General features: G+C 57.5%; 43 protein-coding genes and 1 pseudogene (2 of these 44 cut by a window edge). 22 read left to right on the top strand and 22 right to left on the bottom strand.

The window, feature by feature from the left end:
- The 14 genes and pseudogenes from EC9_RS25170 to EC9_RS25110 all read right to left on the bottom strand — a co-directional run.
- Nucleotides 1-78 carry the beginning of a hypothetical protein gene (locus EC9_RS25170; protein WP_145348744.1) on the bottom strand. It extends 1,590 nt beyond the left edge of the window, so the window shows 78 of its 1,668 coding nt (coding positions 1-78); the start codon lies at nucleotides 76-78; its stop codon lies beyond the left edge, outside the window.
- A 46-nt stretch (nucleotides 79-124) separates the two neighbouring features.
- Nucleotides 125-844, bottom strand: coding sequence for a class I SAM-dependent methyltransferase (locus EC9_RS25165; RefSeq protein ID WP_218934434.1), 720 nt, complete (start codon nucleotides 842-844; stop codon nucleotides 125-127).
- Nucleotides 841-1,611, bottom strand: coding sequence for a class I SAM-dependent methyltransferase (locus EC9_RS25160; RefSeq protein ID WP_218934433.1), 771 nt, complete (start codon nucleotides 1,609-1,611; stop codon nucleotides 841-843). The genes EC9_RS25165 and EC9_RS25160 overlap by 4 nt, the downstream gene beginning before the upstream one ends.
- Nucleotides 1,608-2,981 (bottom strand): lipopolysaccharide biosynthesis protein, encoded by a 1,374-nt coding sequence (locus EC9_RS25155; RefSeq protein ID WP_145348741.1) that lies wholly within the window; start codon nucleotides 2,979-2,981, stop codon nucleotides 1,608-1,610. The genes EC9_RS25160 and EC9_RS25155 overlap by 4 nt, the downstream gene beginning before the upstream one ends.
- Nucleotides 2,978-4,771, bottom strand: a complete 1,794-nt coding sequence (gene asnB, locus EC9_RS25150; RefSeq protein ID WP_145348740.1) for an asparagine synthase (glutamine-hydrolyzing) — start codon at nucleotides 4,769-4,771, stop codon at nucleotides 2,978-2,980. The genes EC9_RS25155 and asnB overlap by 4 nt, the downstream gene beginning before the upstream one ends.
- Complete coding sequence (locus EC9_RS25145) at nucleotides 4,759-5,895, bottom strand: glycosyltransferase family 4 protein (protein WP_145348739.1); 1,137 nt, start codon at nucleotides 5,893-5,895, stop codon at nucleotides 4,759-4,761. Before EC9_RS25145 ends, asnB begins: the two co-directional genes overlap by 13 nt.
- Nucleotides 5,892-7,043 (bottom strand): glycosyltransferase, encoded by a 1,152-nt coding sequence (locus EC9_RS25140; RefSeq protein WP_145348738.1) that lies wholly within the window; start codon nucleotides 7,041-7,043, stop codon nucleotides 5,892-5,894. Before EC9_RS25140 ends, EC9_RS25145 begins: the two co-directional genes overlap by 4 nt.
- 77 nt (nucleotides 7,044-7,120) lie before the next feature.
- The gene (locus tag EC9_RS25135) at nucleotides 7,121-8,377 is read right to left on the bottom strand and encodes a glycosyltransferase (RefSeq protein ID WP_145348737.1); all 1,257 of its coding nucleotides are present in this window, start codon (nucleotides 8,375-8,377) and stop codon (nucleotides 7,121-7,123) included.
- Nucleotides 8,374-9,453: a glycosyltransferase family 2 protein gene (locus EC9_RS25130; protein WP_145348736.1), complete on the bottom strand. Its 1,080-nt coding sequence runs from the start codon at nucleotides 9,451-9,453 to the stop codon at nucleotides 8,374-8,376. Before EC9_RS25130 ends, EC9_RS25135 begins: the two co-directional genes overlap by 4 nt.
- A 111-nt stretch (nucleotides 9,454-9,564) precedes the next feature.
- Nucleotides 9,565-11,073 (bottom strand): hypothetical protein, encoded by a 1,509-nt coding sequence (locus EC9_RS25125; RefSeq protein WP_145348735.1) that lies wholly within the window; start codon nucleotides 11,071-11,073, stop codon nucleotides 9,565-9,567.
- 26 nt (nucleotides 11,074-11,099) lie between these two features.
- The gene (locus tag EC9_RS25120; protein WP_218934432.1) at nucleotides 11,100-13,031 is read right to left on the bottom strand and encodes a type IV pilus biogenesis protein PilM; all 1,932 of its coding nucleotides are present in this window, start codon (nucleotides 13,029-13,031) and stop codon (nucleotides 11,100-11,102) included.
- 51 nt (nucleotides 13,032-13,082) lie between these two features.
- Nucleotides 13,083-13,247, bottom strand: a pseudogene (locus EC9_RS27430) (zinc-ribbon domain-containing protein); the annotation flags it as partial.
- Between the two features lie 55 nt (nucleotides 13,248-13,302).
- Nucleotides 13,303-14,574, bottom strand: coding sequence for an Ig-like domain-containing protein (locus EC9_RS25115; protein ID WP_145348733.1), 1,272 nt, complete (start codon nucleotides 14,572-14,574; stop codon nucleotides 13,303-13,305).
- A 125-nt stretch (nucleotides 14,575-14,699) separates the two neighbouring features.
- The gene (locus EC9_RS25110) at nucleotides 14,700-15,983 is read right to left on the bottom strand and encodes a DUF1559 family PulG-like putative transporter (protein WP_391556709.1); all 1,284 of its coding nucleotides are present in this window, start codon (nucleotides 15,981-15,983) and stop codon (nucleotides 14,700-14,702) included.
- A gap of 1,062 nt (nucleotides 15,984-17,045) precedes the next feature.
- Between EC9_RS25110 and EC9_RS25105 the strand changes: the two genes are divergently transcribed.
- Both EC9_RS25105 and EC9_RS25100 read left to right on the top strand, forming a co-directional pair.
- Nucleotides 17,046-17,633 (top strand): hypothetical protein, encoded by a 588-nt coding sequence (locus EC9_RS25105; RefSeq protein WP_145348731.1) that lies wholly within the window; start codon nucleotides 17,046-17,048, stop codon nucleotides 17,631-17,633.
- Complete coding sequence (locus EC9_RS25100; protein WP_145348730.1) at nucleotides 17,630-19,546, top strand: acetate and sugar kinases/Hsc70/actin family protein; 1,917 nt, start codon at nucleotides 17,630-17,632, stop codon at nucleotides 19,544-19,546. Before EC9_RS25105 ends, EC9_RS25100 begins: the two co-directional genes overlap by 4 nt.
- A gap of 33 nt (nucleotides 19,547-19,579) precedes the next feature.
- Here the strand turns inward: EC9_RS25100 and EC9_RS25095 are convergent, their stop codons facing one another.
- Together EC9_RS25095 and EC9_RS25090 are read right to left on the bottom strand one after the other, a co-directional pair.
- Complete coding sequence (locus tag EC9_RS25095) at nucleotides 19,580-20,974, bottom strand: DUF1501 domain-containing protein (RefSeq protein WP_145348729.1); 1,395 nt, start codon at nucleotides 20,972-20,974, stop codon at nucleotides 19,580-19,582.
- 5 nt (nucleotides 20,975-20,979) lie between these two features.
- Complete coding sequence (locus tag EC9_RS25090) at nucleotides 20,980-23,349, bottom strand: PSD1 and planctomycete cytochrome C domain-containing protein (RefSeq protein ID WP_218934431.1); 2,370 nt, start codon at nucleotides 23,347-23,349, stop codon at nucleotides 20,980-20,982.
- 418 nt (nucleotides 23,350-23,767) lie between these two features.
- Between EC9_RS25090 and EC9_RS25085 the strand changes: the two genes are divergently transcribed.
- From EC9_RS25085 to EC9_RS25055, 7 genes are all read left to right on the top strand, one after another.
- The gene (locus EC9_RS25085) at nucleotides 23,768-24,691 is read left to right on the top strand and encodes a YybH family protein (RefSeq protein WP_246105870.1); all 924 of its coding nucleotides are present in this window, start codon (nucleotides 23,768-23,770) and stop codon (nucleotides 24,689-24,691) included.
- 20 nt (nucleotides 24,692-24,711) lie between these two features.
- Nucleotides 24,712-26,673: a mu-protocadherin- cell-suface protein gene (locus EC9_RS25080; protein ID WP_145348727.1), complete on the top strand. Its 1,962-nt coding sequence runs from the start codon at nucleotides 24,712-24,714 to the stop codon at nucleotides 26,671-26,673.
- A gap of 327 nt (nucleotides 26,674-27,000) precedes the next feature.
- Nucleotides 27,001-28,884, top strand: coding sequence for a M20/M25/M40 family metallo-hydrolase (locus tag EC9_RS25075; RefSeq protein ID WP_145348726.1), 1,884 nt, complete (start codon nucleotides 27,001-27,003; stop codon nucleotides 28,882-28,884).
- A gap of 159 nt (nucleotides 28,885-29,043) precedes the next feature.
- Nucleotides 29,044-29,631: an OmpH family outer membrane protein gene (locus EC9_RS25070; RefSeq protein ID WP_246105869.1), complete on the top strand. Its 588-nt coding sequence runs from the start codon at nucleotides 29,044-29,046 to the stop codon at nucleotides 29,629-29,631.
- 34 nt (nucleotides 29,632-29,665) lie between these two features.
- Nucleotides 29,666-30,547: a UDP-3-O-acyl-N-acetylglucosamine deacetylase gene (gene lpxC / locus EC9_RS25065; RefSeq protein WP_145123486.1), complete on the top strand. Its 882-nt coding sequence runs from the start codon at nucleotides 29,666-29,668 to the stop codon at nucleotides 30,545-30,547.
- A 121-nt stretch (nucleotides 30,548-30,668) separates the two neighbouring features.
- Nucleotides 30,669-31,475, top strand: a complete 807-nt coding sequence (gene lpxA / locus EC9_RS25060; RefSeq protein ID WP_145348725.1) for an acyl-ACP--UDP-N-acetylglucosamine O-acyltransferase — start codon at nucleotides 30,669-30,671, stop codon at nucleotides 31,473-31,475.
- 57 nt (nucleotides 31,476-31,532) lie between these two features.
- The gene (locus tag EC9_RS25055) at nucleotides 31,533-32,630 is read left to right on the top strand and encodes a Gfo/Idh/MocA family protein (RefSeq protein WP_145348724.1); all 1,098 of its coding nucleotides are present in this window, start codon (nucleotides 31,533-31,535) and stop codon (nucleotides 32,628-32,630) included.
- Between the two features lie 35 nt (nucleotides 32,631-32,665).
- Here EC9_RS25055 and EC9_RS25050 read toward each other — a convergent pair whose 3' ends face one another.
- Nucleotides 32,666-35,830, bottom strand: coding sequence for an error-prone DNA polymerase (locus tag EC9_RS25050; protein WP_145348723.1), 3,165 nt, complete (start codon nucleotides 35,828-35,830; stop codon nucleotides 32,666-32,668).
- 346 nt (nucleotides 35,831-36,176) lie between these two features.
- Complete coding sequence (locus tag EC9_RS25045) at nucleotides 36,177-37,325, bottom strand: AraC family transcriptional regulator (protein WP_218934430.1); 1,149 nt, start codon at nucleotides 37,323-37,325, stop codon at nucleotides 36,177-36,179.
- Nucleotides 37,326-37,598: 273 nt separating this feature from the next.
- On the opposite strand from EC9_RS25045, the gene EC9_RS25040 reads away from it, so the two are divergent.
- The 9 genes from EC9_RS25040 to EC9_RS26800 all read left to right on the top strand — a co-directional run bounded on the left by EC9_RS25040 (nucleotide 37,599) and on the right by EC9_RS26800 (nucleotide 48,114).
- Nucleotides 37,599-38,585 (top strand): DUF1559 domain-containing protein, encoded by a 987-nt coding sequence (locus EC9_RS25040; RefSeq protein WP_145348721.1) that lies wholly within the window; start codon nucleotides 37,599-37,601, stop codon nucleotides 38,583-38,585.
- Nucleotides 38,586-38,776: 191 nt separating this feature from the next.
- Nucleotides 38,777-39,091, top strand: coding sequence for a hypothetical protein (locus EC9_RS25035; protein ID WP_145348720.1), 315 nt, complete (start codon nucleotides 38,777-38,779; stop codon nucleotides 39,089-39,091).
- A 152-nt stretch (nucleotides 39,092-39,243) separates the two neighbouring features.
- Complete coding sequence (locus tag EC9_RS25030; RefSeq protein ID WP_218934429.1) at nucleotides 39,244-42,399, top strand: DUF1553 domain-containing protein; 3,156 nt, start codon at nucleotides 39,244-39,246, stop codon at nucleotides 42,397-42,399.
- Nucleotides 42,389-43,813, top strand: coding sequence for a DUF1501 domain-containing protein (locus EC9_RS25025; protein WP_218934428.1), 1,425 nt, complete (start codon nucleotides 42,389-42,391; stop codon nucleotides 43,811-43,813). The genes EC9_RS25030 and EC9_RS25025 overlap by 11 nt, the downstream gene beginning before the upstream one ends.
- Nucleotides 43,814-43,894: 81 nt before the next feature.
- Entirely contained in the window at nucleotides 43,895-44,503 is a 609-nt protein-coding gene (locus EC9_RS25020) for a DJ-1/PfpI family protein (protein WP_145348717.1), read from the top strand.
- Nucleotides 44,504-44,675: 172 nt separating this feature from the next.
- Entirely contained in the window at nucleotides 44,676-45,485 is an 810-nt protein-coding gene (locus EC9_RS25015; protein WP_218934427.1) for a sugar phosphate isomerase/epimerase family protein, read from the top strand.
- Between the two features lie 43 nt (nucleotides 45,486-45,528).
- Entirely contained in the window at nucleotides 45,529-45,789 is a 261-nt protein-coding gene (locus EC9_RS26805; RefSeq protein ID WP_218934426.1) for a hypothetical protein, read from the top strand.
- A 65-nt stretch (nucleotides 45,790-45,854) separates the two neighbouring features.
- Nucleotides 45,855-47,471 (top strand): sodium:solute symporter family protein, encoded by a 1,617-nt coding sequence (locus EC9_RS25010; RefSeq protein ID WP_218934425.1) that lies wholly within the window; start codon nucleotides 45,855-45,857, stop codon nucleotides 47,469-47,471.
- 505 nt (nucleotides 47,472-47,976) lie between these two features.
- Nucleotides 47,977-48,114, top strand: coding sequence for a hypothetical protein (locus EC9_RS26800; protein WP_218934424.1), 138 nt, complete (start codon nucleotides 47,977-47,979; stop codon nucleotides 48,112-48,114).
- A 741-nt stretch (nucleotides 48,115-48,855) separates the two neighbouring features.
- Here EC9_RS26800 and EC9_RS25005 read toward each other — a convergent pair.
- The 4 genes from EC9_RS25005 to EC9_RS24990 form a co-directional block, all read right to left on the bottom strand.
- Nucleotides 48,856-50,403 carry a sulfatase gene (locus tag EC9_RS25005; RefSeq protein WP_145348714.1) on the bottom strand — a complete coding sequence of 516 codons (1,548 nt, stop codon included), beginning with the start codon at nucleotides 50,401-50,403 and terminating at the stop codon, nucleotides 48,856-48,858.
- Nucleotides 50,404-51,622: 1,219 nt separating this feature from the next.
- Nucleotides 51,623-52,648, bottom strand: coding sequence for an NADP-dependent oxidoreductase (locus EC9_RS25000; RefSeq protein ID WP_145348713.1), 1,026 nt, complete (start codon nucleotides 52,646-52,648; stop codon nucleotides 51,623-51,625).
- A 62-nt stretch (nucleotides 52,649-52,710) separates the two neighbouring features.
- On the bottom strand, nucleotides 52,711-54,081 hold the full coding sequence (locus EC9_RS24995; protein ID WP_145348712.1) for an NAD-dependent succinate-semialdehyde dehydrogenase: 1,371 nt from the start codon (nucleotides 54,079-54,081) through the stop codon (nucleotides 52,711-52,713).
- Nucleotides 54,082-54,106: 25 nt separating this feature from the next.
- Nucleotides 54,107-54,886, bottom strand: coding sequence for an SDR family NAD(P)-dependent oxidoreductase (locus EC9_RS24990; RefSeq protein WP_145348711.1), 780 nt, complete (start codon nucleotides 54,884-54,886; stop codon nucleotides 54,107-54,109).
- Between the two features lie 285 nt (nucleotides 54,887-55,171).
- Between EC9_RS24990 and EC9_RS24985 the strand changes: the two genes are divergently transcribed.
- From EC9_RS24985 to EC9_RS24970, 4 genes are all read left to right on the top strand, one after another.
- Nucleotides 55,172-56,275: a baeRF3 domain-containing protein gene (locus EC9_RS24985; RefSeq protein WP_145348710.1), complete on the top strand. Its 1,104-nt coding sequence runs from the start codon at nucleotides 55,172-55,174 to the stop codon at nucleotides 56,273-56,275.
- Between the two features lie 241 nt (nucleotides 56,276-56,516).
- A complete protein-coding gene (locus EC9_RS24980; RefSeq protein ID WP_145348709.1) occupies nucleotides 56,517-56,771 on the top strand; it encodes a GlsB/YeaQ/YmgE family stress response membrane protein in 255 nt (84 codons plus the stop codon).
- A 76-nt stretch (nucleotides 56,772-56,847) separates the two neighbouring features.
- Entirely contained in the window at nucleotides 56,848-57,663 is an 816-nt protein-coding gene (locus EC9_RS24975; protein WP_145348708.1) for an EcsC family protein, read from the top strand.
- On the top strand, nucleotides 57,660-57,671 hold the start of the coding sequence (locus EC9_RS24970) for a hypothetical protein (RefSeq protein ID WP_145348707.1). Its footprint extends 711 nt past the window's final position; the window shows 12 of its 723 coding nt (coding positions 1-12); its start codon is at nucleotides 57,660-57,662; the stop codon falls past the right edge of the window. The genes EC9_RS24975 and EC9_RS24970 overlap by 4 nt, the downstream gene beginning before the upstream one ends.

Genomic DNA, 57,671 nt, shown 5'->3' with positions numbered 1-57,671 from the left:
TGATTGCGTCAACATTGGCGCGGGCGTTCCGCGAGCTTCGTACATCTTCCATGTTTGCTTCAAAGCGGGGGCGTCCATGGCCCAGCTTGAATAACTGGTGGGGAGGCTTTTCGGTCTCGTAGCATCATCGGGTCGCCATCACGTTAAATCCCGATGTCGACGCTTCGGACGCAATTGCATGATCCAGCAGCGCAATGACGGGGTAGAGCAAGAAGCAAATAGACACAAAGATCATCCCGATAAAGCAGTCGATGCCTTTTGCGCTGTAAACCAAGCGCAGTGCCGGACTGCACGTTGATTTAATGAACCCATTCCGTCGCGAGATTTGCACGTTGTGAAAGTCTGACAGCAAGTGACGCAATCCAAATTCGGTGAAACGCCAGTAGTCGTGAGGCGCATCGTGCAGTTCAAAAACAAACGGAACACTCATGACCAGCGTGCCTCCAGGTTGAAGGACGTGCCTGATTTGTTTTAGAACGACCGCGGGATCGTGCACGTGCTCCAGTACCTCGATGAGGAATACGGCCTCAAATTCTCCTTCTTGAAACAGATCATCGAGATGATGTGCGTCAGCTACGATGTCTGGCGTTCGCTCTGGTTCGATATCGATGGAGAGGCAGTTCCCTTGTTGGACCAACTTCCCGAGCTCCCCTCCGGCTCCGATCGACAACACTTTTCCCGCGAACCGAGACCGTTGATCGGTTGCAAAGCTTTGCAGATTACCCCGACTGAAGTGATTCGTAAAACGTCGCAACAGTCGATAGCAAAGACGCGCGAGGGGGAGTTTTCGCAATGTGGAATGTGTCGCTTTGGGGCGCGTTTTCTTAATGTCGATGTCTGTCACTTCGTTGTTCCCGCATCCGATGGGGTAACTTGCCGTTTGGTTCGGCAAACCGCGACTTGATTGGTGTGATGCGATCTTCCCGCAAGCCACTGTCCGAAGATCCACCGCCATGCGATAAAGCTGGCCCCAGGTAGCAACTGGGGTTGGATCGAATGCTGCACGACCTCGAGTCCGCAACGGTTCAGGAACTGAGAGAATTCCGTAGCGTTCCATTCGCGAATGTGCTCCGGATTGGTGGGCTTGCGGTTTGAAGGTCCACGCAACCTGTCTCGTTCTGGTGTGCTGATGATTATCGTTCCTGAGTTTCCAGCCAACGCGATCATCGTAGCGATCAGGCGTTCGGGACGCTGCAAGTGTTCAATCACATCGGCGCATATCACGATGTCAGCGGGGGGAATATCTGGAGCATGCAAGCGGCAGGTGTTGTCCAAGTCCACCTCGACGAATGTGCCTCTCCGGTAGGTCCTTCGGCAATAGGAGATTGCTTCGGGGCGGTCAAATCCAATAACGTTAAATTCGGCGCCGAAGAACCGCATCAACTTTGTCGCCGGACCACATCCGATGTCGTAAATGGTCGGTCGCCCTTCGTTGGAATCGGCGATTTCACGCGCGACACGATAGACATCGTATTGATATCGACTGGAGAGTCGAATTCGCTTCGGCGTCCAATACTGCTCGGCGCGTATGTTCTCCGAAACCATCGGTGGAATCGGTTGGCTATGATAGTCATCTGGCAGACAATAGTCCGTCGCATCGCTTGTCGTCATCGGATTAACTTCTGTTCCCCCTTGGGAGTCGTATCGGAATGCAATGGTGAATCGCTGGGATGGGGTTGATGAAGACGGCGGAGGACGCAACTTGCCATCGTCATCCACACAACGACTCGGCCCGTTGTAGCAATCGCCGCACCGACATTTCCCAACGTGGGTATCAGCGCCGCAAGCAGCAACAGATAGATCAACGCATCGCATGCCACCAACAACGTTTGCGTTCCTGCCATTCCCAAAGCAAGCAGGTATCCCGGGACCCAAGCCATGCAGGTTGCGAGCAACTGCCACACCAGAATCTGGAGAAGCAATCCGGATTCCTGGTAACCGGTTCCAAAGCCAAGATCAATCAGCGTCGGGGCCAGGGCCGTTGCGACGGCGCAAGAAGGAATTCCGCCCCAAAGAACAAGTTTGGTGAGGCCGCGTTGAAGTTCGCGGGTCTCATCGAAACTAGCTGCGGCAACATGCTTAGAAATCTCTGGAAAGATCGCCATGTAAAGCGGTGTGGCCATACTCGCGAGCCCATCTGCAACTTTCTTGGCTAAATCGTAGCCCCCCACAACTGCCGGGGAAGAGAAAAGACCAAGCAGCAAGACATCAGCCTTTGTCGTGATCATCCGCGTGTTGCCTGCGATACTACTGTAGAGCATAAATCGCAAGATCTTGGGGACGTCGGACCACAGGGACGGCATCGTGGAAAGGTCCCAAAGCGAAAATCCAAGTGACCGAACGGTCGAATTTCCCAACACCAGCAAAAACACTGACCCGACGAGATGGCTGGCGATTTCTGCAATCAACAAGTTGTCGATACTGGGCGAAACGGAGCAGACGATCGCCGCTGCGAGCATCCGCAATACCGCCAATGCCAATCGATACGAAGCCTGCCAGTGGAACCGATTTTCGATGCGCAGCAGGGCCGTGAGCGGTTCGTGCGGGAATTTGACCAGCGCGAGGATTCCCAGCATTCGAATCGACCCCGCGATCTCATCGGTTGGGAACAGTACGCGACTGGCGATATCAGCAACCGCGACGACTGCGCCCCATGCCAAAGTTCCGCTGACCAATTCCACCGCCAGACACAATTGCAACGTCGCGATCGACTTGGCGGGTTCGCCCTGAGCGCGATAGCGCGGCGCAAACGCGATCAACGCCTCCCAAACGCGGCAATCGCAGATTTGAATAACCGACATCACGACAGTTGTCGCAATCGCAAATGTTCCGTACGCCGTAACTCCTAAGCTGCGCGTCACCACAATTGTCTGTGCAAACATCAACGCACCAGCCAGGACCTGCGCAGCCATCAACCAGCTGGAGTTGCGTAAAACACGACGCAGCGAGGTACCCATTTTTAAAACGCTGGTCTCACTCATCCAGTCGTTGTCTCCCAAGTCGCCAGTCCCGAAGGTTCTGTTTCGCCAGTGCGGTCGACCAACAGATCGGCAAACACGTTGTGGAAGACCGATTCAACAAATGATTCAACTCGACTCGGGTGATAACCCAAGGGGATTGAAAAACCACGTTTTTTCCGGTCGATCACCACGGTGGGAAGGATGCCGCGATAGGCGTTGCGAAGTATGCCTTTGGGCATTCCGCCCTGAAATCGAAGTTGTTCTGGTAGCGAAAATGCGTACTCGATCAACGAACGACTGAGCAAAGGTACGCGAACTTCCAGTGAGTTCGCCATGCTTGTGCGATCCACCTTGGTTAAGATGTCGTCGGGAAGATAGGTGTGGAAATCGAGGCATTGGAGTCGCGTCAACAACGGCAACGAAGGCCTCCAGTGTGCGCGGAAGTACCAGTAGTCATCGTAATCCTCTGGTATCTCCAATCGCTGAGCGTATCGAGTCTTTTCTTCACGAGTCAACCCTCCCAACAGCATGGTATAAAACGCCAGTGGCGAGCTTGTTATAACGTGTCCGAATGTCAACAGTCGACGCGGAATGGATCGCCGTCGCCATTGCCGTTTTCGTCGCGCAAAGAAGCGAGCCCAGTTCGTCGGACCACGCTTGCAAATTCGTTCGAGACGCTGAAACTGCCGGTATCGGCGATAGCCACCAAATAGCTCGTCGCCACCGTCTCCCGAGAGGGCGACGGTCACCGTCTCTCGCGCAACTCGGCAAACAAGAAAGGTTGGAAACGCAGAAGAGTCAGCAAACGGTTCGTCATACCACGCCCTCAGTTGGTCGAATGAATCTCCCACCGCGTTTTTGGGTAGAGTTCTTTCGTGATGATGCGTATCAAAGCGTTCGGCCACCTTCTTCGCATACGCTATCTCGCTGTGTGAACTCTCCTCGAATCCGATAGTAAAGGTTCGGAAATCTTGGCACCGTTTTGTCGCAGAAGCGACAACCATGCTGGAGTCGATACCGCCACTGAGGAAGCAACCAACGGGTACGTCGGCAACCATCTGGTCTGCGACGGATCGATCCACCAGTTGATGAAGTTTGGCGGTCGCGTCGACAGTGGATTGAGTTGTTGAAGCTTCCAAATCGACGACAAGTTCCCAATAGGTTTCGGGACCTCGAAGCCGACGATTGGGAAGATCGAGTGTCAGCCGGCTAGCCGGAGGGAGCTTGAAAACGTTCTGGTAGAGCGACTTGGGAGTCGGCACGTAGCCATAGGTGAGGAAGTCGTACGCCGCGGTCGGATCGATCATGAGAGTCGATTGTCCGAGGAGCTCCACCACTGCCTTCAATTCCGAAGCAAAAGCAAAGTGGGTTCCGTTCCAATAGTAATACAGCGGCTTGATGCCAGCCCGATCGCGAAACAGCTTAATCTGGCGGTTCACTCTGTCATAAATTGCGATAGCGAACATCCCATCAATATGCTCGGTGAACGATTCGCCCCAATGTCGATAGGCTTCCAGAAGCACTTCGGTATCGCTTGTGGTACGGAATCTCACGCCATAGGATTCTAGTTTCTTGCGCAATGCCACGTGCCCGTAGATTTCTCCGTTAAAAACGATCCACTGCTTTCCGTCTGGGCTAGCCATCGGTTGGTTGGCGACATCGCGGATGTCGATCACAGCCAGTCGCGCAAAACCCAACGTGACCTCATCGACGGTCACGACCGCTTGCGAGTCTGGGCCTCGATGACGGATAGCTTCCACGGCACGGGCGTAGTCCCATCGCGGATCGGTTCCACCAACTAATCCACACATTTGTGATCCTCGCCGTCATCCAGAAGCGGACGCAGTACGGTATCAACCCGCTTGCTCCATGTGTGTTCTCGTTCAAACTGCTGCCGCGCAGCCTTGCCGAGCCGGTTGCGAAGTTGAGCGTCTTCCAATCGCACGATCGCAGCGAGCCATGCTTGAATGCGATCCGGCTCGACCAGAAGGCAGTTGCGGTTGTGTTCGAGGATCTCGCGAAGCACCGACAATTCGGAAGCGACGATCGCCTTGCCCGAAGACATATATTCAAAGATCTTTAATGGTGACATCCAACGACTGATATCGCCGCCGCCTGATCCAGCGACGGTCCGCTGATACGGGGCTACCAAGACATCCATCGTGGCGCGAAGACTCCCAACACGACTTGGCGGAACGAAGCCATGAGTCACCAGATTGGAAACTCCCGCGGATCGGTCTTTCAGCGTTTTGACGTCGCCGGGCCTGCCACCAACAATGTGAAATTCATGTTGCGGCATCAAGCGGGCAAGCGTCGATACGATCTCTGCTCCTTTGCCCGCATAGAGTTGACCGAGGTATCCAATTCTCAACGATCCAGGCCGCTGTTGCTGTGTCGCGGGTGCCGTCTCATCAATGAAAGGAGCCGCATCGTGGGCCACGACGGACCGGACTCTCGAAGACGTTGCAGAGAGCAGTTCGGCATAGCTGCTTTGTAATGCCTTCGAGATGACGACGAGATGAGAAAAGTTGGGAGATCGAAACAGTTGCCGTTCTACAAATTTGCGAATCCCCCCGGCTGCTGAGTGAGCCTCAAAGACCAACGGGCAGGGCGTGTTGCGACATCTCCACAGAGACCACGGGTCCCGAGCATATAGCAAATCCGGGGGGGGCATTGTGCGAATCCGTCGGGCAACGTGATTGCCAAAGAGCGCGCTTTTGACGATAGGGATCTCCGGCCGAGGAAGACGAATCAGACGGAAGCATTCGGGGACACCGTAGTAGGTAAAAGGATTCTCGGTGATGTCTACTCCCTTTCCCGCAAAGAGCGTGACATCGTGTCCGGCTTGCACGAAAGCACTACACATATGCATCGCGTGAATGCTATTTGCCGCCGTGGATGGAATGGTAGAGTTGGACAAGTAATAGAGCTTCATGGCGATTGTACCTGCGAAACCGAGTGGAAATCGCTGGGTTCCGACCGAGTCGTCATCACTTGCTGGCAGAGCAAATCTTCCCACTGACGCACCACGCGATTCGCATCGAACCGACGACGCACCTGTTCATAGGCAGATGTATGCGAAAGCAATTCCTTCGTTTTGAGTGCGCGGAGTACGGCGTTGGCGAATGCGTCCGCGTTGCCAACGGGCGTCAGGAATCCCGTGGTTCTGTGAATGACAATTTCTTCCGGGCCGTGAGGGCATTTTGTTGTGACCGCAGGGATGCCGAGTACCTGCGCCTCGATCAATGCATTGGGGCTACCTTCGTGATCGCTGCTCATCAGAAACAGATCCGCTTGCTTCATCAACGCGTGTGGGTTTCTGCGAAGCCCCAGTAACCGAACGCTCGACGTTAGTTTGAGGTGACGAATCTGTCGCTCAAGTTGTCTGCGAAGAGGGCCGTCACCACAAATCCAGAGTTCAGCGGAGACCTGGCTTCGAACCCGCGCGAAGGCCTCTAACATCAAGTCGTATCGTTTTTGCTGACATAACCGACCGACGGCAATCAGCAAGGGCCCCTCCATGCGGGGCCGAAGCGAATCGGCGCAAGTCGACTGCAGCGCCAACGCTTTGAGGTCGGTCGGATTGGGGAGCGTAGTCATTCGCTGTGCCAGTGGCGAAAAACGGGTTCGAAGCTCATCCGTCAAGCCAACCGAATTGCCGACGATTCTGTCTGCCATTGGATAGACGATGTTGGCCCCCCATGATTTCAAAAATGAGTCGTGAAGCCTCGGGCTGTTCCCGACACGTGCCACCCAACGCGGACGGGCATGGATTCCACAGAGCGCCATTCCGGTAACGACGTTTGTCGCCGCGATGTTGCTGAGAATAATCGCGGGTTGTTGTCGACGGATCAGCTGGCGAAGGCGCGCAACCGTTCGCGCCGTGTTCCATACACGTCGATGCCCTAACGTGTGCAGAGACACGTCGGCCGGCATCGCATAGCCAAGTTTATTTCGAAACAGAACCAATTCCGGCTGCAGTCGATCTCGATCGATATTGGCGAGCAGCGTGCTGGCGAAACGCTCTGCGCCACCGCAGTCAAGCGTTGTGCTAACAATCAGCAACGGGATTGGTCGACTCATTGCCGAAGCTCCTCAGCCACTCAATTGGAGAATAGCTAGCAAACGATCATGTCGAACTGAGATTCGATCGCGACGCATCAAAGATTGCTCCCCAACGGATGGGAGCATCGTTGCATGATTCGACGCATGTAATTGCCAGCGACTTGCTGCCAATCGTAATTCCTGGCGGTTGCTTCCGCGGCGGTGCGCATGCTTGGGCGATCGCAGGCGAGGGCGAGCTGTAGTTTTTCAGCTAGGTCGGCTGGGTCTTTTTCGTTGCACAACCAGCCGTTTTCGGCGTGACGGATGACGTCGGGGATGCCGTTGACGCGACTGCCGACAACGGGGACTCCTGCGGCTAGTGACTCGACGACCACCGTCGGCATTCCTTCGGTCTCGCCTCGACTGTCGATGATCGATGGGACTGCAGCAACGCGGCAACCGTGCAGCAGATCGACAATTTGATCGTGCGATTGCCGCCCTAGGAAGGTTACCAATTCGGTGAGCTCGAGCTCTTCGGTCAGCTGACGCAGGGCTGCCTCGTCGGGACCGAAACCGGCGATCACGAGCCCTATTCCTGGATGCGTTTGCTGTAGTCGTTTCAGGGCGCGGATCAGGTAGATCGTCCCCTTCTTTTCGACCAATCGTCCCACGAACAGGATGTATCGTGCGGGGAGATTCTTGTCGATCGTGTCTTCCGGTCCAGCGTTCGTGTTGGTGGCAAACCGGGCACCGTCAACGCCCATCGGCTGCAAGATGGTTCCACAGTCGTTGCCGACCAGATCGTGCAGGGCATCGCGAACGTGGCTGCCATCGGCGAACACTGCATCGCAACGTTTGATGACATAGCGGGCGATCGCTCGGCCGATGCGTAAACGTTGCAGCATGTAGACATCCCCCGCGTGTACATGCAATACAAACTTGACTTGTCGCATGCGTTTCAGCGCCCAGGCTGTCGTCAAACCTTGCGGGACCAACCAGTGCGCGTTGACGACGTCGATCCGGTGGCGTCGCACCTCGCGGCGCACCACCATCGCCTGTCGAATCAAGAAGCAGGGAGCTTGCAATTTGGCTAGCAGCGAGCCACGCAAATTGTCGCGCATGCCGCGTTGGTTGGTGATCGCCAATCGCTGGCGCGAGCGAGGCCAGAAGTAGCTGAATCGATGGACGTGCACATCGCCGATCTGTTCGTCCGTCGCTGCGCCTGGCGCATCGGGTGCCAAGACTCGCACATCTCCATGCGCGGACAATGCCTGCGCCAGATCTAGGACAAATCGTGGGATTCCGTCGTCGGGATGGATCGGGAAGGTGCTTGTTGTGATCAGCAGCCGCATCGGCGTTGCGTTTGGCTTCATATTGTTGTCGCCTGAAACGCGGGTTCGATGAGGTTTTCTCGAAGGGGCGTTGCCCGATCAAGCTCCGAACCGCTGCGCGCGTAAGCTTGTTGCCGCTGCATGTACAACAATTGCTCTTGGATCTTGCGGCTGCGGCCGATTTGATCGGCGATCAGCGCCAGTACGGCAAACGCGACTCCCATCACCGCAAAGACGCCACCAACGGTGATCAACGACGTCCAGGGGCTTGTCTGGTGGAATGTGATCCACCACCATCCGACAAACGCCAGCATGGCGACGCCAAGCCCCGAAAAGGTTACGGCGATGCTGCCGAAGAAGAGCAGCGGCCGCCAGTCGCGGAGGGCGCGGAGGATGATCGATGAGGTGCGGAAGGCGTAGTGCCACAGGTTTGATGCCACGCGGCTCTTGCCATGCTCCCGTTCGCCACGAACGACCAGCGGCACCTCGGTCATCGAGATTCTCTTTGCTGCGAGGTCGATGAAGGTTTCTTGCGTGTAGGTGAAGCTGCCAAACAAATTCATCCGCAGGGCAGTGTCGCGAGAGTAGGCGCGGAAGCCGCACGAGACATCGGTAAAACCATCGCCGCCGATGATCGCGTTGACCAACCGGCACATCATCCGGTTTCCCCAAAGTTTGATTTGGGGCATCTCGGGTAACTTTTCAACGTCTGCGAATCGCGTGCAGGTAACAAACCCATAGCGCCGCGTCAGGATCGGAGCGATCAGATCGGGGATGTCTTCAGGGCGAAATTGGCCATCGCCATCCATGTTCACGATCACATCGGCTCCGCTGCGGAGCGCGTATTCGAGCCCGGCGGCAAAGGCAGCGCCGACGCCAAGATTACGTGGATGTTGTACGACCGTTGCACCATGTTGAGTTGCGATCTCGGCGGTTGCATCGCGCGAACCATCGTCGATCACTATCACTCGAATCGAATCGATTCCATCGATTTCGCGAGGGATCCGGTCGATCACATCGCCGATCGTCCGCGCTTCGTTAAGCGCTGGAATGATTACGGCCAATCGCTGGCCGCTGACGGGTTCCACGTCGATCAAGTTGTTGTAGCGATCGTTCATCCCCCTTTTCTACTAGAGGGTCGTGAAGGATCGGTGAAGGAGGCTTAAAGATCCAGCTTTTGAGGCAGATACTCAACCTCACCAGTAGTGATACTTTCGTGCCTGCGGTCACTATTTTTCTGTGTAGAAGTCGACGGTTGGCGCATTGCTTCCCGCCACGCGCATGATCGATTCGACGAGACTACCATCGAGCGATTCGGAGTAACCTTTCAATCTTCCTGTGACCCGTAAGCGATCGAGAGTCTCGCCCAGTTGCGGCAGCGCCTGACGATACCAGTGCAAGGCGCGGCCACGACCAAAATACTCCAACAGCGGATCTTTGGCGTGTTCGCTCGCCGCCCACCATGCATCGCCTGCATGGACCATCGCGGTAGGCGTTTCGTTTGCCGTCGCCGTGCTGTCGGTGATCGCCGCTTTTGAGAGCTTTTCGTCCGAGGCGAGTCGCAGCAGGCGAATTCCTTCGTCCCAGTTGCCACGGACAAAGCAGAAGTACATTCCCACCACGGCAGCGGCTTCCGGATCGGCTGGATTGGCTTGGAGAACCTCCATCGACAGCACCGAACTCTTGTACTTGTTGTGGGCAATCTTCAGATACTTTTCTAACTGCTCCGATGCCTGCGGAGTCAGCGACTGATCTCCCAATCGGACCATGCGTCCGATCAGGTTGCAGCAGAGCGACGCGACTTTATAGTCGTCCTTTTCGATTGCGCCCGTCAGGACGCTGGTCGCCATCGTTCCAAAACCATTCACATCGACATAGCGATGGGGCGTGTAGGCGGTACCGGCGAAACGCCGAATCATGTCAAGTTGCATTTGTTCTGGATCGACAGCAAACACCTGTCGGATCTTCACATCGGCTTCTTGAGCCAGTGGTAGGTTTCCGGCGGAGCAGCCGATGGTTCGCGCAGCTTGCAAGGTCGCGTAGAGTGCGGCCGGATCGTTACTCAGCGAGTCGGCTTGTACTATCAGTAGTCGCCCCAGAGCAACGCGATCGGCAGCCGTTTTGGCAGCAGCCATTTGTTCGCTGAACAACTCGCGCAGCTTATCGCTGGCATCTTTCACATCGGCCGTTGGTGGAATCGGTGTATCGCCCGTCGGGTCTGGCGCAGCGGGGGCGAAGGATGGTGTGGTCGACGAGGCGACCCCATCGTTCCCAAAGTCCATCGCCGGAAAGTCGTCGGCGGAACCGGGGGCTGCATTTGCAGGCATGAGTCCTGGAATCGGCGGTATCGCGAGCCCCGCCGGCGTGCCCGCGGACAGCGAAACGGTTTCGGACGCAGCGACCATCGTTACGCTGGGCGCGTCCTGCGATGGAGTTGGCGCAGCGGCGGCAACGGGGGGAGCGGGTTTCGCAATTTGTGGCTTCACCGGATCGGTTTTTTTAATAGCCGGTTTCGGCGGCGCTGCCGGCGGTGTCGCTTTGGCAACCTTGACTTCCGCCTTTGCGGGTTCGGCATCTGCAGTCTCTTTTTCCGCTGCTTCCTTCTTTTGTTGTTCCGCTTCGGCCGCTTCCTTTTCACGGTCCGCGCGGCGTGCTTCGGCAAGCGCCTTGGCGCGGACCATCATGTCATCTTGCATGCTGCTGCCACAGCCCATCACCAGGAGGAGCATCGCGGTCAAGAAAATGTTAATTGTAGATTTAATGTTCATTGTTCATCCGAAAAGATGCGTTCCATAAAGCCGTGGATCTGGCAGCCTCCGCCAGTGCACCACAGTCCCTTGAGGACAAATTCGCCGAGATTCGACCGGCAGGCAGCAAACATCTGCTTCAATCGCATGTTGTAGCGGCCGAATGGCTCGTCCAGTGATTCAAATAGCGGGGCAAGTTGGGGCTGATCTACGATCGCTGCCTTCAGTTGATCGGCCTTGTCCATCGTCGCCTTTTGTTGACGCGCCAACGCACCGCTCCATAGATCGCCTCCCATATCAAACGTGCGATAGCTGAACGCGTTTTCGGTGCAGACCATCAAAATGCTTGTCTCTACACCCACGTCCAGGATCGCGATCGCGGGGGGCGTGATCGTGAACTCTTCCGTCTTTAGAACGTCGGCAAATTCAAACGTTGCCAGGTTGGCAAGCGCCACCGGTTCGACCTGCATCCCTGCCGGTTCGATCTCCACTTCACCGAAGAGTCGCATTTGTTGATCGACGACAAAATCGCGGACCCCAATGATCGCTGCGTAGCGCGGCGCGGCACCTTCGGTCGATGGATCGGCCAGCCAGTGTCGCCAGACGAGCTGCGATGGCGGGACGGGAAACTGGTGCTCCACCTCCGCTTCGATCAGTCCGTTGAGCTTCTTGTCGTCCGACGGCGGCATTTCGAGAAAACGCCCGAGCGCTTGTCGCCCGGGCGACAGGATCCAAACCGGTTCGTCTTTGAGTGGGAACTTTTCGGCTAACAGGTCCAGCTTCTCGCGGATCGCGACCGAGGCTGTCATCTCTTTGCCGGGACGCGATAGCGGTGCAGCAAATTCGAGGTATTCCGCTTCGGTTATTTTTGGCTTCGTCGCTTCATCCACCAGTTCCATCCGAACCAGCCGGATCGAGGAGGGGCCGATGTCCAGGCCCCACGCTGCTGCCGTTTGCTGTTTCTTCCGCTGCAGCAGCTTCTTGATGCCCGACGCTTGTGGCTTTCCGGCAAATCGCATGTCGTAGCGGGCCTTGCCGATCCCCTGCAATGCAGCACCAATTGCGGTGGCGAATCGCAGCGGGCGTTCCTGGATTGCCGCCGCGGCATCGCAATCGATCGATTGCAGCTTTGCCAACTGATTCACTTCGCAGCGGTAGAACTCGGGATTATCCAGGTTCCAACGCGCGTGCGCCCCACGCTCATTCCGTTCTCCTGATTCGACTCGCTGCACCAATTGCTCGTGCATCTTGATCGCGTTGGGATCATTTGGCGTCAGCTTGGTTAGCTTCTTGCCGATCTTGGCCAATGCGGGCGTGGCGTAGGGATAGCGGATCAAGTGGTTGCGGACCCAAAACAACTCGTCCAGCATCGACCGCATCTTGCGGTAGGTTTCATTTTTGGCGACGTCCGGAACGCAAGCGAGTCGCTTGTCGGCCGCAGGATATTGCCCCGACTCGCACAACTTGAGGGCCGCCTTCATCAGCTCGTTACCAACCTGCCCGGCCAGTTTGACGAACTTGGGCTGGTCGGGATTCAGGTGCAGCATGCGATCGAGCAATTCACCCGCATCTTGAAAGTCGCGGCGGGCCACCGCATCGCGGATCTCTTGCGTGAGATCCCCCTTCTCGTTCAGCGACGCTTTGGCCCGTTCGGCAAGCGCCCAGACATCATCCGACAACAGCGCGCGGGGGACCGATGAAAGGAGTTGAATCACGTCGTTCAGTCGCCCTTGCTCCGACGCAACCTTGGCTGCCGGGACCACTTGATCGACTTTGGCTGTATATTTGTCGCGGCGCTGCGTCAGCCGCTCAACCAGTTCAGTCGCTTTATCGGCCAGGTCTTGGAAACGGAAGTCGGCGGGAACCGAAGCGGCTTGAGCAAAGTAGATCGCATCTTCGTAGTTATGCTCTTTGCCAAGCTGCATCGCCCGTCGCAGCGATTCTTTCAAGTCACCGCGCGCTTTTTCGAAAGCCTCTTTTGCGCTAAATCCACAGTCGCCGCAGAAGGTGATGCCCAGTCGGATGGAGCAACCGCATTTTCGACATTTCTCATAAAGAGAAGTCCCGCAGCTAACGCAAAACTTTGCTGTCTCAGGGTTTCCGGCACTACATTTTGCGCAAGCGATACCTGCTGTCTTTATGTTTACGGAGTTGGTTGAAGTCATGCTATCCAGATTTGTCGGCGCCGAGAGGGGGGAGTGTAATTCACTTACGCGTAGCCTAGTCGGTGAGGACGGCACCCTTCAGAGGGATCACCAGGACGCCACTGGGAATCAAGTCGGATTCGATTTCAATACGCCCTTTGTTTTGTGGTGTGTTGAATATCGTCATTGGAATCCCCGCAGGAATTGCAACCGTTACCGTGTATAGTCCCTCACGCTTTTCGTTGGGAGTGATTGAAACATCAACTATCTCAGGCTCGACGCGTCCAATTCGCAAAACCTCGGGCTTTCTCCCTCCTCGGACCTTCAAGATCAGCTTCCTCTGTATGCCCTCCTCGCTAGATACCAGGCCAAGGTCAAGCCCCGATCCGACGCTTAGACCAGGGCCAAAAAGCGCGATCCGGTTCGGCATCTTCCCGCGAATGGAAATTTCGCGAACGATCTCTGCGCGATTCAGGTCGGGATCGAGTGTCGATTCCGGAGCTGGCAAAACCTCACCATCAATCGTTAGCTGCCCCGCTGGATCGCTCTCCCCAAGAATGGGGCGCGGAACCTTGAATCGCAGGACGCCGCTAACGTAACTATCAATGTTTCGAGTCGGCAGGCGTAAATGCAGGCGGAAGCCGCTACGTGCTTGGTGACCAGCCAGTTCGTCGCTGCCCAGAGGTTCGACGATCCAAACCAAATCCTCGATTGTTGACTCAAGCTTCTGGATATCGAACTCGTGATACAGTTGCGAATAGACGTCCAGGTCAAACGTACCTTCGCTGTCGGGGGTAAGGTTCGAAAAGTGTATTTCTTCACTTGACGTGGCTATCTCGGAACGCACCTTGCCTTGGACCTTCAGTTGAATCTCGGGAGTGATTGGGTCGTTTGTGCGAATGATCGCAGTCTGTTGGTAGAATTCACGAACTCGACCACTATTCCAGCTGAGGGCAATTTCAGCTGACTGGCCCGGTTCGATGATCTGCGTGGCGCCTTTGACAAGGGTGCATTTGCACGACGTCTCTCCGCCGGTCAGAATCAGCGACTCTGTCCCATCGTTGCGGATTTCGAAGGCATGGCTTCCCATGGTTAACGGATCCATCATCCCAAAGTCATGCATGGAATGGGTGGAAACGGCTTTAGGGATCGCCGCATCGGGGTCTTTGCGGATGCTTTCCAATGCAACCGACCGAGCTTTGATCTCTTGAACCTTCTGTCGGAACTCAGCTCGCTGCGATTCAGCGACCCCGTACGGTTCATAGGTTACCGAAGTTGCAAGCAGAAGGATTGGCACGAAAATAGCCGATGTAACAACACCAGCGATTAGAATTCTTTTTGCTAACATGTCAGTTTTGAACCTGTTTCAAAATCTATCAGTAGAATGAAAGATAGGACGGGGCCGAAATCCGGCCCCGTCCCGCAAAGTTTGTCTTGCAAACTAAATTACGATCGAATCAACCAAAAGTTCGATTACTCGAACTTGCCTTTGATGTACGAATCGTCGATGAACAGACCGCTGAAGAATGCTGCAGGGCCCATTTCGACGTCGCCGCTTCGGTATCCGATTGCCAGATACTGAGCTGGTGTCAAGTTGGTTGGGACGGAGAATCCAGGATTCAAGTAACGATCGTTGTTAGAGTCGAAGAATACCTTCACCGAAGCATCAGCCATGAGAACATTGGCCGAATCAGCGTGGACTGCGAACCAGTCGCGAGTGTCTTGCAAGAACAGTCCGTTGCCTTGGGTTGGAGCTGCGCACTGGATAGTCGATCCCGCGCCATTGAGCTCACACTCAGCCTGTGCGCGCAAGCTAGAACCACCAGCCATTAGCACAACCTTGTTGGTGGACGAGTCCCAGTATGCAGGACCATCATTGAACGATTCGGTCAGCAGCTCGCCCTCAGTAATGAACGAGCGACGTTCTTCTGAGCCATTTGCATAGATGTTAAAGTCAACTGCAGACGCCGGTTCATATCGCAGGTCGCCCAGCATGACGCCTTCATCAATGTCGCCAGGACCAGCGTCACCCAAGATTCCAACGTTCGCAGCTGGGACAGGGCTTCGGTCCAGTACGGTTTGGCGAAGGGCGCCCAAAGTTCCATCAAGTCCCTTGTGGTCGCCGCCGGTGTTTCCACCCGCGGTAGAACTAATCAAACTTACGGGCGCGGTCGAGGTGTCTAATTGGGTGCGGACCATGCCGCGAACCAGGTGCCAGCCCGCTGCATAGTTGGAATTGTATCCGCTTTCCAAGAAGTGCCGGGCCACCAACTCGCCACGGTTATCAGAAAAATTCGCTGTTCCCATAAATGGTGGGGTTGCTGTCAAACCACCAAACTGAGTGGTGGTGCCACACATGCCCAGGTTGAGCACGGAATCCGGTGCACCATCCTTGCTATCGTCGGTATCGGCTCCCAACAAGTCGTTCAGCTTTTCCGATCCCTTCAGTGGGTTCGACGGGCACAGCATTTCGTTGACGTTGCCCGAACCGCTGTTAACGATGTCAGCAACCCAACCAATGCTGTCCATGCATCCATCGCGACGGAAGTCGCTGGCACCGGTGCACATACGGCTTTGCGGGTCGCGGACCGAAAATTCGTTCAGCGCGATGCCGAATTGACGCAAGTTGTTCTTGCATTGGGCGTTGCGGGCTGCTTCGCGAGCTTTGTTCAAAGCTGGCAACAACAGGCCGGCCAAGATCGCGATGATTGTAATGACGACCAACAATTCGATGATCGTGAAAGCCTTACGGCTCATTCGAGATTGCATCTCTTCAATTCTCCAAATTTGTGTTAAACTGTGTTAACGCTTTTCTTTTAATTTTTCGTTTTCTAATCGTTTTCTAATCGGTTTCGGCGCGGGGCGGCGACTTGTTTCATTGAGCCGAAGCGGTCGTCGTCTCGTGCCTCTTTGCTGGCTGCCATCTACGTCAGGCTGCTAGCGGTGAATTCTCTGTGCCGAGTGCTCCTCCTTGGAACGCGAGCAAGCGTTCCTTTGCCTGGGTGTTGAAGTGGGTCAGTCGATGGTGATTCGCCGGCGCGGTTTTCTGCCAGCGATGAAGGTTGTCTTAAGAAAAGTGAACTCGTCTCTTGCCGGGTTCGTATCATGCCGAAGTCAACTCTCTGACTCCTGGGCTTTCTGAGTATTGAAGTTGGGGACTGTGAAGCTGCTGCAGTCGGTTCGGATGGTTTCTGGTTAAGAAATTCGCCTCGGTGTCGGTGTCGCGACTGCAACCGCAGTGGCTGTGAGGAAGGTTACAAAGGGGGGCACCGCCGGACAAGGATTGCACATCGACTTCTCGCGCATCCTTCACGTAACCTTCACGCTAGAGCGGCCTTTTTGAGCACTGTAGGAAACGGTGGTGTTGGTATGTGCATCTTGTTGTGATTCGCAGTCGCAAAAGTTAATCGGGAGTCAATGCGGCGCGGCAATTCGGGCGGGAGGATGTGAGTGACTGGGGGTGAAAACTCTCGGACGCAGGAAGCCCGAGGTGGAACTTGGGTCTCAAATCGTGTGAGGTTTGGATTTCCGTGGCCTCGGTCACCGAAGCCGGTTGCGATACGTAGGCGATTGACACTACAGAGGCGTCCTCTTCCGCTCGATGCGGTTTTCATCAATGCCGCGCGGTGAGTTCAGCTTTCTACTTTGTGAGTCGAGGGACACACTCAATTCTGTTCTCGGAACCCAGGCTTCATCGAAAATTAACTACTGCCTGGGTACGGTCGACGCGGAAGATCCGATACAACGCGCTGTTTCGTTTGAGCAATGGTGTACCGTTGTAAAGGCGATTTTTCTTTCCGCTATTCAAGTTGTTCTCCTATGTCTTCACGGTTCCTTGGGATCGATTCACGAGCGATCTTGGCGTTGCTGGTCGTGGTGTTGGCAAATTGTTTGACGGGTTGCGGTGGCGAGTCGGATTTGTTGGCCGAGGCGAAAAACAAAGCAACCGCTGCGGTGACCGATATCGCTGATGCGGCCAAAGATGTGGCGCAGCAAACGGCAACGGACCTGACCGGTGCAAAGCCAACCGCCACGGTGACGATCGACCAAGTTTACGAAGAGCTTGGGTGTCGGATATTGTTTCAAACACTAGCCGATGGGCGTGGCGGGATCTTGCAGGTGATGAACTACCACAACGAAGAGGAGGCCGAAGGGAAGATTACCTATCTGATTCATGCACCGGTCTACGAAGCGACTTTTGATGAACTGGCAGGCCGGCAGATCTCCGGCCGTTTCTTTTTTCAGGCGGGGGATCAGGTCTGGTATTCCCCCGACGCTCAACCGGTGCAGTTGACGATAGAAAAAGGGATCTTGCAGCAGACACTCACGCTCGATGGCACGCTCACTCTTGCAAACGAAAATCGGACGATCGCTGTCACCGGTACTTTCACAGGGCCACTCGAATGATGAAACGGTTACTTTGCAAAAACCTTGCACCGCGAATGCTGACGGTGGCGTGGGGCAAGTTGAAGGTTCTCAGTCTGTTGGGAGTCGTGTCGGGATCCATGTTTTGTTCGGTCGGGTTCGCCGATCCGACGGAAACGGACGTGACTGCGTCGCTGGATGTCCACCAAGCATGTCAGCACAGCGGGCAGCTAGCCGCTGCGTGTGCCCAGATCGACAATCTCTTGACGCCTCGTATGCCGTTGTACCAACAGGCGATTGCCACACCTGAAAAATTGCCGATCAATGAACTAGGGCCGGTATACGCAAAAGCGATGCAGTTGCAGCGGTATGCAGCGCTGTTGGTCATTAATGCGGAACCTGCCGGTGTCGACTACCAATTGCGAGCTCAGAGTCATCTGAAAACGGTGCGCGATGCTTTCGAAGCCGCTCGCACCACCGAGCGTGGAAAGCGGCAGAGCGATCAGGCGCGACAGCGTTTGGAGCAACAAATGCCAGCGATCCAAAAGCTCGGAAAAGAACTGGAGTCTTTGGCGGCTCGATCGCAGTGGTCGGTGGCGGAAGCGAAATACCAGGCTGGCATCGACTCGCTCTATCCACTGTTGGGTTGGCTGACAGGTAGCTCGACGCGAAAGTACGTTCAGCCGTTGGCCATCACGTCGAAGATCGATGCAGCGCTGCGTCCGGTGCGGATCGAAGCTGCCAAGCAACAGCTGACCGCAGCAATCCAAGCGGTCGCTCCGGACGTTGGATCTTTGGCGACCGACATGGAAACCGCGGTCCGCGAAGTCGGCGACTCCGGAACTTGTACGATTGGCGGCAAGACGCTGTCGGGGCCCGAGGCGATTCTGGTGCTCGTCAATCGCTGGCACGCGATGAGCGTCGCTTGTGCACGTTGTCGAGCCATCGAATGGGCGGCGATGACAACCGGCCTGCGTTTCCCCACCCCCGCGGGCTATGGAGACGCTCGTGGCGAAACGGAAGATCCGGGAGGCCGCTGGTTGGTCGCGATCGATGAGACGCGAGCCTACATGCACGCCTCGTTGGCTCAGTTGATCGAAGCCGATGCAAAGCGAGTTTCCGCCGGTGAAGCGCTGGCACTCTACCGCAATTATATCGATGCGATCGCTCAGGCCTCCCAGCAGCTTCCGCCGAAAGATCGCTATCTCATTTTTGACGCTGCGTTAGATTCGCTAGTTGCCAAAACGGGGGACGCCGCCGCGACGATTTCTGGCGAGCGAGCCGCTTCACGCGAGCTGTTGCGATGGCGAGGCCGCGTCGCCGATGCGGAAGCCGGTCGTCGGCAAAACGAGTTTGTGCCGCTCGCCCGTGCGTTCCGCAAGCAAACGGCTGAAGAGGGAGGCTATCGCGGGTTTGTCCCACCGATCGGCACGCCTCAACATTCGCCACGATTGCGGGCTGCACTTACCGAAACGATGCCGGAGTCCGCGACGCGACTCCTAGGGCAAAACGTCTCCACCGCTGCGGCTCGGCCTTTCACGATCGAAGGGGTGCAGTTTGTCAGCCGTTACGACGGCGAGGCCTTTGCCACGGTGAAAGCAAGCGTCGACCTGGAACCCTTTGCCGAATCGCTGCGACAAGATCTGCGGCTCTCTCCCGACCAAGCTCCTTGGTCGTGGGATGCGATCGCAGCTCTGAATTCCACACACGGGCGCGCTGGCGGCTACGGCCAACACTTCGCTGCCGTCGGCGGGCCGATCCGAGCGATTCGGATTCGTTCGATGATCACTGGGATCGCCGCCAATCCAGCGATTGGCAATCATCTGGATTGCGGTGAGGTGCCGGTCCGCGGTGCGATGGACGACTTTGAACTCGGGCGCGTGATGCTCGAATGCGAGGTCGAGGCCCAATGGGTTCAGCACGAATATTTTGTCGCGGATGTTCCGAAGCAATGAGTGTCGGACCGCTCGTTCACTTCAGCTCAGCGGTCAAGCGATGATCTCTTCGACGATGCGGCCGTGGACATCGGTCAGGCGGTAGTCGCGGCCGGCGTAGCGGTAGGTCAGGCGCTCGTGATCGAGGCCCAACAGGTGCAGGACGGTGGCGTGCATGTCGTGAACGTGCATCTTGTCTTGGACCGCTTTGAATCCAAAGTCGTCGGTCTCGCCGTAGGTCATCCCGCCGCGAACGCCGCCGCCAGCCATCCACATCGTGAAGCCGTGGTGATTGTGATCGCGTCCGTTGCCGTTTTCCGACGTCGGCGTCCGGCCAAATTCGCCGCCCCAAATCACCAGCGTGTCCTCCAGCAAGCCGCGCTGCTTCAGATCGCCCAACAGCGCCGCTGTCGGTTGGTCGATGTTCTTCGCCAACTTTTTGACACTCTCGTCGTGCTTGGAGTGCGTGTCCCAGGGCTGTCCGTTGCCGTAATACAGCTGCACAAAACGGACGCCTCGTTCGACTAAGCGGCGAGCCAACAGGCAGCCGTTGGCAAAGTGACCGGAGCCATAGTTCTCGCGGGTCGTTTTTGATTCTTGATTCAGATCAAAGGCGTCGTTGGCTTGAGTCTGCATCCGATATGCAGTCTCCATCGATTGCATCCGCGCATCCAAAGCCGGGTCGCTGCCACGCATTTCGCGATGGGCGGTGTTGAGCTTCTGCATCAGGTCCAGTTGACGTCGCTGCGCCTGGCGATCCCATTGTTCGTTCCGCAGGTAGGGAACCATTTTGGCGGGATCGAGGTTGGAGTGATTGATATAGGTTCCTTGGTGAGCCGACGGCAGGAAGGCGCTGTTCCAAAGGATCGAGAACCGGACCGGTCGCCCCGGACACAAGACGACGTACCCGGGCAGGTTTTGGTTCTCGGTCCCCAGACCGTACAGGAACCAAGCGCCCATGCTGGGGCGGGTCGGCAGAATCGTGCCGTTGTTCATCTGCAGCAGCGCCGGGCCGTGGTTCGGATTGTCGGCGTGCATCGATCGCAACACACAGATGTCGTCGATATGCTTGCTCAGATGTGGCAGCAGGTCGCTGACCGGAACTCCACTCTTTCCGGCGGGCTTGAATTTGGCTGGCGATGCCAGCAGGTTGCCGGTCTTCCGCTCGGTAACCAGATCCGCCTCTGCCGGCCGCTGCCCCGCAAACTTGTTCAGCATCGGCTTGGGGTCGAACAGATCGCACTGAAACGGACCGCCGTTCATGAACAGATGGATCACGCGTTTCGCTTTGGGCGGATTGTGCAACACGCGGCCCCCAGCAGTTGCGGCCGCCGCGGCGGGCTGAGAGAGCATCGAGGCTGCGCCCAGCATGCCCATGCCGCCACCAAGCGTCTGCAACAGGTTGCGGCGATCGATCGAAGTGGCTTCGGAGTTCGATGGAGGTAGCATGTTGGTCAGTCCACAAAAAGGAATTCGTTACAACCTAAGACCGCATGGGCGTACTGTCGCCATGCGTCGCTGGTCGGATCGTCGGCTTGATCCGCAAGAAATTCAGTCGCCAATTCGACCTCGTCCGCTGTCGCCGGCCGGCCGAACAACAACCGATGCGTCCGATCGATCTGCTGCGTCAAGTCGCCTGGCGTCTCGCGGACGATCCGCTTTGCCAGCGTGTCGGCTTGCCCAGCCACAAACGAACTGTTCAGCAAATACAGCCCCTGTAGCGCCGTCGTCGTGGCGATCCGCTGGGGGCTGTGCCCGTTGGGGTCGGGGAAGTCGTGCAGCTGCAAACCCTTGGACATATCGCGGCGGTGAACCGTCGAATAGAGGGTCCGGTAGTGGTTCTTGCTGTCGTCAAACGAAACCGATTCGCCGGGAGTGGTCGCGTCCAACTGGCCGCTGGCGGTCAGCATCGCATCGCGCCACGCTTCGATATCCAGGCGGCGGCGATTCATGCGGCCGAGCCAACGATTGTCGGGATCGATCTGTTCCTGTTCGGCCGATCGTTGGCTGGCTTGACGATACGTTGCCGACATCACGATCTCGCGATGCAGCCACTTCAGCGACCAGCCGTTGGCGACGAACCGAGCCGCCAGATCGTCCAGCAATTCGGGGTGCGTTGGTCGTTCGCCCAGCTGGCCAAAGTTGCTTGGGGTCGAGACCAGTCCGCTGCCGAAGTGGGCGAGCCAAATCCGGTTGACGATCACGCGAGCGGTCAGCGGGGCGGCCTGCCGCGTGATCGCATCGGCCAGTTCCAAGCGGCCGCTTCCCTGTTGGAACGGCGTCGGTTCGTCCGACGACAGCACGCTCAAGAAGCGACGCGGAACGACCGGTCCCAAGCGATTGGGATTTCCGCGGATGAACAGATTCAGATCTTGCGAGCCCGGTTTGTAATCCAGCCGCGTGCCATCGTGATTCGTTGGCCCCGCCGGGACGACATACAGCGATTCCTCGCTAACCGCGGTGGCTAGCGGATCGCTGTAGCCAGGCGTCGATGTAGCCAGTTTGTTTTTGGCGGCCGTGAGTTTGTCGATCTCCTCTTTGGGCAGCGGCTTCTTTTTCTTGAGCGCTTTGATTTTGGTTCCCAGCCGAGCGACCTCGAGTTTCGCCAATCGGATCGGCTCATATTCCTCTTCCGAAATGGTCGGCCTCGCGGTCAATCGACTGCTGGCGATGACGCCGGCCAAGGCGTAATAGTCTTCGGTGGTTATCGGGTCGAATTTGTGGTCGTGGCAGCGGGCGCAGGCGACGGTCAGCCCCAAGAAGGTCCGCGAGATTGCGTCGATCCGCTCCTCCCACTCATCGGCAACGATCACCTTGATGATCTCGCAGGGAAGCTGCAGTTCTTTCCAATAGGTTGGACTGAGTCCCAGGAAGCCGAGCGCGGCGATATCCTCGGGCTCGGTCTCCGGCATCATGTCGGTCGCCAATTGTCGACGAACAAATTCGTCGTACGGCATGTCGGCGTTCATCGCGCGGACAACCCAGTCACGATACAGGTGCGCCTTCCCCTCTTGGTTCAACCACGACGCGGTCGCATCGGTGTAGCGAGCTAGGTCGAGCCAGACACGGCCCCAACGTTCGCCGAAGGCGGGCGACTGCATCAAATCGGTGACAAGCCGTTCGTACGCGTCGGGTTCGTTGTCATTAACAAATTGTTCCTGCTGCGCTAGGGTTGGCGGCAGGCCGGTCAGATCGAAGGCCAAGCGACGCAGCAGCGTCCGCCGATCGGCTTCGTCCGCCGGATGCAAACCGGCCCGTTCTTGAGCGGCCAGCACAAACCAATCGATCCGTTGTTGTGGCCAAGCGGCGTTGGCGACCTCCGGCAACGGCGACTCTTGCAGCGGTTGGAACGACCAGAACTCGCGGCCCTGCTGGATGTCGATTCCCGCGGCGGGAGCGGGATCGTCGCTGGCGGCGGCTGGAAAGGGAGCGCCGCGAGAAACCCAGTTGGTCAGTTCGGCGATGTCGCGATCGGACAGTTTGCCCTTGGGGGGCATTTCGTAGTCGTTGTAGTGGATCGACGAGATCAACAGACTCTCGTCCGGTTTGCCCGGCACGACGCTTGGTCCGCTGTCGCCCCCCTCCAAAATTCCGGATCGACTGTCGAGTCGCAGACCGGCGTGCAGCGTCTTCGAATCAGCCGAATGGCACTCGAAACAATGCTGGTGCAGCAGCGGTCGGATCTTCCGCTCAAAGTATTCGATGTCGGCAGGAGACGGATCTCCGTGCGGCGGACTCGATTCGGCGGCGAGCGCCAAGCCGGCATTGGTCGCAAAGATCAACAGCAGCGCAATTTTGAAAATTGAACGCGGTGATACGCTCATCAGCGAAGCCCTCTGGGAAAGGTGAGGCATGGGGCGGGCGATAGTTGCAAGCGCGAAGACGCTCGGCGGGTGGGAGGGGGAAGGTTTATTGTAACATTAATATTCGGCTGTTGCCTTACGAAGAATCGATTTTTCCAGGGCAAGTCACTGTTTCAAACGGGATCGTCTCGGGGAATTGGCAACCCGACGCGTAAGCGAGCAATTCACGCGGGGGCTCGGTTTACGCGCCGGGTTACCAATGGTGCCTGACCTCAAACGGTGAATGGCCCCATCAATTTTTCCTCCCATCGCCTGCGGAGGACCCTATACTTAGTTGGCTCAATAGCTGAACAGTTCTTGCTGGCCAATCTGCACCCCAACTAGGACCTTGCCGCGTCGTGGCGTCGTCCGCTCATCCGACTTCTGAAGAGACCACAAAATGAGATCGATGCATTGTTTCGCTTGGCTCCTAACCTCTGTATTGGCAATTCCAAGCGGTGTCGCGGTGGGAAGCGAAGAGGCGGTTCGGGCCGCGATCCAGAACTATGTCGTTGCCTTTAATGCCAAGGATTTCGATACGGTTTCGAAAGCTTGGTCGGAAAACGCGACGCACATGGATCGCAACTTAGCCGAACGCACCGATGGCCGCGATCTGATCGTTGGCGATATCAAGACGCTGTTCGAAGAAGAAGCACCGATCAAGATCTCCGGCACGGTTGAGCATGTGCGAATGATCACCGATAGCATAGCGAGTGTCGACGGCCAGGTTGCTGTCACCAACGGATCGAACGCCCCGGTCTTCAACCAGTTTTCGGCGATCATGAAGAAGCAGGGGGACCAGTGGTTGATCGATTCGATGGAAGAGATGCTGACCCCGACGCCGGCATCGGCGGGCAATGCGATTTCGCAGCTGGAGTGGTTGGTCGGATCGTGGCAGGACGCTGACACCGAATCGCCCGTTCGCGCAACGGTTCGCCGATCGATCGGCGGGTCGTTTCTGATCCGATCCTTCCAAGCGACTGCCGACGATGGCAGCGTCGCGCAGAGCACGCAGATCATCGGATGGGATCCGATCCGGCAGCAATTGCGTTCGTGGACGTTCGACGCCGACGGATCGTTTGGCGAAGGGATGTGGAGCCGCAACGGCGACGAATGGCTGATCAAAGCGACTCAGACACTGGCAGATGGCCGGACCGCTTCGGGAACTTACATCCTGACCCCAGAATCGAATGACGCGTTTGCTGTCCAATTGGTCGGCCGCGAGATCGAAGGCGAACTGCAGCCTTCCACCCCATCGGTCATGGTCCGGCGCGTCGAAGTAAGCGACGCGCCGGAAGCCACCGTCACAACCACGCAACAATAATACAACGAAAGTTTGAATCCATGAAAAAGCGAATCATCTTTGTTTGCGCGTTGCTGGTGCTGCCCGTCTACGATGGGAACCTCACGCTGGCAGGCGGATTCCGCGGCGGCGGCGGTGGTCACGGTGGCGGCGGCGGTGGACGCGTCGGCGGCGGCGGACGATCGGCTAGCATGCCACATCTCGGCGGCGGCGGTGGCGGAGGTCGGCCCTCGATGCCGTCGCGTCCCTCCATGCCATCGACTCGGCCTTCCATGCCATCACGTCCTTCGATGCCGTCGACGCGACCTTCAACGCCATCTCGGCCATCGACTGGCAACCGGCCCAGCCTGCCTTCGTCACGCCCGGGCGACTCGGGATTCGGCGGCGGCTTTAGCGGTGGACTGAAGCCTTCGAAGCCGAACTTCCCTGGAAATCTCGGCGGTGGCGGCGATCGTCCCGGATCGAACCGCCCCTCCAAACCGCCTGGCAACTCGGGGGATCGTCCCGGATCGGACCGGCCCTCCAAACTGCCCGGCAACTTGGGCGATCGCCCCAGCTTCCCTAGCCTTGGCGGCCACGGACGCCCCTCGACGCTGCCCGGTCAAATCGACCGGCCCGGTTCGGGGAACCGACCCGGCGGCAACGACCGCCCCGGTTCGGGCAACCGTCCCGGCGACAACGATCGGCCTGGTTTCGGCAACCGACCTGGCGGCAATGACCGGCCTGGTTTTGGCAACCGCCCCGGTCACAACGACCGACCTTCGGCAGGGGACTTGGGCGACTTTTTAGGTCTCGATGGCGGGGTACGGCCAGGGCCTAAACCTGGGAATAAACCGGGACACAAGCCGGGACACAAGCCGGGACACAAGCCGGGACACAAGCCGGGACACAAGCCGGGACACAAGCCGGGCCCTAAACCTGGCGATGTGGGCGATCGTTATCCCAATCGCCCCGGCAACCGTCCCGGTGGCCCCGATCGGCCGGGCGATCACCGTCCCGATCACCGCCCAGGACATCCGGGGCACATCCCCCCTGGAACCGCTGGTCGGCCGGGCTGGAACAATCGCCCGATCAACATTGGCAACATCGGAATCGGCAACACGGTGATCAACAACCGTCCGTCATGGGTCAACATCGATCGGAACAACATCGTTTCCATCGAGAAGCGTTGGGACCGGCAGATGGGCGGCCTGCATGGCTGGGCTGGCAGTCGGCCTGGCCGCGTCAATTATTGGCACGGCTGGGGCAACAACGTGCGAACGCGTTGGACCGGTTACCACCATCACCACAACTGGTTCCACGGCGACTGGTGGTATCGGCACCCCAGTGGCGTCTGCCGATGGCACTATTACCATCGCTTCAACGACTATCCGTGGGGCTACTGGTGGCAGCGGCCGACCTGGAACGTCGCGTCGTCGTGGTTCAACTGGACCGCGCCAGCCACCGTTTGGTCGGAACCGATCTATTACGATTACGGCAGCGGCGGCAACGTGACCTACGAAGACAACCGCGTCTACATCGATGGTGAAGACGTCGCGTCGGCGGATGAATTTGCTCAAAGCGCCGCGGTGCTTGCGACCGTTGAGCCACCGGAGTCCGAAGAAGCGGCCGACGAAGCGGAATGGTTGCCGCTTGGAACCTTTGCGCTCTCGACCAGCAAATCGGATGTCGAACCGACGCGGATCATCCAGTTGGCGGTCGACAAATCGGGAGTCGTTTCGGGGACGTTGTACAACACCGAAACCGATGAATCGGCGGCGGTCCAAGGTCGCGTCGATAAGAACACCCAACGCGTCGCGATGCGGATCGGGGAGAGCGACAAGGTGGTCGCCGAAACCGGTCTCTATAACCTGACCCAAGACGAAGTCCCACTGTTGGTTCACTTCGGTCCCGACCGCGTGGAGAACTACATCCTGGTCCGTTTGGACGAACCCGAAGAGGACGAGGATGCGGACGACGCAGGCTCCGACGACGACGATTCGCTCGACAAGGGAATCTTCTAGGTCGAAGTTCGACGACTGACATCGACGAGAGATCTTTGCCAACTCTCGTCGAACGCTCTCGCGCTCCCGCTGAAAGATCGCTCCGCAATGCCGGAGCGATCGGAGCGTGGATCGCGAATTTGCTAGCAAGCGACTGCGGCGCCCGCTCGCCGCAGTCCCTCTGGAACCGGCGGCTTACCACCGCACCGTAGCCCTGCAAATCGCTGCGCGACCGGTTGTTGGGGCGGGTGAATCGGCGACAATCAAGTTTGTCGTCTTTCACACCCATTAATCCAGTGAGCCGGTCGCTGTTACTGCGACGGGCCTCCCATCGACGGAAATTCAAGGTTGAATATCTACGCGCGGCTGTCCACGGTCCTGTTGGTTTTTGTTGGTCTGCCTGTTGCACTTGCGAGTGCCGAGGAGCTGTCGCAGCAGCGAATGCAATCGCTCAAGGCGAGCGATCTCGAAGCGGCTGAGCGGATCGATCGCGACATCCGCTATTTCGCCAGCGAAGAACTCAAGGGTCGCGGCGTCGGGACTCCCGAAATCGCTCAAGCTGCGGAGTTCATCGCCGAGCGATTTGCTAGCCTCGGCCTGCGAACCGAATTGATCGACAGCCAGCCCTTTCAGTCGCTAGCCGTCGATTCGACGACCACGGTCGGCGACCCTGCAAAAAATCATGTGCAGATCGACCGTCAGGGAGCCGCACCGCTGAACCTTCAACTGGGCAAGACCTTCACCCCGCTAGCGCTCGGCAGTTCGGGACAGGTTCAAGCTCCGTTGGCCTTCGTCGGTTATGGGATCACCGCGCTGCAAGCCGGCTACGACGACTACGCCGGTCTCGATGTGCAGGGCAAGATCGTGATCGTGCTCCGCAAAGAACCGCGTTTGGGCGATCCGAACAATCCGCTCGGCAAAACCAGTCCCACACCAGCAGCCTACTTTTCGACGAAGATGAGCGGCGCGATAGCGCACGGCGCCGTCGGGGTGATCGTCGTCAACGACCACGCTTCGGCGATCGAATTGGGCAAGCAAGATGATAGCAATTCAGAGGACGCGCTCCTGGAGGTCACCGATGCGGGCAACGGCAGCGCCGACAAGAAACTGCCAACCGTCTGCGTCTCTCGGGCCGTGATCGACGGCTTGCTGCAGCAGTCGATGGGCCGATCGCTGCTGGATATCGAACAGTCGATCGACCGCGACTTCCGTCCGATCAGCGGCTTGTTGCCGGGCGTGACCGCGTCGATCCAAACCGATCTGCAAACCGACAAGGTGATGGCTCGCAACGTGATCGCGGAACTGCCCGGCAGCGGATCGCTGGCCGAGGAGACGGTGATCGTCGGTGCTCACTACGATCACGTCGGGATGGGAGGCATCGGTTCGCTGGCTCCCGGAACAATCGCGGTTCACAACGGCGCCGACGACAATGCTAGCGGGACCGCCGCGCTGCTGGAGATCGCGCGGCGGCTGAGCCAATCGCAAGAGCCACAGCGCCGCCGGATCGTCTTCATCGCCTTCACCGGCGAAGAGCGGGGGCTGTTGGGAAGCGCTCATTATGTCCGCAATCCGCGGTTTGGCTTGGAGCAGACGGTGGCGATGTTGAACCTCGACATGGTCGGCCGACTGAAAGGGAACGTCCTCTCGATCTATGGAACCGGGACCGCCGAAAACTTTGACGCGATGGTCCGCCAGCTGAACGAGCAGTTTCAATTTTCGTTAGACATCGATCCCAGCGGCTACGGCCCCAGCGATCACCAATCGTTTTACGAGAAGAGCATTCCCGTTCTGCATTTCTTTACCGGGCTGCACAACGACTATCACCGACCAAGTGATGATTTCGACAAAATCAATTTGATCGGACTGACCCGGATAACCGATATGGTTACCGAGGCGACACGTGAAATTGCGACCGAACCGCAGCGGCCCGTTTTCCAGACCACACGGCGAGGAAAGGGGATTCGCAAGCAAAAAGCCGCATATTTAGGTGTTCAGCTTCGCATGTCGGACGATCGGGTAACGATTGTCCAAGTGGTTCCCGATGGGCCTGCGGCACAGGCTGGTTTGATGGTGGGCGACGCTCTGATTCAGGCTGGGGACCAGAAATTAACATCGATCCAAACGGTGTTGGACTATTTGGCGAGGCATGCGGGAGGCGAGACGCTTGAGTTTCAAGTGCTTCGCCAAGGGCAGCCTCGCAGCGTGAAGGCGACATTGGGCGAAAAGAAATGACCGTTTGGGTCATCTTTTGGTCAAATTAATCTTTACGCGAACTGGACAGGTCGGCAGAATAGCCGCCCCGTAGGTCGACTCATGGAATGTGTCGATCGCCGCAGGTTGAGACGCTCGGCCCGTGGCAAAACTACAACGCACCAGACAAGGAGAGCAGACGTGCGGATTACCAAGGCAACGACCATCATTCTCGGTACCCTGTTGAGCATCGCGATGGTGCCAGCGCTGGCATCGGCCCAACAAGCTGCTGGCGGCAAGATCGCTGTGATCGACGTCGCGTTCATCTTCAAGAATTCCGACGCCATCAAGTCCGAAGTCGCTCAAATCGAAAACTCGATGAAGGCGTACGAGCAAGAGATGGCGAACGTTCGCAAGTCGATGCAGAAGGAAGCTGAACTGCTGAAGACTTACAAGCCAGGTTCGCCCGAATACGCTGGCCAAGAAGAGAAGCTGGCTGGAATGGAATCCAAGGTCAAACTGGAAACCATCCGCAAGCGTAAAGAATTGGCGGACGCCGAAGCGCGTATCTACTTCGACAACTACCAAAAGATCCGCGCCGTCGTGAAGCAGGTTTCCGAATACAACGGAATCGACCTGGTTCTGCGTTACAACAGCGAAGAGATGGAACTGGAAAAGCAAGATTCGGTTCTGCGTGGCGTGATGAAGGGTGTGGTCTACCACAGCCCTAAGTTGGACCTGACCCAAATGGTCATGCAAGCCATGGGCACCAAAGTCGCCACTCGCTAGTTTTTGTTTTCGGTCGATATCGGAGTTCGTTCCTATGACTTGTCAGCGAGTCGAGCACACGATTGAAGCAGCTTGCCAAGTGACCGGCCGCGGTTACTGGTCGGGCCAGCAGGTCACGGTGCGTTTCCTGCCGGCTGACCCAGGCTCGGGGATCCGATTTGTCCGCACCGATCTGCCTGGGTGCCCAAGTGTCCCAGGCTTGGTCGGGTTTCGCCAAAGCATGTCGCTGCGAACTGTGTTGAGCAGCGACACCGGGGCTGTGGTCTCGATGGTCGAGCATTTGATGGCGGCGCTTTCGGCGCTGCAGATCGACAATTGCGAGATCCAAGTCGATGCCGAAGAGATGCCCGGAATGGATGGTTCGGCAGCGGCATTTGTCGATGCCCTCAACTCCACAGCTCGCGTCGAACAAGCGACTACGATCCGGCCCTACCGGGTCGATCGTTTGTTGCGAATCGGTTCGGCGTCGAATTGGATCGAGGCTTCACCAAGCGATTCGGATAGTTTCGAAGTCGAATACCGGTTGGATTACGGCGACGATTGCCCGATCCGTCCGCAGACCGCGGCGTTCCAGGTGACTCCCGAATCGTTCGCCAAAGAACTGGCTCCAGCGAGAACTTTTGTGACCGCGGACCAGGCCAAACAGTTGCGAGCCAGCGGCGTTGCTGGACACGTAACGAATCAAGATCTGTTGATTTTCGACGACCATGGGTTAGTCGAAAACAGCTTGCACTTTGAGAATGAGTGCGCACGTCACAAAGCGATGGACTTGGTGGGCGACCTGGCACTGGCCGGATTCCCGCTGATCGGACGTTTTGTATCCCACCGCGGTGGACACGAACTGAACGCTTCGATGGCAGCCGAATTGCAACAATTGAGCTGTCGGTCGATGAACGGTTCTCGTAAAACGGCCTGAGGCAGTTGCCGCAAGTCGGAATTGCCGTCGTTGGGCAAATGTTGATACGATCAAACGACGCAATGGATGCGTCACTAATTAACTAAACGGACCACCGTGGCCCAAGGAAGGGCTTTCCCCTATGAGCGTCACCATCGCGCACACCGCCGTCGTCGACCCTCGCGCTCAATTGGGCGACGATGTTCGCGTCGGCCACTTCTGCCTTATCGGACCGCATGCTCGCATCGGCACCGGAACGCAGATCGAAAACCACGTCACGATCATGGGACACACCACGATCGGTGAAAACAATCACATCTTTCCCAACGTGGTGATCGGTGGTGAACCGCAGGACCTCAGCTACCAAGGTTCGCCAACGCAGGTCATCATCGGCGATGGGAATGTGATCCGCGAAGGTTGCACGATCAATCGCGCGACCGAAAAAGAAGATGGGATCACGTCGATCGGCGACCATTGTTATTTGATGGCTTACGCCCACGTCGCCCACGATTGTCGTCTGAACGACCGGATCGTGATGGCCAACAACTGCATGTTGGGTGGACACGTTCACATCGATCACGATGCGATCTTGTCGGGCGGCGTCGCCGTCCACCACTACGCATCGGTTGGGGCCTACTGCTTCATTAGTGGACTCTCGCGCGTCAAGCAAGACGTGCCGCCATATATGTTGGCTGAAGGATCGCCCGCCCGCCCGCGAACCGTCAACGTCGTCGGACTCAAACGCAACGACTTCAGCAACGATGAAATCCGCGTGATCACCGAGGCGTTTAAGCTGTACTATCGCCGCTCGGTTGGCGTCGCTGAAACGCGGCAGCGCCTGCTCAACAGCGGACCGATCCAACCGTCGCTGCTGCGACTGCTCGATTTCCTGGAACATCAAACCGGCGGCAAGAATGGCCGCGGACGCGATCGCCGCAAGGCTGCTTGATCGGGCGTCCACCGACAAATCTGCCACTTGGCCCAACGATAACGGAGTAGAGAGAAGATGACTCGATTGAAGCTTGGCGTAATCGGAGCGGGCCACTTGGGCAAGATCCACGCAAAACTGCTCAGCACGATCGACGACGTCCAACTGGTCGCCGTCAGCGATCCCTTCGCCGCCGCTCGGCAAGCGATCGAGGATCAGTTCAGCGTGCCAACTTTCGCCGACTATCGCGATCTGCTGGGACTTGTCGACGGCGTGATCCTAGCCGCCCCGACCGATCTGCACGCGGAGATCGGCAGCGATGTGCTTCGCGCCAAAAAGCATCTGTTCATCGAAAAACCGATCACCACGACCAGCGAAGATGCCGACCGTTTGGTCGCCTTGGCCAAACAAAACGGTTGCACGCTGCAAGTCGGCCACGTCGAGCGGTTTAATCCCGCTTGGTCGGCTGCCGAATCGATGCTCGAGCATCCTAAATACATCGAAGCGGTTCGAGCCAGCAGCTTTCCCGGCCGCTGCTTGGACGTCGGCGTTGTCATGGATTTGATGATCCACGACATCGACCTCGTCCTCTCGCTGACCTCCGCCCCGGTCCAACGGATCGACGCCAGCGGATTGTCGGTGATCAGCGATCACGAAGACGTTGCCGAAGCTCGGATCACGTTCGAATGCGGTCTAGTCGCCAACCTGAAGGCATCGCGAATCAGCCCTGCGGCAGCTCGAACGATGCAGGTCTACGGCCCGCGAGGCTACGCCAACATCGACTTCTCCGGTCCTTCGGCGACCTTGATTCAGCCCGAGGCGTCGATCGCCGAACGGTCGTTCGAATTGACAGCCGCCGGACCGCTGGCCGACTTCCGCGAGCAATTGTTCAGCCATTGGTTGGCTTCGCAGTCGCCGGAGATCCAACCGAGAAACGCGATCTTGGACGAACAGCACGACTTTGTGATCAGCATCCAAAGCGGCAGCCAGCCGACGGTCAGCGGTGCCGATGGCGCTCGCGCTGTCGCCGTGGCTGAACAGGTTTTGGAAGCGATCGACTGCCGTCAATGGCTCGGCGACGCAAGCGAACCGGAACAAGTTGGTGCGTTTGCCACTCCGCCCGAATCGGTCGAAGCGGCCAGCCAACGGATCCATCAACAGCGCAAAGCTGCGTAATTTGAAGGTCGCCGTCTGAGTCCCGATCGTCGGGATCAATGGAAGTCGCGCGATTGGATGTCGACGCTGTCGAATTGTTCCGACAGATCTTCCAATCGGCCGACGATCACGTGGATCACTCCTTTGCGATTCTCCAGTTTGCCGTGGACCAGCCAGAAGTTGCTGGTCCGTGCGATCGTAAAGAACTGCTGCCAAACCTTCGGGAACAGGACCAGGTTCATCGCTCCGGTTTCATCCTCCAGCGTGACAAAGGTGATTCCTTTGGCGGTCCCCGGCCGCTGACGCAGCACGACCAGCCCGGCGACGCGGATATGTTGGCCGTCGCGCATCGGTGGCAACTGGTCAGCTCGAGAGACTTGCAGTTCGTTCAGATGCTCGCGGTAAAACGAGATCGGATGAGCTCGCAGACTCAGCCCCAGCGTGCTGTAATCCGCATGCACCTCTTGCATCGACGACAGCGTTCCCAAGCTTGTCGGGACCTCGTCGTCGTCTCCCGATTCGTTTTCGGCAAACAGCGGCGTCCGTTCGGGATGGTCGTCTTGCGCCAACGATTCCCAGATCGCAGCCCGCCGGTTGGGAGACATCGACCGCAGCGCGTCGGCGTCGGCCAGTTGCGATGTTTGCGCACTGCTGAGCCCCGCACGCCGCGTCAGGTCGGCCAAGCCGGTGAATCGCCCCGATGCGTTGCGAGCGTCGACGACCTGCTGCGCCGTCGACTCCGCCAGCCCGCGAACCAATCGCAGGCCAAGCCGCACGGCGAGCGAACGCGCCGAGTTGCCGCTGCCGCCGGCCGCCGGATCGATCGGCTGCAGCGTGCAGTCCCAGTCGCTGTCGTTTACATCGGGCGGAAGCACCTGCACGCCGTGCTGTTGTGCGTCGCGAACCAATTGCGCCGCGGAATAGAACCCCATCGGCTGGCTGTTCAATAGCGAAGCACAATAGGCGGCTGGGTAGTGACACTTCAGATAAGCCGACGCGTAGACGAGCAGCGCAAAACTGGCGGCGTGCGATTCGGGAAAGCCGTATTCGCCGAAGCCGCGGATCTGCGTGAAGACGTGTTCGGCAAACTCGCCCCCAAAGCCGTTGGCCTGCATCCCTTCGAGCAGCTTTTTGCGGAATTGATCGATCACTCCCGGACGCCGCCAAGCTGCCATCGCACGCCGCAATTGATCGGCTTCTCCCGGCGTAAACCCGGCCGCGACAACGGCCAGCTTCATCGCTTGCTCTTGAAAAATCGGCACGCCCAGCGTCTTCTCCAACACGCCCCGGATCGCTTCGCTGGGATATTTTACCTGCGAACGATCCTGCCTAGCTTGCAGATAGGGATGGACCATGTTCCCCTGGATTGGACCGGGACGGACGATCGCAACTTCGATCACCAGATCGTAATAACAGCGCGGACGCAGCCGCGGCAGCATGCTCATCTGAGCTCGACTTTCGATCTGGAAAACGCCCACCGTATCGGCCGCGCAGATCATGTCATACGTCGCGCGATCGTCCGGTGGGATCGTTGCCAGCGTCAACGCGCGGCCGGAGTGATTTTCAACCATGTCGAAGCAGCGATGGATCGCCGAAAGCATCCCCAGCGACAGGCAATCGACTTTCAAGATCCCCAATTCATCCAGGTCATCTTTGTCCCACTGGATCACCGTACGGCCTTCCATCGCCGCGTTTTCGATCGGGCACAGCTCCGACAGCAGCCCCTGAGTCATCACCATTCCGCCGACGTGTTGCGATAGATGGCGCGGGAAGCCACGCAGCGATTCGACAAGATGCAGGAACCGTTGGCCGACCTCGCTGCCCAGCGGCAGGCCCGCCTTTTCGGCTAGGTCGGGGAAGTCCTCTTGTCCGTAGCGTTCAGCCACTTTGGCCAAAGCATCGATGCAATCCAGCGACACGCCCAACGCTTTGCCGACTTCGCGAATCGCACTCTTGGTACGATACGACGTCACCGTCGCCGTCATTCCGCAGCGATCGCGGCCGTACTTTTCGTACAGATATTGCAGCACCTCCTCGCGGCGTTGGTGCTCAAAATCGACGTCGATGTCGGGTGCCTCCGCTCGCTCGCGGCTGATGAATCGCTCGAACAACAGGTCCATCTCGGCCGGGTTGATCGACGTCACGCCCAAGCAATAACAGACAGCGGAATTGGCCGCCGAGCCCCGGCCCTGGCAGAGGATCCCGCGGCTGCGAGCGAATCGAACCGCATCCCACACGGTCAAGAAGTAGGCTTCGTAGTGGAGCTCCTCGATCAGCTGGGTCTCGTGCCGCAGCATCTCGATCAACCGCTGCGGCACCCCCTCGGGGTAACGCTGTTTGGCCCCGTGCCAGGCCAATTGTTTTAGGTAGTCGATCGCTGAGACGCCGTCGGGGGCGAGGTCTTCTTTGGGATATTCGTACCGCAGTTCGTCGAGCCGGAAGTTGCAGCGGTCGGCGATTTCGCAGCTCCGCTCCAACAGTTCCGGTTGCTCGCCGAAGATCTCCGCGATCTCATCGAGCGAACGCAGGTGGCGTTGGCTGTTGGCAAATCGATCCTCTTGAATCGAATCGATCGTCGTCCCCAGTCGGATCGCGGTGACGAGATCGTGGACCAACATCCGCTGGTGCGAGTGATAGTGAACGTCGCCGGCGGCGACCAACGGCAGCGATGTTTGCCGCGATAGGTCGATCATTCGCGCCAGTTGTTCGCGATCGTCGACGCCTCGTTGCAGCGAGCACAACAGATATCCACGGTCGCCAAACAGATCGTGAAACCGGCCCAAGGCCTGCCGCAAATCGACATCTTGCGTCGGCGAAGCCTCCGTCGCCGCGCGATCCCGCGGCGACGGAACGATAGCTCCCGCCAGCAGCCCTTGCTGGTGATCGACAAGATCCTGCCAGTGCAGTTCGCACTCCCCCTTCTCTGCCCGCAACCGACCGGCGCTCAACAGCTGGCACAGCCGCCCATAGCTCGCTCGATCAGTCGCCCAGACGACAACCGGCGTCGCGTCGGTGAAATGCAATTCCGCACCGATCAACAGCTTCAGCCCAACATCTTTGGCCGCCGTATGCGCCCGCACCACCCCGGCCAACGAATTGCGATCGGTCACCGCCAGCGCACGGTAGCCCAATCGATGCGCCTGATCCGCCAATTCCGCCGGATGCGAAGCTCCCTCGAGAAACGAAAAATTCGATTTGCAATGAAGTTCGGCGTATTGCATCCAATAAAAGAACGTGTTGCCGCAAGGAATGAAAGACTGATATATCTGTGATGGAGAACGGTATACACCGCAGCAGCCCTACCCCATCCTGCCCGCCGATGTTTTTGATTGTCATCGACTCCTCCGGCTATCGCAAGCTCGCTAACGCTTCGCCCCCCCCGACCAGGACCTTTCGGCGGGGCTCCATGCAATCGCACCATACAGCGGAGAAACCGAGTCGAAACATCTCTCCAACTTGGAGTGAGGCATCACTTGCCCCCCAAGGCAAGAAAGGTGTTCGATATCGCCTTGTGGATTGCGTGAACAACCGCATCCACGTTCTGTCAGCATGGTGGCTCATCTGGAACTAGCGAGGTTTATGTTGCCGGCGATAGACGCCAGGTGTCATGCCTTTGTGTTTCCGAAAAACTTCCACCATATATTGAGCTCGGGAGAATCCAGCGCGTTGGGCGATGCCGTCGAGATTGATGTCGGTTTCGCGAAGCAGCCGACACACCTGTTCAACGCGAACGCGAACGATTTCCTCATTTGGTGAACGTCCGAGAAACTGCCGGAATCCTCGTTCCAGTGAGCTACGCGACAGGGGCACTTCGGTCATTAAATCGGTAACGTTCAATCCATCCGTGGCTCTTTCACGAATGATTTGAATCGCTCGCGACAACCACGGGTCGTCGATTGCCACGATATCCGACGATTGCCTTGTCTCTACACCAAGTGGAGCCAGTAGCGCCGATCGAATCTCAAGATCTTCTCCTCGCATCATGCGTTCCAACATGCGAGCTCCTTCGTATCCCAGTTGTTCTCCTGGGAAGCGAACGCTACTTAATGGCGGCGTACTCATGGTGGCCAACAGTTCGTCGTTTTCTACCCCCACGACCGCGATATCTTCAGGAACACGAATGGAAAGTCGGAAGCAGGCATCGAGCAACCAGCATCCCAGTTGGTCTGTACAAGCCATGATGGCGGTTGGTCGCGGAAGCTCGCGAATCCAATCCATCAGTTGACGCTGCTGAGACTCCCACGCCTCCGCTTTCTCCAGTTGTCCAGGTTGACGAAAGACCGAACATTGGAAACCACGTTCGTGCAGGAACGACACAAATTTCTTGCGTCGTTCGACAAAGTAAGGTTCGACGTCCAACGCGAAAACGCCAAAGTGTTGAAATCCTCTTTCCAGAAAATGTTCGGCCACCATCGTCGCGACCAAACCATTGTCGATGCCTAAGTGTGGCAGCTTCGTATTCCACCGCCGTGAGCGAAGTTCCACCGCCGGGATGCCGGTTCGACGAACCGCACTGGCGATCGCATAGCTTCCCGATCGCGTGAGGATGCCATCGCCATGCCAGCTGCGAAGCCAAGAGGGCGGCTTGGAGTCGAGATCGCGCGCCTCAACGAATAACGACCAAGGTTCGTGTTCGTGTGTGTATCGCTTGATGCCACGCAACAGGTCTCGTCCGTAAGTTCGAGACGTTTCAATGATCAGTGCTACACGTCGCATCGCAATTTCCCCTCGCATCGAAACGCATTGTCCCCCTTCAATATCGTCGCACCGACCCTGCATGTTGACCCTAGGACAGGGGAGCGCATCTGCAGCCGCAATGACAAGATACCGTAACTCTTTTACGCAAATAAGGAATGACACTCGGCCGAACGTGACGTTTAATTAAGTCACTCCGCCGAGCCATTACGTGCAACTTAAAGGTGGGTGATCTCGCTTAGCGGTCGAGGACGTTCCTCGAATTCACCTTTTCCTTTCATTCCGAGGTGCCCGATGCTACAGAATCGTCCCCAACCCCGCAGAGGTTTTACTCTCGTAGAACTGTTGGTGGTCATTGCCATTATTGGAATACTGGTTGGGCTGCTGCTGCCAGCGGTGCAACAAGCGCGTGAAGCGGCGCGGCGGCTTCAGTGCAGCAATCAACTGAAGCAATTCGGATTGGCCATGCACAACTATCACGACACTCACGGCAAGCTGCCTCCGGGGTCGCGTTGGAAAGGAGCACTTCCGGGTAACGCAACGACTCCTAAACATCCCTCTGGAGGAACTTGGGTGGATGATCAAAGCTGGTCGCAGCCCCTTCTGCCCTTTATCGAGCAAGACGCGCTCTTTGAATTGATCGATTCGAACGTCAATTGGATGAACAATGAGGCGGGTCAAAACACAAACGAAGCAGCGCGGCGAACGCGTGTGGCAGCTTTCGAATGTCCCTCCGCTGGGATGCTGCTGCACAATCCCACTTCACCGCAGTTTGTCCGCTGGAGAGGAAACTACATCGTCAACTTTGGGAATACCAATTACGGACAGCAAACCAAAGGTTCGGTGACGTTCCGAGGAGCGCCGTTCCGGCAAGGGACCAATCAGCAATTTCGAGACATTCTGGATGGTTTGTCGACCACCCTGCTAATGTCGGAATGCATCGCGATGGACTCCGATCCCATTCATGGCGGATATGCCAGATCCGCAGGAGGTCAGCAGTTCACAACATGGCTATCACCGAACGCTTCGGCGTGCGATGAGATTACGCGGCAAGAGCCAACTGCCGAAGAACAGGCCAGCGTTCAATTCTGCACGACACTTCTAGCCGGTAACTGGACGGCAGTCCATAAGCAATTGGTCGCCGCCCGAAGCAGGCACCCCGGCGGTGTGCAGACGGCGCAATGTGATGGTTCGGTGAGCTTTGTCAGCGAAACAATCGACTTGGCGATTTGGCGTGCGAAATCGACCTCCCAGGGCCGCGAAGTCGTTGCCGGATTGTGATTCAATCACGAACAGCCATTCCCAGAAGAGGAGATTTTGCCGTGTTTATTAGGCGACGAACAAAACCATGTTGCCCGCAGTCGGTGCTGTTTGGTGTTGCGGTTGGTCTACTCACGTTCTCGGGGTGTACTTCGCAAACAGACCTCGACCGCATTCCGGTTTCAGGAAGGGTCACTGTCGATGGGCAGCCATTGAATGAAGGATCCATTCAATTCATTCCTCATGGAGAGACCAAAGGCCCCATGGCAGGAGGACGGATTGAAAATGGAATCTACCAGCTTGCCGCCGACGCAGGACCTTCGGCAGGGCAGCACGTGGTTCGTATCGCGGGTAAACGAAAGTCAGGCCGGAAGATTCAAGTGCCTCCCGACGAATACTCGCCCGAAGGAGCTGTCGTCGAAGAAATGGTCGACGCGGTTCCCGCTCGATATGGCGAGAATTCGGACTTGATTCGCGACATTGCCTCTCCATCGACTGAAATCAACTTTGAATTGGAATCCCAATGATCTTCACTTCGATACTCTCCCGCGAGAATCGATATCCGTTGTGCCTTGTGATGCTCTTGTTCGCCACTTCTCCTGTCGTGGCGAACCCACCAGGGAACGGGAAACCGATCTTGCCCTTCGCTTCCTGGAATTTTGATGATGCCAACAAACGAATGTTTCATGACGCAGGACCCTGGCAACTCGCTGGCCACTCTCGCGACGAAATCGCTTCTGCACCGAGTGGATTTGCGGGACGTCCGTCGGTCATCGAATTTTCCTCAGGCGACAGTCGCTCGCGTGTAGAAATTCCTTTGGAAGATCCAGCCCGGCAGGCGATGGAAAGTTTGTTGGATGGTTCGTTCACATGGCAGGCATGGATCTACGACTCGGCACCTTCTCCCGATGGAAAGACGAACTACGCACTCCTCTACTATGTCGACCACAAGCAATTCACCAGTAATTCCATGTGGTTTTACCGTGCCCGGCAGGATGGAAGTTATCGGTTTCGGATCGTAGATATCGAAGGACGTCAGTCGGGCGTAGAGATTCCTGCCCTCAAGCCCAACGGCGAAGGGGATCGACAATGGCATCACTATGCCGTGGTGGTCGACCGATCGTCGGACGACTTGGGGCAATGGAGCATTCGCGGCTATCGTGACGGAGAGCTTATTGACGAACAACGGTTGCCAGAAGACGTGGGTGCGATTCGGCATCACGGACAGCTGATTTTTGGCAACAGTCACCTTGCCAACGCTCCCTGGCGCGGTGCTATCGACGATGTTGCTTTACTTCCGGTCGCATTGAATTCAGACGAGGTCCGGCAACACTTTCGTGAGAACAAGGATCCCAAGGTTCCGACGGCCGAGGAGCTTGACGCCGAGAAAGAGCACTTCTTCGAAGCGAAGATTCGCCCGTTGCTTATCGACAGATGCACCGACTGTCACTCCGGCGACGAATTCTCTGAATCCCCCTTGGCGTTCAATTCACGCGGCGCTCTCTTGCGCGGTGCTGATTTTGGCCCCGCCGTGATCCCAGGCAAAGGGAGTGAAAGCCTGTTGATCCAAGCGGTCCAGTGGAACCACAAAGCCTTGAAGATGCCACCCGACGAAGGCGACCGACTGACCAAGCTCGAAATCGATGATCTACGACGTTGGATTGACGATGGAGCCTACTGGCCATCAGGCGACGTCGTTCGTGAGGCGGAAATGTCGCTCTCCGAAGTTGGAGAAGAAAAAGTGGAGTCGGACCACTGGGCCTTTCAGGCTCGCACGCGTCCGGACCCGCCAAATGTCGAGGATCCGGATTGGAATCGGACGGCCATCGATCGCTTTCTATTCACCGAAATGTTGGAACAGCAGATCGAACCCAATGGTGTCACAGACAAGAGAACTTTGGTGCGCCGGGCAACTCTCGATCTGACGGGACTTCCTCCAACGCCTGAAGAGGTCGAAGCATTCCTCAACGACAACTCGGGCCAGGCTTTCGAGCGTGTGGTCGATCGCTTGCTCGCTTCGCGTCACTATGGAGAACGCTGGGGACGTCATTGGCTGGATATCGCTCGGTACGCTGACACCCAAGGGGATGTCGGCGACTTTCCCATCCCGACGGCCTACCTCTATCGCAACTGGGTCATCGACGCTCTGAACGCGGACATGCCTTACGACCGCTTCATTCAAGCTCAACTGGCGGGTGACCTTTTAGCAATAGACGCTGACAGTGAGGAAGAGGCGCGAGGGATGATGGTTGCGACAGGGTTCCTGGCACTCTCGCGACGATTCGGCAATACGAAATATGATGACGCGCATCTGATGATTGAAGACACGATCGATACGCTCGGCCGAGGCGTGTTGGGTGTCACGATACGATGTGCGCGTTGCCACGATCACAAGTTCGATCCCATTTTGCAGTCGGACTATTTTGGTCTGTATGGAATCTTCGAGAGCACGCGCTACCCGACCATGGGAGCTTCCAACCAGAAGTCGCCAGCGTCATTGTCCCCCGCGGTCCCCGATCCCGAATTGCGAGCGGAACTCGATCGCTACTACAGGACGCTGGAACGCTACTACTATCAAATCAACAACAAGAACCGCCCCTGGCTGAAACCAACGCTCAAAGAATTTGAGAAGGTCTCGAAGCAACTGAAAGATGCCAGCCTGTCAGATGACCAGCGAAGCAAACTGGAAGAGCGGCGTGATTCGCTTCTTGCATTTCGCGTTGGAGCGTTTCGCGAACTCATGTTGCACGGCATCGGCTGGATCAATCGCGAGAAAAACCGACTCGCCGATAATCCGCCCACCGAAGCCGTGTTTGCTGTGAGTGAAGGGAAGGCCACCGATTCCAAACTGCACCTGCGAGGCAATCCCGAGCAACTCGGCCGCGTCGTTTCGCGACGATTCCCCTTGGTGCTAACCGAAAAACAGGGCGACTCTTCCCAATGGCAAGGCTCGGGACGACTTGAACTGGCCCAATGGTTGACCTCTTCGGATCATCCATTGACTCCTCGTGTCATCGTGAACCGGGTTTGGCAATACCACTTTGGTCGCGGGCTGGTGGGAACGAGTAGCAATTTCGGCGTTAAAGGAGATCTCCCCTCGCATCCGCAACTGCTGGACTACCTGGCCAACACCTTCGTCGAAACGGACAACTGGTCACTCAAAACGCTGCACCGTCGCATCATGCTTTCGAGGGCCTACCAGCTTTCGAGCCAAACGACCGACGAAAGCCTTCAGGAAGATGCCGACAATGTCTATTTAGCGAGATACTCTCGACGAAGGCTTGAGGCCGAAGTCATCCGAGACTCCATGCTCGCAATCAGTGGCAAGCTTGACCATAGCCGCGGAGAAGCATTCCCTTTCCCTCATTGGAAGTCCCGGTCGTATTCCTTGAATAATCCGTTCAAGGCAGAGTATCCCAGCAATCGCCGCACTGTCTATCTCATGACGCAGCGATTGTTCAGACAACCGCTCTTCACATTGTTCGATGGCCCAGATCGCAATCAATCGACCGAGAAGAGGACGATTTCGGCCTTTCCAACCCAGGTTCTCTTCTTGCTGAATTCACCTTTCGTGCAGGAGCAGGCCGAGGCCTTCGCGGCAAAGATCGTTCGTGCAGCGCCACGCTCACCGGAGACCATCGAGCTCGCGTACCAGAGCGTCTACGGAAGAGGCCCCACAGCCGCAGAAGTCGATATCGTGACACAACAAGTGCAGGCACTCACAACTCAAATTCTCGAATCGGGTTCGAACGACTCGCAAGAGGCACGTCGATCGGCATGGACGGCCGTCGCCAAATCGCTCTTCGCCAGCAACGAGTTCCTGCATGTGGAGTAAAGCAAACATGAAACCCAACTCATTCTCACTCAGTCGTCGTTCAGCCCTTCGCTGTGGATTAACGGCATGTGCTGCGCTAGGTTCTGGAGGCACATCGACTCAGGTGCTGGCCGCCAATCGAGACCAATCGATTCAGCACTTCCCTGCCAAGGCCAAACATGTAATCGTCCTTTACATGTCCGGGGGATTTTCACACGTCGATACGTTCGACCCCAAGCCACTCCTGGCGCGCGAGCACGATCGTTCTATCGGCCTTGAATCCGAGAGCACGGTTTCGGGAATGCCAAAGGTCGATCGGTTTCTGAAGGCTGCTTCGTGGAAGTTCCGTCCGAACAAAGACTGCGGTACCGAAGTGAGCGATCTGTTTCCTCATATCCGCGAGATCATGCACGAAGCGGCGTTGATCCGTTCGATGAACAGCGACCACCGAGACCACGGGGAAGCAACGCTTCAGCTTCATACCGGGAGCACGTCTGTCGCGATGCCCAGTGTCGGAGCGTGGTTAAGTTACGGCCTGGGGTCCCTCAACCCGCAACTTCCTTCTCACGTCGTGTTGTCGGAGCATCGCCCCTACAACGGCCCGCAGATCTGGGATGCAAACTTCCTGCCAGCGTTGCACGGCGGCGTGCGCATTTTACCGGGCAAAGAACCGTTGCCTTTTTTAAAGTCTCCGAATCCTGACATGATTCGAGAATTTGAATTTGATCTCCTCGCAAAACTGAACCAACAACACGTCCAGCAACGACACGACGATGGCCAACTTTCGGGAAGGATCGGTGCCGCCCAGTCTGCACGCGGACTGCAGCAAGCCGCTCCGGAGGCATTGGACCTCTCGAAGGAATCGAAAGAAACGCTTGATCTTTATGGCTCAAAACCTGGAGACGTCACGTCGTATGCTGCGCAATGCATCATGGCGCGTCGATTGGTCGAACGAGGTGTGCGTTTCGTGGAAATCATCGATGCGGTGGGCAGTTGCAGTGACAACTGGGACGCCGCCCACCGTGACATTGCGAGCCACGCCAAATACGCGAAACGTGTTGATCAACCTGTCGCGGCTCTCATTTCCGACCTCAAACGCATCGGCCTCTTGGAAGAAACACTGGTTGTGTTTTGTACTGAATTCGGCAGAACTCCCTGGGCCCAAGACGGCAAGGGAACTAAGAGCCGCAGCCACCATCCCCAGGCATTTTCGTGTTGGTTGGCCGGAGGCGGCGTCAAGCCGGGCGTTATCCATGGTCAATCGGATGACATCGGGAACTTAGTGGAAGAGGACATGGTTCACATCCACGACTTCCATGCCACGATCCTACGAATCATGGGCTTGGATCATACACGGCTGACCTACCGCCATGCCGGACGAGACTTTCGACTCACGGATGTCCACGGACATGTTGTCGATCAAATCTTGACTTGATCGACAAGCAACACCCACGACCTCTCTTCGACATTCAAGCTAATTCCTAATTACTAATCACGACCCTCGATTGAAGATTCTATGGCAAGCAATATTTTAATGCCTATCGGTGACGGCACCGAAATGATGGACACGCTGTACCCTATCTTCCGTCTTTCGGAAGAGTGTTTTGAAGTTGTGGTCGCGGGTCCCGAGGCACGCACCTACCACGGAGTAATGCATGAGATCCCTCCTGCGGAAAACGTGCCATGGGACATCACGCGGGAACAGCCGTCCTATCACATCCGTGCCACGGAGGCTTTCAGCGACATCAAGCCAAAAGACTACGATGGGCTCTTTCTTTCTGGCGGCAGGGCTCCAGAGTACTTGCGATACGACCAGGATCTGCTGCGAATCATCAAGCACTTCTTTGACGAGAACAAACCGGTGGCGATGGTCTGCCACGGAGTCGAGCTTGCCGCTGCCGCCGGTTGCTTAAATGGCCGCAAAGCGACGACGGTCGCCAAGTGCGCCCTAGACATCACCCAGTTCGGTGGCGTCTATGCCGACGAGCCGTGCGTTATCGATGGTAACCTGATCTCCTGCCGAACATGGCACGACTATGCCTTAATTTTTAAACCGTTCCTCAGCGCGTTGGAAAAATCCCGAGTGATTCAAGACAACGGATCCAATGAGCAAGTTCATGCATAACCGCAATCAGCAAACGGAAATCGCATCCTCTGCCAATGCTCGCGTTGTATCGCGGCGCGATGTTTTGCAGAGGGCAGTCGCTGCGGCCGGCACCATCGCAGCGTTGCCAGGTGTGGGCCTGGGCGAGGAAGCCACGTCGACTCGATGCACGTTGGGATTCAGTACCTATGGCATGAAGTCTCTCAAGACGGAACAAGCCATCGATGCAATCGCCGAGATTGGTTTTGATGCGATCGAAATCGCGGTTCGTCCCGACTGGGAATCCGCTCCTGCAAACATGCCGCCCAAACGCCGCACTGCGATTCGGAAGCAGCTCTTCGAAAAACAACTACGCCTGAGTTCGTTGATGGAGCATCTTGAACCGAGTCATGATGACCGAGTGCATCGCAAGCATCTGGATCGCTTGAGTCAAGTGTTTGAGTTGGCGGAAGCTTGGCAGCCGAACCAAAAGCCTTTGGTTCAAACCACGCTCGGTGGGGGGCACTGGGATAAGCGTCGCACTTTTTATGTCGACCGCGTTGGCGATTGGCTTGCGACGGCCAAAGAACATGAGATCGTGCTCGCGGTCAAACCACATCGCGGCGGTGGGATGTCCCGTCCCAGCGAAGCTGCCTGGCTGATCCAGCAATTGGGCAATTCGCCCAACTTGAGAATGGTATACGACTACAGCCACTATGCGTTCCGCGATATGCCGTTAAACGAAACCGTGGCAACGGCGTTGCCCTACACGGCGCATGTTGCTTTGAAAGACGTACGGCAGCGAGATGGCAAAGTCGATTTTCTATTGCCGGGAGCTACAGGGAATGTCGATTTCCCAAACCTGTTTCGCCAGTTCTATACGGGCGGTTACCGTGGTGACATGAACTGTGAAGTGAGTGGGATGGTGTGGGGCAAGCCCGGTTACCAACCCATCGAATCGGCGCGGCAATGTTATGCCTGGATGTCTCAAGCGATGCAACAGGCAAATGTGCCGCGCGTTTAGTCGCCGCCAGCATCCCCGCCCCGATCTCACCCACCGGTATCCAATGAAACCCCAACCCGTCTCAACAACCTCCCGCACGCTTAGCATTCTAGCGGCCGCGATCGTTGTTCTTGCATTACTCATGGGGGTTGGCCCCGGCGTTTTGCTGGTCAATCGACCCTCGATGTTCCTTGGCTTGCCCCTCGTCTACTCCTGGGGTATCGGATGGTACTTCGTGATGTGTGCGGTGGCGATCGTTTCGTATCGATGGATTTGGCGTGGTGAAATGGCTGACGAAACCACGGATGAGGACGATTTCGTATGAATGATCTTCCCCACATCGCAACGCAAACCCAGTCGCTTGGTTGGATCCCTTTGGGGGTCCTGATCGTGTACTTGATCGTCCTGCTGCTCATAGGACTCGTCGGATACCGCCACAGCAAAACCGGAGAAGAGGACTACTATTTGGCCGGGAGAGGTCAGAGCTGGATGATCTCCTCCTTGACGATCATGGCGACCTTCTTCAGCTCTTTTGCCTTGCTTGGGGCCCCAGGCATGGTTTATCGCGAGGGAGTTGTCTTTGCGTTGGTAAGCCTCAACGTTCCCATCGCGGGTTTCTGTGTTTACCTGCTCGGCTCGCGAATTTGGCTAGCCGGTCGCAAGCACGGTTACGTGACCCAGGCAGATATGCTTTGCGAGCACTACGATAGCCACTTGCTCTTGCGTCCACTCATTACATTTGTCGGTGTGTTGTTTGCGATTCCCTACGTCATCATGCAATTGAAAGCGGGCGGCGAACTCGCATCGGTTCTGTTCTCCGAATATGACCATGCCTTTGAAATAGGCACCACGGTATTGGCTGTCATTACAGCCCTTTACATCATGATCGGTGGGATGCGCAGCGTCGCGTGGACGGATGCATTGCAATGCATCCTGCTGGTTTTGGGAATGATCCTCGCAGGCATCGTGATGGTCGTTAGCCTCGGCGGCCTGTCGGGTTTCCGGGATGCCGTCGCAAGCCTTCCCGAGTCTTCGCTTACGGTGCCTGGCAATAGCGGATTTTGGCAGCTGCCGATGCTCTTTAGCGTCTGCATCCTGATGCCGATCGGAGGAATCATTCAACCGGCACAGTGGATGCGATTTTACGCCGCGCGCGACCGCGACGCGCTGAAGAAGAGTGCTTTGATCTTTATCATTCTGCTGACGGGCTGCTTTATGTTTGGCATCATGCTGGTAGGGCTTGGAGGGCAAGCACTCTATCCGCTGCAGATCAGCGAGGCAGGGATCCAGCCGGCACCTGGGATTGAGAACTACGACCAAATCCTTGTGGTCATCCTTCGCGATCATCTTCCAGCTCTGTTGGGGCCAGTCATCGGAGTCGCCTTTGCGTCTCTGACAATTGTCGCGATCATGGCCGCAGCGATGAGTACCGCAGATAGCAATCTACACGCATTAAGCGCTCTGGTGACCCGGGATATCTACGATCGATTCATCCGGCCACAGGCTGGCGAACAGGAACGCGTTTGGGTTGGGAGGTTGGTGATCTTGGCAGCGACAACGGCCTCGCTGTTGGTCGTATTGATTGCCAGTCGTCCCGAGAGTGGCATTTCGGGCTTCATGGAAATGATCGTCGACTTGGCGCTATTCGCGGTTGCCTTCAGTGTTCAACTTCTCCCCATGACGATCGACGTGCTGTTCCTGCGACGGGGAACCGGCACCGCCGCCTCGTTAGGGCTGATCGCTGGCTTGCTGACCGCCTTCCTCTTCACTTCGCTCTTCCCACCCCTTGCCCTCTGGCTGGGGAATCCGGGGCTCGATTTCCTGCTCTCGATCGTTCAGCAAGCCAAAACCTATGTCCCTGTTCACGCTTCCGCTTGGGGCCTCGCCGCCAACGTCTTCGTCTTTGTCGGGGTGAATCTTTTCTGTAAACGATCGACACCTGAGAGCTCACAGAAGATGTCTGGTCCAGTCAGCCAATCTGAACCACGCAGCCCGATTCGCACTTGAGCTTCGCCCTGTGGAACCCAAAGCTCAAAACCACTGAGATTTCTCACCACGGATTATTTCCCACCTTCAATCTCTTTTGCCCGGGGAGCGGCTTCGACGGCATCCAGATACGCCGCAGCGGGCTCGCCGTTGATGGTTTCAGCGTTGGTATCTGGTTCAGAGGGGAAAGATCGGAGACGCGAGTTTGCCGGATGTTGAGTCTTCGTCCCCAAAGCACTGGCAGAGCCAGTGGCACCCAGGGCCAGTCCAGGTAAGTGGCTACCCGACACACCGGCAGAGCCAGTGCCACCCATGACAAACCTGGTGGCCACCTCCGAACAACCCCAGTGGCAACCCGAAAGCTCTCATTGCAATCCAGTTGCGTGTGCCACTGGCTCTGCCAGTGCTTTGGGGACGAAGTCTCAACGTCCGGCAAACCTATTGGTGCTGCCAACGAGATGTGGGTTGCCAATCTTGAAAAGTATTGAGGGTGGGCAGGCTGCTGGACCCGACAAGCAGCAGCGACATGGACGAAGTTGAATCGTTGGTCCCCGATGCCAAGCGTAGCACTTCGGTCGTGATGCACTGGCAGAGCCAGTGGCACTCAAGCCCAGTCCAGGTAAGCGGCTACCCGACACACCGGCAGAGCCAGTGCCACCCATGACAAACCTGGTGGCCACCTCCGAACAACCCCAGTGGCAACCCGAAAGCTCTCAATACAATCCAATTGCGTGTGCCACTGGCTCTGCCAGTGCTTTGGGGGGACGAAGTCACAACGTCCGGCAAACCTTTTGGTGCTGCCAACGAGATGCGGGTTGCCAATCTTGAAAAGTATTGAGGGTGGGCAGGCTGCTGGACCCCGACAAGCAGCAGCGACATGGACGAAGTTGAATCGTGGGTCCCTGATGCCAAGCGTAGCACTTCGGTCGTGATGCACTGGCAGAGCCAGTGGCACTCAAGCCCAGTCCAGGTAAGCGGCTACCCGACGCACCGGCAGAGCCAGTGCCCCCATGACAAACCTGGTGGACGCCTCCGAACAACCCCAGTGGCAACCCGAATGCTCTCACAGCAATCCAGTTGCGAGTGCCACTGGCTCTGCCAGTGCTTTGGGGGGACGAAGTTTCAACGTCCGGCAAACCTTGAGTATCACCAACAAGATGCGGCTCAAATTACAACTCCGACGACTCGGGCAATTGCACCTTTTGACTCACGGGGTCGGGGCACCGGGCCGAACGGCACCCCGACACCACCGTCTGTCAATTCCATCTCGATTTCAACGCAAATCGTCGGGCAGCTGGATCTACAGGGTTCGCGTGATAATCACCACGCTCAGTCCGCTGGCCTGGACAATGCAAATTGCTGGAGCTTCGCCCAGCGGAACCCAACGACAACAACGCCCTGTCTCTCAGTCGCGAGTTACCTTCGATCCCCACCAGTCTTTGTTCGGTTGGAAATCTTCTGCGAGGAATCGGGCGTGCTGACGTTCCAACGCCGGTTTGCGTTTCGATTCGATCTGCTGTTGTTGCTGTTCCTTCTTGGCCGCGTCGAAACGTGGGTCGGGTTGGGGGATCCGAGCTCCTGTCGCCTCGAGCCATGCATCCAATTGGACTCGTAATCGGCTCGCCAGTTCGGGCTGCTTCGTCGCTCGATCGGTTTGTTCTCCGATGTCGTCGGCGAGATGGTAGAGTTCGTCGCGGCCATCTTCATAATAATGGATCAGTTTCCAGTCGCCGTCGCGGATGATCGACGACGGTTCGCCACCTTGGTTGCCGTAGTGCGGGTAGTGCCAAAACAGCGGTCGGGATTCGATCGATCGGCCGCGCAACAACGGCACGAGGCTGACGCCGTCGATCCCTTTGGGCGACGCGAGGCCGGCGAGTTCCAGGAGTGTCGGGTAGAAGTCGGTTCCGATCACCGGCGTGTCACAGTGGCTGCCAGCCGCGGTGATGCCCGGGGCTTTGATGTAGAACGGCTCGCGAAGGCCTCCTTCCCATTGCCGTCCCTTGCCGCCGCGGAAAGGGAGGTTCGATGTGGCAAAGGCATCGCCTGAAGAGACGCCGCCGTTGTCGCTGGTGAAGATCACGACGGTGTTTTTGTCGAGTCCGGTTTGCTGCAGCGTGTCCAACACGATGCCGACGGCGTTGTCCATCGACTCCATCATCCCGGCGTAGATCGGACAATCTTGCACCTGGCGAACGGGGAGCGTGCGATCGATCAGAAACCGTTCTTCGGGCTGTTCGCCAGCCATCACTTTGTCGCGATATTTTTTCCACAGTTCCGGCGTCGTTTGAATCGGGCCGTGGACGCTGTAGAACGAGAGGAAAGCGAAGAAGGGGCGGTCGGCTGAATCGCGGATGAAGCCGGCTGTTTCGTCGGCCAAGCGGATCGGCAGCGATTCTCCGGCTGGGCCATCGGTCAATTTTGGGTTCTTGTACGGCGAGAAAAATCCGCCGGGCGGACTGCCGCGATGATGGCCGCCGCGATTGATGTCGAAGCCATGGTCCTCGGGCATCGATCCCTCGCCACCAAGATGCCACTTGCCGGCAAAAAATGTGGCGTAGCCCGCGTCGCGTAGCGCTTCGGCGACCGTTGTTTGGTCCAGTGGAAGGTTGTGTTCGTATTCGGCTGGCAAGACACGATCGTTCCGCCGCCACTTCAGCCCGCTGGCCGCACCGATCCAATCAGTGATCCCATGCCGTGCCGGATAGGTTCCCAACATGATGCTCGCTCGCGAGGGGCTGCAGACTTGGCAAGCAGCGTAGCCCTGCGTGAATCGCATCCCGTCGTTGGCGATGCTGTCGATCCGCGGCGTCTCGTAAAACGAGCTCCCTTCGCCGCTGAGATCCTTGCAACCGAGATCGTCGGCGAGGATGAACAGGAAGTTCGGCTGTTCGTTTTCCGCAACCGCGGGGAGAGCCAAGCCCAGCAGGATTCCAATCGCAAGCAGTCTCATCACAGTCTCGCCTCTGCAAATTCGTATCAACCAGTCGGGACCCGATCGATTCCTATGGGAAGTCGCATCGGTCCGCCCAGTTTAGCTGAAGTGCGAGGTGGATGTTTAAAACACTTGCCGGTAGAGAATCACAGATGCTTCGGGATGCCACGGGCTTGGCCCGTGCTGCGTAGAAAGGCACTGGCCGAGCAAGTGCACCCGGGCGGATGGTTGCAAAACAGTCGCCGGTTGAGAATCACAGATGCTTCGGGCTCGGCCCGTGCTGTGTAAGGGGTAAGAGCACTGGCGGAGCCAGTGGCACCCGGACGGAAGGTTGCGAGAACCGTTGCCGGTCGAGCATCACAACTGCTTCGGGGTGCCACGGGCTCAGCCCGTGCTGTGTAAGGGGTAAGAGCACTGGCCGAGCCAGTGGCACCCAAGCGGATGGTTGCAGGAACAGTCGCCGGTTGAGAATCACAGATGCTTCGGGGTGGCACGGGCTCGGCCCGTGCTGTGTAAGGGGTAAGAGCACTGGCGGAGCCAGTGGCACCCGGACGGAAGGTTGCAGGAACAGTCGCCGGTTGAGAATCACAGATGCTTCGGGGTGGCACGGGCTCGGCCCGTGCTGTTTAGGATCTAAATGTCACGGCCGAGCCAGTGGCACCCGGACGGATGATTGCAAGAACAGCCAGCTGGTCGAGCATCACTGCTGCTTCGGGGTGCCACGGGCTCAGCCCGTGCTGTGTAAGGGGTAAGAGCACTGGCCGAGCCCGTGGCACCCAAGCGGATGGTTGCAGGAACAGTCGCCGGTTGAGAATCACAGATGCTTCGGGGTGCCACGGGCTCAGCCCGTGCTGTTTAGGATCTAAATGTCACGGCCGAGCCAGTGGCACCCGGACGGATGATTGCAAGAACAGCCAGCTGGTCGAGCATCACTGCTGCTTCGGGGTGCCACGGGCTCAGCCCGTGCTGTGTAAGGGGTAAGAGCACTGGCCGAGCCCGTGGCACCCAAGCGGATGGTTGCAGGAACAGTCGCCGGTTGAGAATCACAGATGCTTCGGGGTGCCACGGGCTTAGCCCGTGCTGCGTAAAAAGGCACTGGCCGAGCCAGTGGCACCCGGGCGGATGGTTGCAAAGACAATCGCCAGTAGAGAATCACAGATGCTTCGGGGTGCCACGGGCTTGGCCCGTGCTGCTTAAAAGTTAAAAAACACTGGCCGAGCCAGTGGCACCCGGGCGGTCAAACAATGTGAACCAGTTGTTTGCCCAGGTTCTCTCCTTCGAACAGGCCGATGAACGCTTGCGGTGCATGCTCGATCCCCTCGCTGACCGTCTCTTCCCACACTATTTTTTTGGCTTCGATCAACGAGGACATCTCCTCGACGAATTCGTCTTGGGCATCCATGTGGTCGCGGACGATAAAGCCTTGCATTCGCAAGCGTTTGGCGATCACTTTAAACAGATTCCGCGGCGCGACAGGCGGTTGGGTCGCGTTGTACGTGGAGATCATTCCGCATTCGACACAGCAACCAAAGTCGTTCATCACCTCGATCGCTGCCTCCAGATGATCGCCACCGACGTTGTCGAAGTAGACGTCGATGCCATCGGGAGCGTGCTCCGCCAAAGCCCCTGCCAGATCATCGGTCTGTTTGTAATTGATGACAGCATCGATGCCGGTCTGCTCGCGCAGCCAATCGATTTTCTCCGACTTGCCAGCGCTGCCGATCACCCGACAGTCTTTCGCTTTAGCCAACTGGCAGACGATCGATCCGACAGCTCCCGAAGCGGCGGAGACAAAAACGGTGCTGCCAGGTTGCAACTTGGCGATCTTGTTCAGCCCGACCCAGGCGGTCATCCCCGTCATTCCCAACGCGCCAAGATAAGCCTGCGCCGGAGCTCGCTTAGCATCGACAACCACGACGCCCGCGCCGTCGGACTTCCAGTACTCCCGCCAACCGAGGTTGCCCAGCACCATCGCCCCGGTCTTGAACTTCGGATGCCGCGATTCCACCACTTCGCCAACACATCCGCCTTCCAACGGCTCGCCGATTTGGAACGGTGGCACGTAGCTTTTCCCCTCTTTCATCCGGCCTCGCATGTAGGGATCGACCGACATCCAATGGTTCTTGACCAGGAACTCCCCCTCGCCGATCGGTGACAATTCAGCTGTCTTCAGTTGGAAGTTGGCTTTCGTCGGCATCCCGTCGGGACGCGAAGCGAGTTCGATCTGTCGCGATCGCGTGGCTTGCGTGGCGTTGGTTGACATCGAGGTATCCGTTATACAAGAGGTTGGGTGATGTGTTGGAATGGCGGACGTCGGCGGCGTAATCACTTTTTGCCGAGGTGAATCAACTTCTTATTTACAAACTCCAAGATCCCCAAGTGCGACAGTTCGCGACCGTAGCCGGAGTTCTTGATTCCGCCAAAGGGAAGTTCCGCTTGCGACTTGGTCGGTTGGTTGATGAAGACCATCCCGGTCTCGATCTTTTCGGCGACGCGTCGGCCGCGTTGCACGTCGGCGGTATAGACGCTGCCGCCGAGACCGTACGACGAACGATTCGCCAGCTCGATCGCTTCCGCTTCATCTTTGACGACATAGACCGTCGCAACCGGACCAAACAGTTCCTGATCGAAAGTCGGCATCTCGGGCGTGACATCGGTCAGGATCGTCGGGTTGAAGTAAGCTCCTTCGCGATCGGGCCGATCGCCTCCGATCACGACAGTCGCTCCGGCGTCGATTGACGATTGCACCTGTTGCTGCAGTTTGACAGCAGCCGATTCGGTCGACAGTGGCGAGAGCGTCGTTTGCTCGTCCATCGGGTCGCCCATCTGAAGCGTGGAGAGCTGTTTTTTGAAGCCCTCCAAAAAGCGTTCGGCAACCGCTTCGACAACAATAAAACGTTTCGACGCGACGCACGATTGACCGGCGTTGACCATCCGCCCTTTGACAGCCAGTTCGACAGTTTTTTCGAGGTCGGCGTCCTCCAAGACGATAAACGGATCATTGCCGCCGAGTTCCAAGACGCTTCGTTTTAGGTTCTTCCCCGCCAGCGCCGCGACCGCGGCGCCCGCCGGTTCGCTGCCGGTCAGCGAGACGCCTTGGACCCGCCGGTCCGCGACGATCATCTCCACAAACTCCGACGGGATAAACAGGTTCGTGTAGACGCCGTCGGGCAATCCGCAGCGCGAGTACAGATCTTCGATCGCCGCAGCGCACTGCGGGACGTTGCTGGCGTGTTTCACCAACACCGTATTGCCCGCCATGATGTTCGGCGTGGCGAAACGGACGACTTGGTAGAACGGGAAGTTCCACGGCATCACGCCCATCAAAACGCCAAGCGGTTCGTAGTGGATGTAGGCATCGGCGTCGGCGACCTCCATCGGTTGGTCGGCCAGAAAACGCTCGGCTCCGTTGGCATAAAACTCCGCGATCTTCGCACAGTATTCGATCTCGTACTGACTCTCCGAGATCCGCTTGCCCATGTCCAAGGTGATCATCCGGGCATATTCGTCGGCATCGGCTCGCAGCAGGTCGGCGAACTTCAACAGACACCTCTGCCGCTCCGCAAACGTCGTCTCTCGCCACGATTGGTAGGCCTGATCGGCAGCCTCGATCGCATCGAGCACGGCATCTTTATTGAGCGGTTCGAATTCGTGGATCGTCTGGTTCGTCGCGGGATTGATACTTGCGATCGACATGGTATTCACCTTTGGGTGGTTGGGATTAAGAAGCGTGAGAGACGCTCTGCATCTTCGCTACAAGTTTGCGTGTCGCGATGCGAGGCAGAAAGCCAGCCGATGTCACCATCAGCCGATTCTTCCAACCGGGGATCACGACGTCGTCGTTCTTTCGATAGCCGCGATAGCCCGCCGCGGCAACATCCTCGGCCGACATCGCCGCCGAACTAAACATGTCCAGCTTGCCCATGCCCGAATCGTCACCGAAACCTGTCTCGGTTGGCCCCGGTTCGAGACATGTGACGTGCAGCCCCGTCTCCGAAAGCTCCTCGCGAAGCCCTTCGGTGAACGACAGCACATACGCTTTGCTGGCGTAATAGACCGACATGTTCGGACCGGCTTGATACGCGGCGATCGAACCGACGTTCAAGATGCCTCCCTTGCCGGTGGCCAACATCGCGGGAAGCAACAGCCGCGTCAGACGAGTCAACGCGACGACGTTGACCATCAACATATCGGTCTGTCGGTCGACGGGCAGTTCGGCAAACCGCCCCAACGCACCAAAACCAGCGTTGTTTACGAGCGTGTCGATCTGGATCTCATCGGTTCGCAGCCGCTCACACAACCGATCGACTCCATCGGTTTCTGCGAAGTCGCTGCGGATGACGGTCGCGGCGACACGATGCGTCTCGCGAATCTCGACCGCCAATTTTTGCAGCTTCTCTTCGCTGCGAGCGACCAGCACGACGTCGTCTCCCCCGGCGGCAAACTGTTTGGCCAGTTCCCAGCCGATGCCGGATGAGGCTCCAGTAATCAATGTGGTCATTTGTTTTCCCAGCGACTCGAGTTCGAAAGACGTTCCGGCAAAGCGACGCCCGTCAAAGACAGGCCATTCAATCGCGTGGCAGCAGCGGCTAGCAAGACTCTCCCGTGCGATTGTCGTGCCAATATTCAATATCCCCGCATGAGCGATCGATTTCTAGTCTTTCGACAAGACGTTGCATGTAATTGAATTCGTTGGGATCGCGATGGTTCGGTCGGTCGGCATTCGGTTTGCAGCTACCCAAGTCCAGTTGATTCCAATTTGCAAACCACAGCCCCGAGGATACTCATGTCGACGACGACCCAAGAGACGACCCTTCGCACCCTGAAAGCAAGCGATCTGAAAGAGCTGGCGAACGTCTGCGCCGACCCTTGCGTTTCGATCCTGCTACCGACGCACCGCACCGGCCGCGAAGTCCAACAGGCTGCGATTCGGCTCAAAAATCTGCTCGCTCAAGCGTCCGATCAACTCAAATCGCCCGGCCACGACTGTTCGATCCTCGACCCCGTTGTGTCATTATCAACCACGACCGACTTCTGGCAGCATCAGGCCGATGGGCTGGCGATCTATCTGACGACCGACCAGTTGTGGGCTTTTCAATTGCCACATTCCGTGAAGGAACGGAGCTGCGTGGGTGATTCGTTTTTCTTGTCCCCGCTGGCGCCGCAGCACAGCCGCGATGGGCACTGCTTCGCCCTGACGCTCACCTGGGATGACGCGAAGTTGTACCGATGCGATGGCGAGTCGATGGAGTTGGTGGAAACCGATGGGCTGCCGGCGAAGTTTCACGATCTGGTGCTGCCTCGCGATCCCGAAGAGAACCTGCAGAACACCAGCCACCGCAGCGTCGCCGACACGCCCGGCACGTCGACGGCGATGTTCCACGGCCACGGCGAGGGAGAGGACAAAATCCGGGCCGATCGCCAGCAGTATCTGACGCGCGTCGATGACCTCGTCAGTTCCGCGGTCTATAACTCCAACCTGCCTTTAGTCGTCGTCGCCACGAAAGAAGTAACCGGACACTTCGCAGCGACTACCGATCTGGCGATCGATGCCAAAGTCGACGGGAGCCCGTCGCGGTGGAGCGATGAGAAATTGAACCAACAGGTCTGCGACGCGATGTCCGATCCCGCAGGGCAGGCACAATCGGACTTCGCAGAACGTTTCGGGGCCGCAGCGGCTCAATCGCTCGCATCGAGCGACATCACCGAAGTCATCTTTGCCGCCAAGCATGGGCGGATCGATTCGGTCATGGTCTGCGAAAAGGAATCGGTCGACGACCTGGTGAATCTCGTTGTGATTCAAACGCTGCGTCATGGCGGAACCGTCCTGCGAGGAGCCAACGATTCGATGCCCGGCGGTCATGCCGTCGCCGCGATCTATCGCTTCTAGCAACCGCCAGAAAGCCCCTCACCCCCCAGCCCCTCTCCCCAAACGGGGCGAGGGGAGCGAGACAAATAAGAAGCCTCTCTCCCCACATGGTGCGCGAAGAAGCGAGTCGCCCGAACTGGCACCTCTCCCCCGGGCTTTGCATTCTTGAGCGGATGTGGCACGAGAATTGCTGCGGTTCGAGTTGGTTCCGGTTGCGTTACGACGCTCGACCGGGTGGCAATTTCACATACAGGAAACCTTTATGTTCTCGATCATCGGCTGGATCTTCTTTGGGCTACTCGTCGGCTTGATAGCTCGTAGCCTCGTTCCCGGCACGCAACCGATGGGCTGCTTCCGCACGATCATGTTGGGCGTTGCGGGCTCTTTTGTCGGCGGGGCGATCGGGTATTTGCTGCAGGGCGGTTCCGCGGTCCAATCGAGCGGTTGGATCGGGTCGATCGTTGGTGCGATCCTATTGCTGGTGATTTCCGTTCGTCGCAGCAAGTTCATCGATTAGGCCCCCGCCGACTTCCGATATAAACGGTGAATATCAAATGAATAAAACAGTAGCCTTAGGATCGAAAGCGATTCCGATGACAAATGAACTAATCGACAACCGGTTGCCCGATTCGGCAACCGACGAGCTCCGCGAAGCCAAGCGGATTCTGGAGCACCACGGGATCGCAGACCGTTTGACCGAGATGATCGGAGCTCCGATCACCGCTTCGCTGAGGCTGTTGCCCGACGTCGCCGAAAACGCTGTCTACGCTGCGATCGACAAATCGTTAAACGTCGCGTTGGATGTCGCTCTCCGCACGCTCGGTGACGACGCGGGCAAGACGGGCAAACCTCGCTTGTTGACGCACAAACTGTTGGCCGGACTATCCGGAGCCGCCGGTGGCGCGATGGGTGGCGCAACGGTCGCCGCCGAATTGCCCGTCTCGACGGTGTTGATCCTCCGCAGCGTCGCCGACATCGCTCGCAGCGAAGGGGAGGATTTGTCGAGCGTCGAATCCCGCCTGGCCTGTCTGCAAGTCTTCGCGCTGGATCCGGGAGCGAAGTCGGAAGTCGACGACGATACCGAGATCGGATACTTCGCAGTTCGCGCGGCGATGGCCAAACAGATTCGCGACGCTTCGCAGTACGTACTGAAAAACGGCTTCGCCGATTCCGCGGCCCCGCCGTTGGTCAAACTAGTGGCTCAGATCGGCAAGCGGTTTGGCGTCGTTGTCAGCGAAAAGATCGCAGCTCAAGCGATCCCCGTGATCGGAGCGATTGGCGGCGCATTGATCAACAGCTACTTCATCGACCACTACCAAGACCTGGCCCGCGCCCACTTCACGATTCGCCGCTTGGAACGCGCTTACGGCCAAGCTGTCGTTCGCGAGTCTTACGGTACGTTGACGTGATCCCCGAT

This window comes from Rosistilla ulvae, assembly GCF_007741475.1.
GTDB lineage: Bacteria > Planctomycetota > Planctomycetia > Pirellulales > Pirellulaceae > Rosistilla > Rosistilla ulvae.
This window is presented reverse-complemented; position numbering and strand designations above follow the sequence as displayed.

Coding starts and splice junctions, on each gene's coding strand:
- EC9_RS25160 (WP_218934433.1), bottom strand. CDS start 1,611: ATGACGACAAGCGATGCGACGGACTATTGTCTGCCAGATGACTATCAT.
- EC9_RS25155 (WP_145348741.1), bottom strand. CDS start 2,981: ATGAGTGAGACCAGCGTTTTAAAAATGGGTACCTCGCTGCGTCGTGTT.
- asnB (WP_145348740.1), bottom strand. CDS start 4,771: ATGTGTGGATTAGTTGGTGGAACCGATCCGCGATGGGACTACGCCCGT.
- EC9_RS25145 (WP_145348739.1), bottom strand. CDS start 5,895: ATGAAGCTCTATTACTTGTCCAACTCTACCATTCCATCCACGGCGGCA.
- EC9_RS25140 (WP_145348738.1), bottom strand. CDS start 7,043: ATGAGTCGACCAATCCCGTTGCTGATTGTTAGCACAACGCTTGACTGC.
- EC9_RS25135 (WP_145348737.1), bottom strand. CDS start 8,377: ATGAAGCCAAACGCAACGCCGATGCGGCTGCTGATCACAACAAGCACC.
- EC9_RS25130 (WP_145348736.1), bottom strand. CDS start 9,453: ATGAACGATCGCTACAACAACTTGATCGACGTGGAACCCGTCAGCGGC.
- EC9_RS25115 (WP_145348733.1), bottom strand. CDS start 14,574: ATGTTAGCAAAAAGAATTCTAATCGCTGGTGTTGTTACATCGGCTATT.
- EC9_RS25110 (WP_391556709.1), bottom strand. CDS start 15,983: ATGAGCCGTAAGGCTTTCACGATCATCGAATTGTTGGTCGTCATTACA.
- EC9_RS25105 (WP_145348731.1), top strand. CDS start 17,046: ATGTCTTCACGGTTCCTTGGGATCGATTCACGAGCGATCTTGGCGTTG.
- EC9_RS25100 (WP_145348730.1), top strand. CDS start 17,630: ATGATGAAACGGTTACTTTGCAAAAACCTTGCACCGCGAATGCTGACG.
- EC9_RS25095 (WP_145348729.1), bottom strand. CDS start 20,974: ATGCTACCTCCATCGAACTCCGAAGCCACTTCGATCGATCGCCGCAAC.
- EC9_RS25090 (WP_218934431.1), bottom strand. CDS start 23,349: ATGAGCGTATCACCGCGTTCAATTTTCAAAATTGCGCTGCTGTTGATC.
- EC9_RS25085 (WP_246105870.1), top strand. CDS start 23,768: ATGAGATCGATGCATTGTTTCGCTTGGCTCCTAACCTCTGTATTGGCA.
- EC9_RS25080 (WP_145348727.1), top strand. CDS start 24,712: ATGAAAAAGCGAATCATCTTTGTTTGCGCGTTGCTGGTGCTGCCCGTC.
- lpxC (WP_145123486.1), top strand. CDS start 29,666: ATGACTTGTCAGCGAGTCGAGCACACGATTGAAGCAGCTTGCCAAGTG.
- lpxA (WP_145348725.1), top strand. CDS start 30,669: ATGAGCGTCACCATCGCGCACACCGCCGTCGTCGACCCTCGCGCTCAA.
- EC9_RS25055 (WP_145348724.1), top strand. CDS start 31,533: ATGACTCGATTGAAGCTTGGCGTAATCGGAGCGGGCCACTTGGGCAAG.
- EC9_RS25050 (WP_145348723.1), bottom strand. CDS start 35,830: ATGCAATACGCCGAACTTCATTGCAAATCGAATTTTTCGTTTCTCGAG.
- EC9_RS25045 (WP_218934430.1), bottom strand. CDS start 37,325: ATGCGACGTGTAGCACTGATCATTGAAACGTCTCGAACTTACGGACGA.
- EC9_RS25040 (WP_145348721.1), top strand. CDS start 37,599: ATGCTACAGAATCGTCCCCAACCCCGCAGAGGTTTTACTCTCGTAGAA.
- EC9_RS25030 (WP_218934429.1), top strand. CDS start 39,244: ATGTTTCATGACGCAGGACCCTGGCAACTCGCTGGCCACTCTCGCGAC.
- EC9_RS25025 (WP_218934428.1), top strand. CDS start 42,389: ATGTGGAGTAAAGCAAACATGAAACCCAACTCATTCTCACTCAGTCGT.
- EC9_RS25020 (WP_145348717.1), top strand. CDS start 43,895: ATGGCAAGCAATATTTTAATGCCTATCGGTGACGGCACCGAAATGATG.
- EC9_RS25015 (WP_218934427.1), top strand. CDS start 44,676: ATGAAGTCTCTCAAGACGGAACAAGCCATCGATGCAATCGCCGAGATT.
- EC9_RS26805 (WP_218934426.1), top strand. CDS start 45,529: ATGAAACCCCAACCCGTCTCAACAACCTCCCGCACGCTTAGCATTCTA.
- EC9_RS26800 (WP_218934424.1), top strand. CDS start 47,977: ATGGACGAAGTTGAATCGTTGGTCCCCGATGCCAAGCGTAGCACTTCG.
- EC9_RS25005 (WP_145348714.1), bottom strand. CDS start 50,403: ATGAGACTGCTTGCGATTGGAATCCTGCTGGGCTTGGCTCTCCCCGCG.
- EC9_RS25000 (WP_145348713.1), bottom strand. CDS start 52,648: ATGTCAACCAACGCCACGCAAGCCACGCGATCGCGACAGATCGAACTC.
- EC9_RS24995 (WP_145348712.1), bottom strand. CDS start 54,081: ATGTCGATCGCAAGTATCAATCCCGCGACGAACCAGACGATCCACGAA.
- EC9_RS24990 (WP_145348711.1), bottom strand. CDS start 54,886: ATGACCACATTGATTACTGGAGCCTCATCCGGCATCGGCTGGGAACTG.
- EC9_RS24985 (WP_145348710.1), top strand. CDS start 55,172: ATGTCGACGACGACCCAAGAGACGACCCTTCGCACCCTGAAAGCAAGC.
- EC9_RS24980 (WP_145348709.1), top strand. CDS start 56,517: ATGTTCTCGATCATCGGCTGGATCTTCTTTGGGCTACTCGTCGGCTTG.
- EC9_RS24975 (WP_145348708.1), top strand. CDS start 56,848: ATGACAAATGAACTAATCGACAACCGGTTGCCCGATTCGGCAACCGAC.